Origin of the sequence: Escherichia sp. 20412-1, assembly GCF_003027595.1 — a bacterium.
GTDB lineage: Bacteria > Pseudomonadota > Gammaproteobacteria > Enterobacterales > Enterobacteriaceae > Escherichia > Escherichia marmotae.
This window is the reverse complement of sequence record NZ_PYQM01000015.1, coordinates 1-57,333: the sequence shown is the minus strand read 5'-3', so window position 1 is coordinate 57,333 and position 57,333 is coordinate 1. Positions and strand designations below refer to the sequence as shown.

At 51.5% G+C, this 57,333-nt stretch carries 56 protein-coding genes, 1 pseudogene and 1 riboswitch (1 of these 58 only partly in view); of the genes and pseudogenes, 28 read left to right on the top strand and 29 right to left on the bottom strand.

The window, feature by feature from the left end; all coding sequences use genetic code 11:
- On the bottom strand, nt 1-307 hold the 5' portion of the coding sequence (modF, locus tag C7B16_RS12465; protein ID WP_000096852.1) for a molybdate ABC transporter ATP-binding protein ModF. 1,166 nt of this gene lie to the left of the window's left edge; 307 of the gene's 1,473 nt are visible here — the first part of the coding sequence; its start codon is at nt 305-307; the stop codon falls past the left edge of the window.
- A gap of 67 nt (nt 308-374) precedes the next feature.
- On the bottom strand, nt 375-1,163 hold the full coding sequence (modE, locus tag C7B16_RS12460; protein WP_001147452.1) for a molybdenum-dependent transcriptional regulator: 789 nt from the start codon (nt 1,161-1,163) through the stop codon (nt 375-377).
- A gap of 128 nt (nt 1,164-1,291) precedes the next feature.
- On the opposite strand from modE, the gene acrZ reads away from it, so the two are divergent.
- The 4 genes from acrZ (at nt 1,292) to modC (ending at nt 4,131) form a co-directional block, all read left to right on the top strand.
- A complete protein-coding gene (acrZ, locus tag C7B16_RS12455) occupies nt 1,292-1,441 on the top strand; it encodes a multidrug efflux pump accessory protein AcrZ (protein ID WP_000891515.1) in 150 nt (49 codons plus the stop codon).
- 166 nt (nt 1,442-1,607) lie between these two features.
- A complete protein-coding gene (modA, locus tag C7B16_RS12445) occupies nt 1,608-2,381 on the top strand; it encodes a molybdate ABC transporter substrate-binding protein (protein WP_001516017.1) in 774 nt (257 codons plus the stop codon).
- Nucleotides 2,381-3,070, top strand: a complete 690-nt coding sequence (modB, locus tag C7B16_RS12440) for a molybdate ABC transporter permease subunit (RefSeq protein WP_000604034.1) — start codon at nt 2,381-2,383, stop codon at nt 3,068-3,070. Before modA ends, modB begins: the two co-directional genes overlap by 1 nt.
- A gap of 2 nt (nt 3,071-3,072) precedes the next feature.
- Entirely contained in the window at nt 3,073-4,131 is a 1,059-nt protein-coding gene (gene modC, locus C7B16_RS12435) for a molybdenum ABC transporter ATP-binding protein ModC (protein ID WP_000891658.1), read from the top strand.
- Here modC and ybhA read toward each other — a convergent pair whose 3' ends face one another.
- Nucleotides 4,132-4,950, bottom strand: coding sequence for a bifunctional pyridoxal phosphate/fructose-1,6-bisphosphate phosphatase (gene ybhA / locus C7B16_RS12430; RefSeq protein WP_000213424.1), 819 nt, complete (start codon nt 4,948-4,950; stop codon nt 4,132-4,134). It lies immediately after the preceding gene.
- A gap of 154 nt (nt 4,951-5,104) precedes the next feature.
- On the opposite strand from ybhA, the gene pgl reads away from it, so the two are divergent.
- Nucleotides 5,105-6,100 (top strand): 6-phosphogluconolactonase, encoded by a 996-nt coding sequence (pgl, locus tag C7B16_RS12425; protein ID WP_107179762.1) that lies wholly within the window; start codon nt 5,105-5,107, stop codon nt 6,098-6,100.
- Nucleotides 6,101-6,141: 41 nt separating this feature from the next.
- On the opposite strand, the gene C7B16_RS12420 is transcribed toward pgl, so the two are convergent.
- Complete coding sequence (locus C7B16_RS12420) at nt 6,142-7,095, bottom strand: LysR family transcriptional regulator (RefSeq protein WP_001516019.1); 954 nt, start codon at nt 7,093-7,095, stop codon at nt 6,142-6,144.
- 183 nt (nt 7,096-7,278) lie between these two features.
- On the opposite strand from C7B16_RS12420, the gene C7B16_RS12415 reads away from it, so the two are divergent.
- The 3 genes from C7B16_RS12415 (at nt 7,279) to C7B16_RS12405 (ending at nt 12,169) form a co-directional block, all read left to right on the top strand.
- Nucleotides 7,279-8,331 carry a 4-oxalomesaconate tautomerase gene (locus C7B16_RS12415; RefSeq protein WP_000723670.1) on the top strand — a complete coding sequence of 351 codons (1,053 nt, stop codon included), beginning with the start codon at nt 7,279-7,281 and terminating at the stop codon, nt 8,329-8,331.
- A 75-nt stretch (nt 8,332-8,406) separates the two neighbouring features.
- A complete protein-coding gene (locus C7B16_RS12410) occupies nt 8,407-9,840 on the top strand; it encodes an anion permease (protein ID WP_001036492.1) in 1,434 nt (477 codons plus the stop codon).
- A 67-nt stretch (nt 9,841-9,907) separates the two neighbouring features.
- Complete coding sequence (locus C7B16_RS12405; RefSeq protein WP_016248497.1) at nt 9,908-12,169, top strand: hydratase; 2,262 nt, start codon at nt 9,908-9,910, stop codon at nt 12,167-12,169.
- 327 nt (nt 12,170-12,496) lie between these two features.
- Here the strand turns inward: C7B16_RS12405 and C7B16_RS12400 are convergent, their stop codons facing one another.
- From C7B16_RS12400 to bioA, 3 genes are all read right to left on the bottom strand, one after another.
- On the bottom strand, nt 12,497-13,780 hold the full coding sequence (locus tag C7B16_RS12400; RefSeq protein ID WP_001091591.1) for a putative acyl-CoA thioester hydrolase: 1,284 nt from the start codon (nt 13,778-13,780) through the stop codon (nt 12,497-12,499).
- Between the two features lie 151 nt (nt 13,781-13,931).
- Entirely contained in the window at nt 13,932-14,408 is a 477-nt protein-coding gene (locus C7B16_RS12395; RefSeq protein WP_001516024.1) for a kinase inhibitor, read from the bottom strand.
- 58 nt (nt 14,409-14,466) lie between these two features.
- The gene (gene bioA, locus C7B16_RS12390) at nt 14,467-15,756 is read right to left on the bottom strand and encodes an adenosylmethionine--8-amino-7-oxononanoate transaminase (protein WP_001516025.1); all 1,290 of its coding nucleotides are present in this window, start codon (nt 15,754-15,756) and stop codon (nt 14,467-14,469) included.
- An 86-nt stretch (nt 15,757-15,842) separates the two neighbouring features.
- Here bioA and bioB point away from each other — a divergent pair, with 86 nt between their 5' ends.
- The 5 genes from bioB to uvrB all read left to right on the top strand — a co-directional run bounded on the left by bioB (nt 15,843) and on the right by uvrB (nt 22,044).
- A complete protein-coding gene (bioB, locus tag C7B16_RS12385) occupies nt 15,843-16,883 on the top strand; it encodes a biotin synthase BioB (protein WP_107179761.1) in 1,041 nt (346 codons plus the stop codon).
- Nucleotides 16,880-18,034 carry an 8-amino-7-oxononanoate synthase gene (gene bioF / locus C7B16_RS12380; protein ID WP_107179760.1) on the top strand — a complete coding sequence of 385 codons (1,155 nt, stop codon included), beginning with the start codon at nt 16,880-16,882 and terminating at the stop codon, nt 18,032-18,034. Before bioB ends, bioF begins: the two co-directional genes overlap by 4 nt.
- Nucleotides 18,021-18,776, top strand: a complete 756-nt coding sequence (gene bioC, locus C7B16_RS12375) for a malonyl-ACP O-methyltransferase BioC (protein WP_001516028.1) — start codon at nt 18,021-18,023, stop codon at nt 18,774-18,776. The genes bioF and bioC overlap by 14 nt, the downstream gene beginning before the upstream one ends.
- Entirely contained in the window at nt 18,769-19,449 is a 681-nt protein-coding gene (gene bioD, locus C7B16_RS12370) for a dethiobiotin synthase (RefSeq protein WP_000043999.1), read from the top strand. The genes bioC and bioD overlap by 8 nt, the downstream gene beginning before the upstream one ends.
- A gap of 573 nt (nt 19,450-20,022) precedes the next feature.
- A complete protein-coding gene (gene uvrB / locus C7B16_RS12365; RefSeq protein ID WP_000042544.1) occupies nt 20,023-22,044 on the top strand; it encodes an excinuclease ABC subunit UvrB in 2,022 nt (673 codons plus the stop codon).
- Nucleotides 22,045-22,236: 192 nt separating this feature from the next.
- On the opposite strand, the gene yvcK is transcribed toward uvrB, so the two are convergent.
- Entirely contained in the window at nt 22,237-23,145 is a 909-nt protein-coding gene (yvcK, locus tag C7B16_RS12360) for a uridine diphosphate-N-acetylglucosamine-binding protein YvcK (RefSeq protein ID WP_107179759.1), read from the bottom strand.
- Nucleotides 23,146-23,409: 264 nt separating this feature from the next.
- A riboswitch (molybdenum cofactor riboswitch) is annotated at nt 23,410-23,554 on the top strand.
- Between yvcK and moaA the strand changes: the two genes are divergently transcribed.
- The 7 genes and pseudogenes from moaA to C7B16_RS25800 all read left to right on the top strand — a co-directional run.
- Nucleotides 23,542-24,531 (top strand): GTP 3',8-cyclase MoaA, encoded by a 990-nt coding sequence (moaA, locus tag C7B16_RS12355; protein ID WP_107179758.1) that lies wholly within the window; start codon nt 23,542-23,544, stop codon nt 24,529-24,531. It overlaps the preceding riboswitch by 13 nt.
- 21 nt (nt 24,532-24,552) lie before the next feature.
- Entirely contained in the window at nt 24,553-25,065 is a 513-nt protein-coding gene (gene moaB / locus C7B16_RS12350) for a molybdenum cofactor biosynthesis protein B (RefSeq protein ID WP_001516030.1), read from the top strand.
- Nucleotides 25,066-25,067: 2 nt separating this feature from the next.
- Nucleotides 25,068-25,553 (top strand): cyclic pyranopterin monophosphate synthase MoaC, encoded by a 486-nt coding sequence (gene moaC / locus C7B16_RS12345; protein ID WP_000080885.1) that lies wholly within the window; start codon nt 25,068-25,070, stop codon nt 25,551-25,553.
- A complete protein-coding gene (gene moaD / locus C7B16_RS12340; protein ID WP_001516032.1) occupies nt 25,546-25,791 on the top strand; it encodes a molybdopterin synthase sulfur carrier subunit in 246 nt (81 codons plus the stop codon). Before moaC ends, moaD begins: the two co-directional genes overlap by 8 nt.
- 1 nt (nt 25,792) lies before the next feature.
- Nucleotides 25,793-26,245, top strand: a complete 453-nt coding sequence (moaE, locus tag C7B16_RS12335; RefSeq protein WP_000852287.1) for a molybdopterin synthase catalytic subunit MoaE — start codon at nt 25,793-25,795, stop codon at nt 26,243-26,245.
- 137 nt (nt 26,246-26,382) lie between these two features.
- Nucleotides 26,383-27,087, top strand: coding sequence for a Bax inhibitor-1/YccA family protein (locus tag C7B16_RS12330; RefSeq protein WP_000373618.1), 705 nt, complete (start codon nt 26,383-26,385; stop codon nt 27,085-27,087).
- A gap of 214 nt (nt 27,088-27,301) precedes the next feature.
- Nucleotides 27,302-27,418: pseudogene (locus tag C7B16_RS25800) on the top strand (BAX inhibitor (BI)-1/YccA family protein); the annotation flags it as partial.
- Nucleotides 27,419-27,629: 211 nt separating this feature from the next.
- Here C7B16_RS25800 and C7B16_RS12320 read toward each other — a convergent pair.
- The 3 genes from C7B16_RS12320 to C7B16_RS12310 are packed head-to-tail and all read right to left on the bottom strand — an operon-like array spanning nt 27,630 to nt 30,585.
- Nucleotides 27,630-28,586 carry a lysylphosphatidylglycerol synthase domain-containing protein gene (locus C7B16_RS12320; protein WP_107179757.1) on the bottom strand — a complete coding sequence of 319 codons (957 nt, stop codon included), beginning with the start codon at nt 28,584-28,586 and terminating at the stop codon, nt 27,630-27,632.
- Nucleotides 28,586-29,827 (bottom strand): cardiolipin synthase ClsB, encoded by a 1,242-nt coding sequence (clsB, locus tag C7B16_RS12315; RefSeq protein WP_107179756.1) that lies wholly within the window; start codon nt 29,825-29,827, stop codon nt 28,586-28,588. The genes C7B16_RS12320 and clsB overlap by 1 nt, the downstream gene beginning before the upstream one ends.
- Complete coding sequence (locus C7B16_RS12310) at nt 29,824-30,585, bottom strand: endonuclease/exonuclease/phosphatase family protein (RefSeq protein ID WP_001516034.1); 762 nt, start codon at nt 30,583-30,585, stop codon at nt 29,824-29,826. The genes clsB and C7B16_RS12310 overlap by 4 nt, the downstream gene beginning before the upstream one ends.
- Nucleotides 30,586-30,717: 132 nt before the next feature.
- Between C7B16_RS12310 and C7B16_RS12305 the strand changes: the two genes are divergently transcribed.
- On the top strand, nt 30,718-31,128 hold the full coding sequence (locus C7B16_RS12305; RefSeq protein ID WP_000871975.1) for a YbhQ family protein: 411 nt from the start codon (nt 30,718-30,720) through the stop codon (nt 31,126-31,128).
- On the opposite strand, the gene C7B16_RS12300 is transcribed toward C7B16_RS12305, so the two are convergent.
- The 5 genes from C7B16_RS12300 to cecR are packed head-to-tail and all read right to left on the bottom strand — an operon-like array spanning nt 31,090 to nt 36,731.
- On the bottom strand, nt 31,090-32,196 hold the full coding sequence (locus C7B16_RS12300) for an ABC transporter permease (RefSeq protein WP_000469021.1): 1,107 nt from the start codon (nt 32,194-32,196) through the stop codon (nt 31,090-31,092). The genes C7B16_RS12305 and C7B16_RS12300 overlap by 39 nt on opposite strands.
- 10 nt (nt 32,197-32,206) lie before the next feature.
- The gene (locus C7B16_RS12295) at nt 32,207-33,340 is read right to left on the bottom strand and encodes an ABC transporter permease (protein ID WP_016248501.1); all 1,134 of its coding nucleotides are present in this window, start codon (nt 33,338-33,340) and stop codon (nt 32,207-32,209) included.
- Nucleotides 33,333-35,069: an ATP-binding cassette domain-containing protein gene (locus tag C7B16_RS12290; RefSeq protein ID WP_000997115.1), complete on the bottom strand. Its 1,737-nt coding sequence runs from the start codon at nt 35,067-35,069 to the stop codon at nt 33,333-33,335. Before C7B16_RS12290 ends, C7B16_RS12295 begins: the two co-directional genes overlap by 8 nt.
- A complete protein-coding gene (gene hlyD / locus C7B16_RS12285) occupies nt 35,062-36,057 on the bottom strand; it encodes a secretion protein HlyD (protein WP_001516038.1) in 996 nt (331 codons plus the stop codon). Before hlyD ends, C7B16_RS12290 begins: the two co-directional genes overlap by 8 nt.
- A 2-nt stretch (nt 36,058-36,059) precedes the next feature.
- Nucleotides 36,060-36,731, bottom strand: coding sequence for a DNA-binding transcriptional regulator CecR (gene cecR / locus C7B16_RS12280; protein WP_024191852.1), 672 nt, complete (start codon nt 36,729-36,731; stop codon nt 36,060-36,062).
- A 228-nt stretch (nt 36,732-36,959) separates the two neighbouring features.
- Here cecR and rhlE point away from each other — a divergent pair, with 228 nt between their 5' ends.
- Nucleotides 36,960-38,324, top strand: coding sequence for an ATP-dependent RNA helicase RhlE (gene rhlE, locus C7B16_RS12275; RefSeq protein WP_107179755.1), 1,365 nt, complete (start codon nt 36,960-36,962; stop codon nt 38,322-38,324).
- A 233-nt stretch (nt 38,325-38,557) separates the two neighbouring features.
- On the opposite strand, the gene C7B16_RS12270 is transcribed toward rhlE, so the two are convergent.
- Nucleotides 38,558-39,040, bottom strand: a complete 483-nt coding sequence (locus tag C7B16_RS12270; RefSeq protein WP_072274915.1) for an NADAR family protein — start codon at nt 39,038-39,040, stop codon at nt 38,558-38,560.
- A gap of 119 nt (nt 39,041-39,159) precedes the next feature.
- Here C7B16_RS12270 and dinG point away from each other — a divergent pair, with 119 nt between their 5' ends.
- The 3 genes from dinG (at nt 39,160) to C7B16_RS12250 (ending at nt 43,520) form a co-directional block, all read left to right on the top strand.
- A complete protein-coding gene (gene dinG / locus C7B16_RS12260; RefSeq protein ID WP_001218667.1) occupies nt 39,160-41,310 on the top strand; it encodes an ATP-dependent DNA helicase DinG in 2,151 nt (716 codons plus the stop codon).
- Nucleotides 41,311-41,337: 27 nt separating this feature from the next.
- Nucleotides 41,338-42,306, top strand: coding sequence for a DNA-binding protein YbiB (ybiB, locus tag C7B16_RS12255; RefSeq protein WP_000386506.1), 969 nt, complete (start codon nt 41,338-41,340; stop codon nt 42,304-42,306).
- 140 nt (nt 42,307-42,446) lie between these two features.
- Nucleotides 42,447-43,520, top strand: a complete 1,074-nt coding sequence (locus C7B16_RS12250) for a malate/lactate/ureidoglycolate dehydrogenase (protein WP_107179754.1) — start codon at nt 42,447-42,449, stop codon at nt 43,518-43,520.
- A 222-nt stretch (nt 43,521-43,742) separates the two neighbouring features.
- On the opposite strand, the gene ybiJ is transcribed toward C7B16_RS12250, so the two are convergent.
- The 5 genes from ybiJ to mcbA all read right to left on the bottom strand — a co-directional run bounded on the left by ybiJ (nt 43,743) and on the right by mcbA (nt 48,302).
- Entirely contained in the window at nt 43,743-44,003 is a 261-nt protein-coding gene (gene ybiJ, locus C7B16_RS12245; protein WP_000849310.1) for a DUF1471 family protein YbiJ, read from the bottom strand.
- A 263-nt stretch (nt 44,004-44,266) separates the two neighbouring features.
- Nucleotides 44,267-44,533, bottom strand: a complete 267-nt coding sequence (gene ybiI / locus C7B16_RS12240; protein ID WP_000146371.1) for a C4-type zinc finger protein YbiI — start codon at nt 44,531-44,533, stop codon at nt 44,267-44,269.
- 73 nt (nt 44,534-44,606) lie between these two features.
- A complete protein-coding gene (gene ybiX / locus C7B16_RS12235) occupies nt 44,607-45,284 on the bottom strand; it encodes a PKHD-type hydroxylase YbiX (RefSeq protein WP_061090929.1) in 678 nt (225 codons plus the stop codon).
- Between the two features lie 211 nt (nt 45,285-45,495).
- Entirely contained in the window at nt 45,496-47,778 is a 2,283-nt protein-coding gene (locus tag C7B16_RS12230; protein WP_107179753.1) for a catecholate siderophore receptor Fiu, read from the bottom strand.
- A gap of 263 nt (nt 47,779-48,041) precedes the next feature.
- Nucleotides 48,042-48,302, bottom strand: a complete 261-nt coding sequence (gene mcbA / locus C7B16_RS24590) for a DUF1471 family periplasmic protein McbA (RefSeq protein WP_001516045.1) — start codon at nt 48,300-48,302, stop codon at nt 48,042-48,044.
- Nucleotides 48,303-48,577: 275 nt separating this feature from the next.
- On the opposite strand from mcbA, the gene rlmF reads away from it, so the two are divergent.
- On the top strand, nt 48,578-49,504 hold the full coding sequence (gene rlmF, locus C7B16_RS12220) for a 23S rRNA (adenine(1618)-N(6))-methyltransferase RlmF (protein WP_001516046.1): 927 nt from the start codon (nt 48,578-48,580) through the stop codon (nt 49,502-49,504).
- On the opposite strand, the gene ybiO is transcribed toward rlmF, so the two are convergent.
- The 6 genes from ybiO to rhtA all read right to left on the bottom strand — a co-directional run bounded on the left by ybiO (nt 49,495) and on the right by rhtA (nt 56,305).
- A complete protein-coding gene (ybiO, locus tag C7B16_RS12215) occupies nt 49,495-51,726 on the bottom strand; it encodes a mechanosensitive channel protein (RefSeq protein WP_107179752.1) in 2,232 nt (743 codons plus the stop codon). The two genes, rlmF and ybiO, sit on opposite strands and share 10 nt — an antisense overlap.
- A gap of 252 nt (nt 51,727-51,978) precedes the next feature.
- The gene (gene glnQ / locus C7B16_RS12210) at nt 51,979-52,701 is read right to left on the bottom strand and encodes a glutamine ABC transporter ATP-binding protein GlnQ (protein WP_000569100.1); all 723 of its coding nucleotides are present in this window, start codon (nt 52,699-52,701) and stop codon (nt 51,979-51,981) included.
- Nucleotides 52,698-53,357, bottom strand: a complete 660-nt coding sequence (gene glnP / locus C7B16_RS12205) for a glutamine ABC transporter permease GlnP (RefSeq protein WP_001159054.1) — start codon at nt 53,355-53,357, stop codon at nt 52,698-52,700. The genes glnQ and glnP overlap by 4 nt, the downstream gene beginning before the upstream one ends.
- A gap of 108 nt (nt 53,358-53,465) precedes the next feature.
- Entirely contained in the window at nt 53,466-54,212 is a 747-nt protein-coding gene (glnH, locus tag C7B16_RS12200; protein ID WP_001516049.1) for a glutamine ABC transporter substrate-binding protein GlnH, read from the bottom strand.
- Nucleotides 54,213-54,614: 402 nt separating this feature from the next.
- Nucleotides 54,615-55,118, bottom strand: coding sequence for a DNA starvation/stationary phase protection protein Dps (dps, locus tag C7B16_RS12190; protein ID WP_000100800.1), 504 nt, complete (start codon nt 55,116-55,118; stop codon nt 54,615-54,617).
- Nucleotides 55,119-55,417: 299 nt separating this feature from the next.
- Entirely contained in the window at nt 55,418-56,305 is an 888-nt protein-coding gene (gene rhtA / locus C7B16_RS12185) for a threonine/homoserine exporter RhtA (protein ID WP_001119539.1), read from the bottom strand.
- A 233-nt stretch (nt 56,306-56,538) separates the two neighbouring features.
- Between rhtA and C7B16_RS24585 the strand changes: the two genes are divergently transcribed.
- Together C7B16_RS24585 and ompX are read left to right on the top strand one after the other, a co-directional pair.
- Nucleotides 56,539-56,604: a protein YliM gene (locus C7B16_RS24585; RefSeq protein WP_120795379.1), complete on the top strand. Its 66-nt coding sequence runs from the start codon at nt 56,539-56,541 to the stop codon at nt 56,602-56,604.
- 52 nt (nt 56,605-56,656) lie between these two features.
- Nucleotides 56,657-57,172 (top strand): outer membrane protein OmpX, encoded by a 516-nt coding sequence (ompX, locus tag C7B16_RS12180; RefSeq protein ID WP_001516050.1) that lies wholly within the window; start codon nt 56,657-56,659, stop codon nt 57,170-57,172.
- Nucleotides 57,173-57,221: 49 nt separating this feature from the next.
- Here the strand turns inward: ompX and C7B16_RS25315 are convergent.
- On the bottom strand, nt 57,222-57,333 hold a 112-nt coding region (locus C7B16_RS25315), incomplete at its 5' end, for a hypothetical protein (RefSeq protein ID WP_223363118.1).

The window sequence follows — 57,333 nt, the reverse complement described above, 5'->3', positions numbered from 1 at the left end:
CCGTGGTGCGCCCGGTGTCATCTTCGCCAGGGCTGAGCATATCGGTGTTATTACGCAGCCATTCATCGCTGACGAGCTTTTGCAATTGCTCGAAGGAGAGACGAGTGATGTGGGAAAACTGGCTTTGCCGTTCGCCTTTCAATAGCGGAAGTTCACCTGCCAGCGCGCGAGCCAGCGCCGACTTCCCGCTACCGTTAGAACCGACAAACGCCCAACTATCACCCGCGTTTAAATTTAGCTGATGCAATTGCAGCGTTTTTGTGTCGCTAAGACGAAACGTGCCTTGCAAAATTTGCAACGATGACATTTTGTATCCCATTTTGTGCAGCGATTACTGACAGGGATACGTGTTTCATAACAAATTGTCAACACGCTTAACACAGCGTGGCGATAATCACACTGTCGGCGTTAAAGTAAGCCGTGACATTTTGCCCTTGCTTAAGAGATGCGGCTTCATTTACCGGCACCGTGGCGCACAGGGTTTGCCCGTCTGGTAACGCCATTAATACTTCGCACTGTTCCGCGCCGCGCTCAATATGACTAATAATACCCGGTAATTGGTTGTCGGCACCCTGGGCCACCGTGTCATCCTGGGTAATGTTCACCCACGGCGCTTTCAGCAGAATCAACACTTCTTTGCCTTCATCCAGCCCCAGACGCGCGCCACTTTGCGCGGTAATTGCGACTTTTAACCGTGTTTTGCCGTCGGCCAGTAAGACATCAACATGCTGTTGAACGTCATCATGATCGCGTGCGGTGATGGTGCCGAACCATTGGTTACGGGCGCTGGTTTGCAGTGAGAAACGTGAGATAGCTGCCAGCAGGCTGTTCAGCGGCAGGGCGTCATCGTCACTTAACACATCAAAGGCTTTTTGCTGGATCTGGGCGAGAAGATCGTAAAGCTGAATCAGCCGCTGACCATAGCGGGTCAGTACCGCACCGCCGCCGCCTTTTCCACCCGTTGCACGCTCAACCAGCGTATGCTCACTTAACTGATTCATCTCGTTAATGGCATCCCAGGCGCTTTTATAGCTGATACCGGCATCTTTTGCCCCCTGGCTGATGGAACCGGAAAGCGCGATGTGCTTTAGTAGCGAAATGCGGCGTGGGTCGGCAAAGAGCTTTTGTTGAAGCTTAAGAGTGAGAAGGATTTCGGCCTGCATAACAATGTCCTGGCAAAAGTCTTATTGTGACGGAAAATGAGCGCCACGCAAAGCTGACCGCACAAAAGGGGAGTGCTTTTCTGTGCTTAGCGGTTAGAATAATGACAGGACTATATCTGGAGTTGACCATGTTAGAGTTATTAAAAAGTCTGGTATTCGCCGTAATCATGGTACCTGTTGTGATGGCCATCATCCTGGGTCTGATTTACGGTCTTGGTGAAGTATTCAACATCTTTTCTGGTGTTGGTAAAAAAGACCAGCCCGGACAAAATCATTGATTCCATGAATGCCCGCTCAGTCGGGCATTTTCTTTTTCCTCAACTTCCTGCTTTTCCTGCCGATATTTTTTCTAACTACCTCTCAAAGGTTAACAATAACTGCTGGGAAAATTCTGAACTTGCCGTTATATTGACGCCTACATAACGTTAAATAAAGGGGTTACAAATGGCTCGTAAATGGTTAAACCTGTTTGCCGGGGCGGCGCTCTCTTTCACCGTTGCTGGCAACGCGTTGGCGGATGAAGGGAAAATCACGGTTTTTGCTGCAGCATCACTGACCAACGCGATGCAGGATATCGCCACACAGTATAAAAAAGAGAAGGGCGTGGATGTCGTTTCTTCTTTTGCCTCTTCTTCTACCTTAGCTCGTCAGATTGAAGCTGGCGCACCAGCGGATCTGTTTATTTCTGCCGATCAGAAATGGATGGATTATGCAATTGATAAAAAAGGGATTGATACCGCCACGCGTCAGACATTGCTCGGCAATAGCCTGGTCGTTGTAGCACCGAAAACCAGCGAGCAGAAAGAGTTCACCATCGATAGCAAAACTAACTGGACCACTTTACTGAATGGCGGTCGCCTGGCTGTTGGTGATCCGGAACATGTTCCGGCTGGCATTTATGCGAAAGAAGCTCTGCAAAAACTGGGCGCATGGGATACCCTCTCCCCGAAACTGGCTCCGGCAGAAGATGTTCGCGGGGCACTGGCGCTGGTTGAACGCAATGAAGCACCGCTGGGCATTGTTTACGGTTCTGACGCGGTTGCCAGCAAAGGGGTAAAAGTGGTTGCTACCTTCCCGGAAGATTCGCATAAAAAAGTGGAATATCCGGTTGCTGTCGTGGAAGGGCATAACAATGCGACAGTGAAAGCATTTTACGATTATCTGAAGGGACCGCAGGCAGCGGAAATCTTTAAACGTTACGGATTTACAACTAAGTAATGATACTGACCGATCCAGAATGGCAGGCAGTTTTATTAAGCCTGAAAGTTTCTTCCCTGGCTGTGCTGTTTAGCCTGCCGTTTGGGATCTTTTTTGCCTGGTTACTGGTGCGCTGCACGTTTCCGGGCAAAGCTCTGCTCGACAGTGTACTGCATCTACCTCTGGTGTTACCGCCAGTGGTCGTCGGTTACTTGCTGTTAGTTTCGATGGGGCGGCGCGGATTTATCGGTGAACGTCTGTATGACTGGTTTGGCATTACCTTCGCGTTTAGCTGGCGTGGCGCAGTCCTCGCTGCCGCAGTCATGTCTTTTCCACTGATGGTGCGGGCGATTCGTCTGGCGCTGGAAGGGGTTGATGTCAAACTGGAACAGGCCGCAAGAACGCTGGGGGCCGGGCGTTGGCGCGTTTTCTTTACTATTACCTTACCGCTGACGTTGCCGGGAATTATCGTCGGTACGGTACTGGCTTTCGCACGTTCGCTCGGTGAATTTGGCGCCACCATCACCTTTGTTTCGAACATTCCTGGCGAAACGCGGACCATTCCTTCTGCCATGTATACCCTGATCCAGACTCCTGGCGGCGAAAGCGGCGCGGCAAGACTTTGTATTATCTCTATTGCGCTGGCGATGATCTCCCTGCTGATCTCGGAATGGCTGGCCAGAATCAGTCGTGAACGGGCGGGGCGTTAATCATGCTGGAATTGAATTTTTCCCAGACTTTGGGCAACCATTGCCTGACCATTAATGAAAAGCTGCCAGCTAATGGCATCACCGCTATCTTTGGTGTTTCCGGTGCGGGAAAAACCTCGCTAATTAACGCTATCAGTGGGCTGACTCGTCCGCAAAAAGGGCGAATTGTCCTCAATGGTCGGGTATTAAATGATGCCGAAAAAGGTATCTGCCTGACGCCGGAAAAGCGTCGCGTTGGCTATGTTTTTCAGGATGCGCGGCTGTTTCCGCATTACAAAGTGCGTGGCAATCTGCGCTATGGCATGGCGAAAAGCATGGTCGATCAGTTCGACAAACTGGTGGCGCTTTTAGGTATTGAACCCTTGCTTGACCGCTTACCGGGCAGTCTTTCCGGGGGCGAAAAACAGCGCGTGGCGATTGGTCGGGCCTTGCTGACGGCTCCGGAATTACTGTTACTGGATGAACCGCTGGCGTCGCTGGATATTCCGCGTAAACGCGAACTGTTGCCTTATTTGCAACGTTTGACGCGGGAAATCAACATTCCAATGCTCTATGTCAGCCATTCACTGGATGAGATCCTTCATCTGGCAGACCGGGTTATGGTGCTGGAAAACGGTCAGGTGAAAGCCTTTGGTGCACTGGAAGACGTCTGGGGCAGTAGCGTGATGAATCCGTGGCTGCCGAAAGAGCAACAAAGCAGCATTCTGAAAGTGACGGTACTGGAGCATCACCCGCATTATGCGATGACCGCGCTGGCGCTGGGCGATCAGCATTTGTGGGTTAATAAGCTGGACGAACCGCTGCAAGCCGCGCTACGGATTCGCATTCAGGCATCCGATGTCTCTCTGGTTTTACAACCACCGCAGCAAACCAGCATCCGCAACGTGTTGCGCGCAAAAGTGGTCAACAGTTATGACGATAACGGTCAGGTGGAAGTCGAACTGGAAGTCGGCGGTAAAACGCTGTGGGCGCGTATTAGCCCGTGGGCCAGGGACGAACTGGCAATCAGACCGGGTCTGTGGCTGTACGCGCAAATTAAAAGTGTGTCGATAACTGCCTGATTAAATCAGGTGGCTATAAATGAACTGGGCAATGCTGTCAGTGGTATTGTCACCAATCACAATGTTGGCGCGAGCTTTTACCGCGTCATCAGCATTGCCCATTGCCACACCTGTGCCAGCAGCTTCCAGCATACTGATATCATTAAAGTTATCGCCAAATGCAATCACGTTTTCCATTGACCAGCCTTGTGCTTCAATCCATTTCGTCAGGCGTTTGCCTTTACTATTACCGCCGCGCGCAATATCAACCTGATCGTGCCAGGACCATTCACACTCCAACCCCAACTCGTGTTCAACATGTTTACCAAAATGCTGCAATTGCGGCAGATCATCGTGCGTCAGAGCGAATTTCCACACCGCATTAACTTCTTGTGCCGTCTCGGCCAGTGAGGCTACCTGGGTAAAAGTCGGACGTTGTTCCGGTGGCAGTGTCTGTGCCCAGTTAGAGGTACGAATAACATGCCCGGTCGGGTGCTCATAAACCATCGCATCATCCACATACATCAGACCGTGAATGTGGTGTTCATTCAACATCTCAATGAGTTGCAAGGCCTTGTTGACGGGCATTGGGTCAGCTTCCAACACAGTTTTTGCATGATAATCATACAAATAGGTGCCATTACAGCAAATAGCAGGTGTATCCAGCGCCAGTGCCTGATAAAAAGGGTGGATAGCGACGTGATGGCGACCCGTGACGATAATCAATTGATAGCCAGCCTCGCGAGCGCGGGCAAGTGCTTCTATTGATGAAGGAAGTAGGGTCTTTTTCGGGGTCAATAAGGTGCCGTCTAAGTCGAGAGCAATCACGCGTGTGGTCATGGCGTTTTCCAGATTAAGGTTAAGAGTTTTCGTCTAAGTGAATGGTACACCGATACCACTATCGGACAAAATTCTGCGCTTTAATTCAGCATTCACCGCCAAAAGCGACTAATTTTAGCTGTTACAGTCAGTTGCTAAATGCAAAGGAGCATTCATGAAGCAAACCGTTTATATCGCCAGCCCTGAGAGTCAGCAAATTCACGTCTGGAACCTGAATCATGAAGGCGCACTGACGCTGACACAGGTTGTTGATGTCCCGGGACAGGTGCAGCCGATGGTGGTCAGCCCGGATAAGCGTTATCTCTATGTTGGCGTTCGTCCGGAGTTTCGCGTACTGGCGTATCGCATTGCACCAGACGATGGCGCACTGACATTCGCCGCAGAGTCGGCGTTGCCGGGTAGCCCGACCCATATTTCCACCGATCATCAGGGACAATTTGTTTTTGTCGGCTCTTACAACGCAGGCAATGTAAGCGTAACGCGTCTGGAAGATGGCCTGCCAGTGGGCGTGGTCGATGTGGTTGAGGGACTGGACGGCTGCCATTCCGCCAATATTTCGCCGGATAACCGCACGCTGTGGGTTCCGGCATTAAAGCAGGATCGTATTTGCCTGTTTACGGTCAGCGATGATGGTCATCTGGTGGCGCAGGATCCGGCAGAAGTGACTACCGTCGAAGGTGCCGGCCCACGTCATATGGTGTTCCATCCAAACGAACAATATGCTTATTGTGTCAATGAATTAAACAGCTCAGTTGATGTCTGGGAACTGAAAGATCCGCACAGCAATATCGAATGTGTACAGACCCTGGATATGATGCCGGAAAACTTTTCCGACACCCGTTGGGCAGCTGATATTCATATCACTCCGGATGGTCGACATTTATATGCTTGTGACCGTACCGCCAGCCTGATTACCGTCTTCAGCGTCTCGGAAGATGGCAGTGTGTTAAGTAAAGAGGGCTTCCAGCCAACTGAAACCCAGCCGCGCGGCTTTAACGTCGATCACAGCGGCAGGTACCTGATTGCTGCCGGACAAAAATCTCACCACATCTCAGTGTACGAAATTGTCGGTGAGCAGGGGCTGCTGCATGAAAAAGGTCGCTATGCGGTCGGACAGGGGCCAATGTGGGTAGTGGTGAACGCACACTAACCGTTGACTTACCCGGCGCTGAATCTATTGCGCCGGGTGTATTAACTCATCTCCTGTAACGCATGTCTCTGGCGTTCGACGATATTGGTCCACAAATTGTCTTTATCGTCAGTCCACAAATTAATCAGTAAGGCAAAAAAGCGTTCTGCCGCTGGAGAAAGTACGGCATCTTTGCGGCGAATAATCCCCAATGTCCGACGAATAACCGGTTCCACCAGCGGAATACCGATGATAGAAGAATAGGGCGCATGGGGCATTGCCAGACCAGGAAGCGCCGAAATCCCCAACCCCGCCTCAACCAGTCCTAATGACGTCGAAAGATGACGCACTTCGTAAAACCAGTCCAGCTTCCAGGGCTTGTCGGCCAGTTTTTGCTCAATCAGCAGTCGGTTGCCGCTGGAGGAGCGTACACCAATCATTTTGTAACCCGCCAGTTCCTGCCATTCCACTAGCTGCTTTTTGGCTAATGGATGGTCACGCCGACAGGCCAGCACGAACGGCTCGTTGACCAGTGGGGTAAAATCAATGGATGAATTTGTGATGTTGTTCATGTTTATGCCAAAGTCAGACTCGTTACATAGCACCGACTCCATGCAATTATTCGTGCCTTGTTCCAGAATCCGCACTTTAATATTGGGATATAGCTCATTAAATTTGCCGATCGCCAACGGTAAAAAATAGAACACCGCGGTTGGAATACACGCTAATGTCACCATACCTCGATGATGAGCATTCATGCCGCGAATATTAAAAAGAGTTTCATCAAATTTATTTATTAATCCCCGAGCCTCTGGTAGCAGCATTTTTCCCGCTTTTGTTAAAGTAACCTTGCGAGTTGTACGCTCAAAGAGCTGGATATGTAAATCCTCTTCCATCTTTTTTATTCTGCGTGTTAATGCAGGTTGCGTAATATTAAGTAATTTAGCGGCGTTGTTAAATGAACTGGATTCTGCCAGCGTGACAAACGCCTTCATACTTGATAATTCATGCTTCATTACTACTCCGAAAAATGGAACCTGTGCTTTTTAGTAATTTACAGTTAAACAGTTTAACTGCAATTTAATTACTTAAATTAATGAAAAAATGTTATTAATCGTTGAGCTAAAGTCATTAGAGATGCTTTGCCCTTAATGTGACCATATCGCAATAAGTTATGTTTTTAAATTGAGGGCATTATTATGAAAAAAATACCCTGCGTGATGATGCGAGGTGGAACCTCGAGGGGGGCGTTCCTGTTAGCGGAACATTTACCCGAAGATCAAACGCAGCGCGATAAAATATTGATGGCAATTATGGGTTCCGGGAATGATCTGGAAATTGACGGTATCGGCGGCGGTAATCCGCTGACCAGTAAAGTCGCCATTATTAGCCGTTCCAGCGATTCGCGTGCTGATGTCGATTATTTGTTTGCACAGGTAATCGTCCATGAGCAGCGTGTCGATACTACGCCTAACTGCGGCAATATGTTGTCTGGCGTTGGGGCATTCGCGATTGAAAATGGTTTGATCACTGCAACGTCACCGGTTACTCGCGTGCGTATCCGCAACGTCAATACTGACACACTCATCGAAGCTGATGTGCAAACGCCAAATGGTGTCGTCGAGTACGAAGGTAGCGCCAGAATTGACGGCGTGCCAGGAACTGCCGCACCGGTCGCGCTCACTTTCCTGAATGCCGCAGGGACGAAAACTGGAAAAGTTTTCCCGACGGATAAACCGATTGATTATTTTGACGATGTTCCGGTGACCTGTATCGATATGGCCATGCCGGTGGTCATTATTCCTGCTGAATATCTTGGAAAAACAGGCTATGAATTGCCTGTGGAATTAGATGCTGATAAAGCATTATTAGCCCGTGTTGAATCTATCCGTCTGCAAGCCGGTAAAGCAATGGGGTTAGGAGATGTCAGCAATATGGTAATTCCTAAACCCGTGCTTATTTCCCCAGCGCAGAAAGGCGGTGCGATTAATGTACGTTATTTTATGCCGCATTCTTGTCATCGCGCGCTGGCGATAACCGGAGCTATTGCCATATCCAGTAGCTGTGCGCTGGAAGGCACGGTCACCCGGCAAATTGTTCCTTCAGTGAGTTACGGCAATATCAATATTGAACACCCCAGTGGTGCGCTTGACGTTCATTTAAGTAATGAAGGTCAGGATGCCACAACGTTACGTGCATCTGTTATTCGGACGACCAGAAAAATATTTTCCGGTGAAGTTTATCTTCCCTGAAAAATTTCTTTGTCGTGATAAGGACAATCAATAAAGGAATTCTGTATTAATAATACAGAAAGTGCAGGATATTAAATGAATAAAAAATCATTATGGAAGCTAATTCTGATATTAGCGATCCCGTGTATTATTGGCTTTATGCCAGCCCCGGCAGGATTAAGTGAACTGGCGTGGGTGCTTTTTGGTATTTATCTGGCAGCAATTGTAGGGCTGGTCATCAAGCCTTTCCCGGAACCTGTCGTGCTGTTAATTGCGGTTGCTGCCTCGATGGTGGTGGTGGGTAACTTATCTGGTGGAGAGTTCAAAACCACCGCCGTACTAAGTGGATACTCTTCCGGTACAACCTGGCTGGTATTCTCTGCGTTCACCTTAAGCGCCGCGTTTGTTACCACCGGCTTAGGTAAACGTATCGCTTATCTGCTGATTGGTAAAATTGGTAGCACTACCCTGGGACTGGGTTACGTTACCGTATTCCTCGATCTGGTACTGGCTCCGGCAACACCGTCTAACACCGCGCGTGCTGGCGGTATCGTATTGCCGATTATCAACAGCGTGGCGGTGGCTCTGGGTTCTGAACCGGAAAAAAGCCCGCGTCGTGTTGGGCATTACCTGATGATGTCCATTTACATGGTCACCAAAACCACCAGCTATATGTTCTTTACCGCAATGGCGGGGAACATCCTGGCGCTGAAAATGATCAACGACATTCTGCACCTGCAAATTAGCTGGGGTGGGTGGGCGCTGGCTGCCGGTTTGCCTGGCATCATTATGCTGCTGGTCACTCCACTGGTGATTTACACCATGTATCCACCAGAAATCAAAAAAGTGGATAACAAAACCATCGCCAAAGCGGGTCTTTCTGAACTGGGGCCGATGAAAATTCGCGAAAAAATGCTGCTCGGTGTATTTGTGCTGGCGCTGCTGGGGTGGATTTTCAGTAAGACTCTTGGGGTTGATGAATCTACCGTGGCTATTGTTGTTATGGCGACCATGCTGCTGCTGGGTATTGTGACCTGGGAAGACGTGGTTAAAAATAAAGGCGGCTGGAATACCTTAATCTGGTACGGCGGTATTATCGGCTTAAGCTCACTATTATCGAAAGTAAAATTCTTTGAATGGTTAGCCGAAGTCTTTAAAAATAATCTGGCATTTGATGGTCACGGTAACGTTGCCTTCTTCGTGATTATTTTCCTTAGCATCATTGTGCGTTATTTCTTCGCTTCCGGTAGTGCCTATATCGTAGCTATGTTACCGGTATTTGCCATGCTGGCGAATGTCTCCGGTGCACCGTTAATGTTAACCGCGTTGGCTCTGCTGTTCTCCAACTCCTACGGCGGCATGGTCACTCACTATGGCGGCGCGGCAGGTCCGGTCATCTTCGGCGTGGGTTACAACGATATTAAATCCTGGTGGTTGGTCGGTGCGGTACTGACGATATTAACTTTCCTGGTACATATCACCCTCGGTGTATGGTGGTGGAATATGCTGATCGGCTGGAACATGCTGTAAATATTCTCAAATATCCCTTCATTATCTTTCTGCGCACTTTACGGTGCGCAGATATCTGGAGTCTCTGATGATCAAGTTGTCTGAAAAAGGCGTGTTTCTCGCCAGTAATAACGAAATAATTGCCGAAGAATATTTCACTGGAGAAATAAAAAAAGAAGAAGCCAAAAAAGGCACGATTTCCTGGTCTATTCTCTCTTCCCATAATACGTCAGGAAATATGGACAAACTTAAAATTAAGTTTGATTCATTGGCCTCACACGATATTACCTTTGTCGGGATTATTCAGACCGCCAAAGCCTCCGGGATGGAGCGTTTTCCGCTGCCGTATGTGCTGACCAATTGCCATAACTCATTGTGTGCAGTGGGTGGCACTATTAATGGCGATGACCATATTTTTGGTTTATCGGCAGCTCAGCGTTATGGCGGTATTTTTGTGCCTCCGCACATTGCGGTAATCCATCAATATATGCGTGAGATGATGGCAGGCGGCGGAAAAATGATCCTCGGGTCAGACAGCCATACCCGCTACGGTGCGTTAGGTACGATGGCGGTTGGTGAAGGCGGCGGCGAGCTGGTTAAGCAACTGCTGAATGACACCTGGGATATCGACTATCCGGGCGTAGTAGCGGTACATCTGACCGGCAAACCCGCCCCCTATGTCGGGCCACAGGATGTGGCGCTGGCGATTATCGGCGCGGTGTTCAAAAACGGTTATGTCAAAAACAAAGTGATGGAGTTCGTGGGGCCGGGTGTTGCGGCTCTCTCTACCGATTTCCGTAACAGCGTTGACGTGATGACCACTGAAACCACCTGTTTAAGCTCCGTCTGGCAAACTGATGACGAAGTGCATAACTGGCTGGCGCTGCACGGTCGCGGTGAGGATTACAGCCAGCTTAATCCACAGCCAATGGCTTATTACGACGGCTGTATTAGCGTTGATTTAAGCGCCATCAAGCCAATGATTGCGCTGCCATTCCATCCGAGCAACGTCTATGAAATTGACACGCTGAACCAGAATCTGACTGACATTCTGCGTGAGATTGAAATTGAGTCCGAACGCGTAGCGCATGGTAAAGCCAAACTCTCGCTGCTGGATAAAGTGGAAAATGGTCGCCTGAAAGTGCAGCAGGGGATTATTGCGGGTTGCTCTGGCGGTAACTATGAAAACGTCATCGCCGCAGCAAATGCGCTGCGCGGTCAATCTTGTGGCAACGACACTTTCTCGCTGGCGGTTTACCCGTCATCACAGCCGGTGTTTATGGATTTAGCCAAAAAAGGCGTAGTGGCGGATTTGATTGGCGCAGGCGCAATCATCAGAACCGCATTCTGCGGCCCATGTTTTGGCGCGGGTGATACGCCAATCAACAACGGTTTGAGTATTCGCCACACCACGCGTAACTTCCCGAACCGTGAAGGCTCTAAGCCAGCCAATGGCCAAATGTCAGCGGTGGCGTTGATGGACGCTCGTTCTATCGCCGCAACTGCCGCAAACGGTGGGTACTTAACTTCTGCCAGCGAACTCGACTGCTGGGGCAACGTGCCGGAGTACGCCTTCGATGTAACTCCGTATAAAAACCGTGTTTATCAGGGCTTTGTGAAAGGGGCGACTCAGCAACCGCTGATCTACGGGCCGAACATCAAAGACTGGCCAGAATTAGGTGCGCTGACTGACAATATCGTCCTTAAAGTGTGTTCGAAGATCCTCGACGAAGTGACCACTACCGACGAATTGATTCCTTCCGGTGAAACCTCTTCGTATCGTTCAAATCCGATTGGTCTGGCGGAGTTTACTTTGTCACGCCGCGATCCGGGTTATGTCGGCAGAAGTAAAGCCACTGCCGAGCTGGAAAATAAACGTCTGGCGGGGAACATCAGCGAGCTGGCAGAGGTGTTTGCGCGTATTAAGCAGATTGCTGGTCAGGAAAATATTGATCCGCTGCAAACTGAAATTGGCAGCATGGTCTATGCGGTCAAACCAGGCGATGGTTCTGCGCGTGAACAGGCGGCAAGCTGCCAGCGTGTAATTGGCGGTCTGGCGAATATTGCTGAGGAATATGCGACTAAACGTTACCGTTCTAACGTCATCAACTGGGGGATGTTACCGCTGCAAATGGTGGAAGTGCCGAGCTTTGACGTGGGGGATTACATTTATATTCCAGGCATTAAATCGGCGCTGGATAATCCCGGTACGACGTTCAAAGGTTACGTGATCCATGAAGATGTGCCGGTAACAGAAATTACACTCTATATGGAGAACCTGACTGCCGAAGAGCGCGAAATTATCAAGGCGGGGAGTTTGATTAACTTCAATAAAAACCGTCAGATGTAAAAAGCGTCATGTGAATGTAGGCCGCATCCGGCACTTATTGTCGGATGCGATGCTTGCGCATCTTATCCGACCTACGAATCGCATTGAACCTGTAGGGCGGATAAGGCGTTTACGCCGCATCCGGCACTTATTGTCGGATGCGATGCTTGCGCATCTTATCCGACCTACGAATCGCATCGAACCTGTAGGCCGGATAAGGCGTTTACGCCGCATCCGGCACTTATTGTCGGATGCGATGCTGGTGCATCTTATCCGACCTACAAATCGCATCGAACCTGTAGGCCGGATAAGGCGTTTACGCCGCATCCGGCCAATAGTTAACAGCGCTTACTTCTTCGCCTCTGCAACCACTTTGCTACCCACGCCGCGGTTATTGTATTCCCACATACGGTTGTAGTTTGTGTCATTCAGATTGCGCTGCACTTCGTCATCATCATCAACGCTGCCGGTGTTACCCGCAAACGGACGATTAGAGATCACCGCATCGGCCCACGGTTTGACAGTGTTGAAGCCTTCGTTGATCACACTGTCACGGATTACCACCTGACCGTTGGTATTGGCATCAACATCCAGCGAGCGGCCTAATTGCGCGACACCATCACCAGAAGCATTGAAACGGCTGTTTACCGCGAGGAAACCGTAATAGATGTTAGACAGCGTCGCCGGTGCAAAAACATACGCTTCCTGCTGGGTACGAGAGTTCACCACGCGGAATTCGGTGTTATCGAACACCACTGCGCCACGACCGGAAACGATATCCACATCCCCTTCAATGTAGCTATTTGTCACCAGTGTACGCGGCTGGCGATTGGTTTCCAGACGGTTCTGCACACCGCTGTTGGTGACAAAGAAGGTATTCTGACGACCGAGAATATTGACGTTATTGATCTGCACTTTATCGCCATCGGTACGCAGCGCCACCGCCGGATGATTACCCGCATCTACGCTATCGCCCAGGGTGTTTTCGATGGTCAGATTTTGCAGTTGCAGACCATTGTTTTGCGACCAGAAGACCGCAGAACACAGTACACCGATACTGTCGCTGCGTTTGCTCTGGCAGCTATCGTACATATACCACGCTGGTTTACCTGGCATATATTTGCCGCGTGGGTTGACGTCGTGACGCCAGTCGGCAGGACTCATTCCACCATCAAGGGAAAGCCCAATTTTGACATCAATCGGTTTTTCACCCGTACCGTACAAAGTGATTCCACCCGGAGCTGCAGGAACGTAAACCGTGCCTTCATACTCACCTGGCAGCACGGCAATATACTGGCGCTTATTGGTGCGCTTGATAATTGCCGCATCCACCGCAGCCTGAATGGTCGTGTGCGTCACACCTTGTGTGCCCGCCGGTCCAACAACAAAGTCAGGTTGTGCGGGCAGGGTAATCGGTGAAGGGTTCCACGCTGCAGCACCTGGCGTCAGTGAGGAGAAATAGTGCTGCGCATCGAAATTCTGCGCTTCTTTTGCCGACAGAATCGGGCGAGAAGACGTACCAGGCGCGGTTTGATCAGAAGGACGTTGATCGGGCGGTGTTGAGCTACAGGCGGTCAGCGTCACGCCAAAAGCCAGTGCCAGCGCCAGACGGGAAACTGAAAATGTGTTCACAGGTTGCTCCGGGCTTTGAAATGGAAAAATGAATCCGTTGAAGCCTGCTTTTTTATACTAACTTTAGCGAAACGGGAAGGTAAAAAGACAAAAAGTTGTTTTTAATACCTTTAAGTGATGCCAGATGGTATCGCGCCATCTGGCAGAGTATTTAACTGAACATCGCGGTAATCGAGGCACTTGCCAGAGAGTGGAAATGGACGTTAAAGCCGACCATCGCGCCGCTGGCACCTTCATCGACATCAATACGTTCTACATCCAGTGCGTGAACGGTAAAAATGTAGCGATGGGTTTCGCCTTTCGGTGGCGCAGCGCCATCGTATCCGGTTTTACCAAAATCGGTACGCGTCTGCAAAACACCGTCTGGTATAGCCACCAGATCAGAGCCAAACCCTTGCGGCAATACGCGGGTATCGGCAGGCAAGTTAACAACTACCCAGTGCCACCAGCCAGAACCCGTTGGCGCATCCGGATCGTAACAGGTGACAACAAAACTTTTGGTTCCCGCAGGAACGTCGTCCCACGCCAGGTGCGGCGAAATATTATCGCCATCGTAGCCCATGCCATTAAAGACATGACGATGCGGTAACTTATCGCCATCGCGCAGATCATTACTGATGAGTTTCATGAACCCTCCTTTCTTGTTTGCAGAAAGTGTAGCCAGAAACACTCACGCTGACTTCTCGTTATTGGCAAAAAAATGTTTCATCCTGCACCGCTCGGTTAACGGCTGCCGTCAGGCGCTGTAACTGTTCCGGGCGAATAATATAGGGTGGCATCAGGTAGATAAGTTTGCCAAATGGCCGGATCCATACCCCCTGTTCGACGAAGAATTTTTGCAGAGCCGCCATATTTACCGGGCGTGTGGTTTCGACCACACCAATAGCCCCCAGCACGCGGACATCGGCAACCATTTCGGCGTCACGGGCGGGTGTGAGTTGCTCGCGTAGTTGTGCTTCAATAGCCGCTACCTGCTGCTGCCAGTCGCCAGATTCGATAATCGTCAGGCTGGCGTTCGCTGCTGCGCAGGCCAGCGGATTACCCATAAAAGTTGGCCCATGCATAAAGCAGCCAGCTTCGCCGTTACTGATGGTTTCCGCAACCAGGCGCGTAGTGAGTGTGGCGGAAAGCGTCATTGTGCCGCCCGTTAAGGCTTTGCCGAGACATAAAATATCCGGTGCGATACCCGCATGTTCGCAGGCAAAAAGTTTGCCGGTACGGCCAAAACCGGTGGCAATCTCGTCAGCAATCAGCAAGATACCTTCGCGATCGCACATTTTGCGGATTCGTTTTAACCACTCCGGATGGTACATACGCATCCCGCCTGCGCCCTGAACAATAGGTTCAATGATTACGGCAGCGATTTCATGACGATGCGCCGCCATTAGCCGCGCGAAGCCCACCATATCGCGCTCATCCCATTCGCCGTCCATACGGCTTTGCGGGGCGGGAGCAAACAAGTTTTCCGGCAGGTAGCCTTTCCACAGGCTGTGCATTGAGTTGTCCGGATCGCACACCGACATCGCGCCAAAAGTATCGCCATGATAACCATTGCGGAAGGTCAGAAAACGCTGGCGCGTTTCGCCTTTGGCCTGCCAGTACTGCAACGCCATCTTCATCGCCACTTCTACCGCCACGGAACCGGAGTCCGCGAGAAAAACGCACTCCAGCGATTCCGGCGTCATTGCCACCAGTTTGCGGCACAGCTCAATGGCTGGCGCATGGGTAATACCGCCAAACATCACGTGTGACATGGCATCAATTTGCGATTTCATCGCGGCATTGAGCTGTGGGTGATTGTAGCCGTGGATCGCCGCCCACCAGGAAGACATACCGTCAACCAGGCGTCTGGCGTCAGACAAAATCAGTTCGCAACCTTCTGCGCTCGCCACTGGATAAACCGGTAGTGGGGAGGTCATGGATGTGTACGGGTGCCAGATATGGCGTTGGTCAAAGGCAAGATCATCCGTTGTCATAATCGACTTGTAAACCAAATTGAAAAGTTTTAGGTTTACAAGTCTACACCGAATTAACAACAAAAAACACGTTTTGGAGAAGCCCCATGGCTCACCGCCCACGCTGGACATTGTCGCAAGTCACAGAATTATTTGAAAAACCATTACTGGATCTGCTTTTCGAAGCGCAGCAGGTTCACCGTCAGCATTTCGATCCTCGCCAGGTACAGGTCAGCACTTTGCTGTCGATTAAAACCGGCGCTTGTCCGGAAGATTGCAAATACTGCCCGCAAAGCTCTCGCTATAAAACCGGTCTGGAAGCTGAGCGGTTGATGGAAGTCGAACAGGTACTGGAATCAGCGCACAAAGCGAAAGCGGCTGGCTCGACGCGCTTCTGCATGGGCGCGGCGTGGAAAAATCCGCACGAGCGCGATATGCCGTACCTGGAACAAATGGTGCAGGGGGTAAAAGCGATGGGCCTGGAAGCGTGTATGACGCTGGGCACGTTGAGCGAATCCCAGGCGCAGCGCCTCGCGAATGCCGGGCTGGATTACTACAACCACAACCTTGATACCTCGCCGGAGTTTTACGGCAACATCATCACTACACGCACTTATCAGGAGCGTCTTGATACGCTGGAAAAAGTGCGCGAAGCCGGGATCAAAGTCTGTTCTGGCGGCATTGTTGGTTTAGGTGAAACGGTGAAAGATCGCGCCGGATTATTGCTACAACTGGCGAATCTACCGACGCCACCGGAAAGTGTGCCGATCAACATGCTGGTGAAGGTGAAAGGCACGCCGCTGGCAGATAACGATGATGTCGATGCCTTTGATTTTATTCGTACCATTGCAGTGGCGCGGATCCTGATGCCGACCTCATATGTGCGTCTTTCTGCCGGACGCGAGCAGATGAATGAACAGACTCAGGCGATGTGCTTTATGGCTGGGGCTAACTCGATTTTCTACGGCTGCAAATTGCTGACCACGCCGAATCCGGAAGAAGATAAAGACCTGCAACTGTTCCGCAAACTGGGGCTGAATCCGCAACAAACCGCCGTTCTGGCGGGCGATAACGAACAACAGCAGCGTCTGGAGCAGGCGCTGATGACCCCGGACACTGACGAATACTACAACGCGGCAGCCCTATGACCTGGCAGGAGAAAATCGACGCGGCGCTTGATGCGCGGCGCGAAGCTGATGCCCTGCGTCGTCGCTATCCGGTGGCGCAGGGAGCCGGACGCTGGCTGGTGGCAGATGGTCGCCAGTATCTGAACTTTTCCAGTAACGATTACCTCGGTTTGAGCCATCATCCGCACATCATCCGCGCCTGGCAGCAGGGCGCGGAACAATTTGGTGTCGGTAGCGGCGGTTCCGGGCATGTCAGCGGTTATAGCGTGATGCATCAGGCGCTGGAAGAAGAACTGGCGGAGTGGCTGGGCTATTCGCGGGCGCTACTGTTTATCTCCGGTTTCGCTGCCAATCAGGCGGTCATTGCCGCGATGATGACGAAAGAGGATCGCATCGTTGCCGACCGTCTTAGTCATGCTTCGTTGCTGGAGGCTGCCAGTTTAAGTCCGGCGCAGCTTCGCCGTTTTAGCCATAACGATGTCACTCATCTGACGCGTCTGCTTACAGCCTCCTGTCCGGGGCAGCAACTGGTGGTGACAGAAGGCGTGTTTAGCATGGACGGTGATAGCGCGCCGTTGGCAGAAATCCAGCAAGTAGCGCAACAGCACAACGCCTGGTTAATGGTCGACGATGCCCACGGGACGGGCGTTATCGGTGAGCAGGGGCGCGGCAGTTGCTGGCAGCAAAAGATGAAACCAGAATTGTTGGTGGTGACTTTTGGCAAAGGATTTGGCGTCAGTGGGGCGGCGGTACTTTGCTCCGATAGCGTGGCAGATTATCTGTTGCAGTTTGCCCGCCATCTTATCTACAGCACCAGTATGCCGCCCGCTCAGGCGCAGGCATTACGTGCATCGCTGGCGGTGATTCGTAGCGAAGAGGGTGACGCACGGCGGGAAAAACTGGCGGATCTGATTGCACGTTTTCGTAGTGGAGTACAGGGTTCGCCATTTACTCTCGCGGACTCATGCAGTGCCATCCAGCCATTAATCGTTGGTGATAACGCTCGCGCGCTACGCCTGGCAGAAAACCTGCGTCAGCAAGGTTGCTGGGTGACGGCGATTCGCCCGCCAACCGTACCCGCTGGCACCGCGCGGCTGCGCCTGACTTTAACCGCAGGGCATGAAATACCGGATATCGACCGTCTGCTGGAGGTGCTGCATGGCAACGGTTAATAAGCAGGCCATTGCGGCGGCATTTGGTCGGGCAGCCTCACAGTATGAGCAACACGCAGAGTTGCAGCGCCAGAGTGCCGACGCCTTACTGGCAATGCTCCCACAACGCCAGTACGCCCGGGTGCTGGACGCTGGTTGCGGGCCTGGCTGGATGAGCCGCCGCTGGCGTGAACGTAGCGCACAGGTGACGGCACTGGATCTCTCTCCGCTTATGCTTGTACAGGCACGTCAGCAGGATGCCGCACATCATTACCTGACAGGGGATATCGAATCCTTACCGCTGGCGAACACGACGTTTGATCTCGCGTGGAGCAACCTTGCCGTGCAATGGTGCGCTGAATTATCTACGGCATTACGCGAGCTTTATCGGGTAGTGTGTCCTGGCGGAATTGTGGCGTTTACCACCCTGGCACAAGGCTCATTACCAGAGCTACATCAGGCATGGCAGGCTGTAGACGCACGCCCCCACGCTAATCACTTTTTACCGCCAGCAGAAATTGAACGGGCGTTGAAAGGTTTTCGTCATCAATACAATATTCAACCCATTACGCTGTGGTTTGATGACGCACTCAGCGCCATGCGTTCACTGAAAGGTATTGGTGCAACGCATCTTCACGAAGGGCGCGACCAGCGAGTATTAACACGTTCACAGTTACAGCGATTGCAACTGGCCTGGCCGCAACAACAGGGGCGATACCCTCTGACTTATCATCTTTTTTTGGGAGTGATTACTCGTGAGTAAACGCTTTTTTGTTACCGGGACGGACACCGAAGTGGGGAAAACCGTTGCCAGTTGTGCGCTTTTACAGGCCGCTAAGGCTGCAGGTTACCGGACAGCAGGTTATAAACCGGTGGCCTCCGGCAGCGAAATGACTGCAGAAGGTTTACGTAACAGCGACGCGCTGGCGTTACAGCGCAACAGCAGCTTGCACCTGGATTACGCCACGGTAAATCCTTACACCTTCGCTGAACCTACTTCGCCACATATCATCAGCGCGGAAGAGGGGAGACCGATTGAGCCGAAGGTAATGAGCGCCGGATTACGCGCGCTGGAGCAACAGGCTGACTGGGTGTTAGTGGAAGGCGCTGGTGGCTGGTTTACGCCGCTTTCTGCTACTTTTACTTTTGCCGATTGGGTGAAGAGCGAACAACTGCCGGTGATTCTGGTCGTTGGGATAAAACTGGGCTGCATTAATCACGCGATGCTGACAGCACAGGCAGTACAGCAGGCTGGACTCACTCTCGCAGGCTGGGTGGCAAACGATGTCACGCCGCCAGGCAAACGGCATGGCGAATATATGGCCACTCTCACACGAATGATTCCTGCACCGCTGCTGGGGGAAATTCCCTGGCTTGAGGAAAATCCAGAAAGTGCGTTAACCGGAAGATATATCACTCTCACTTCACTGAAGTAGCAAAAAATTGGTTGAATTGCGAGCGAGCTGGCGTTTTCAGTCGTCCGTAATTTAACCAATCAAAGGCTAAAAAAATCGCGAAAAAATTTTTACCCCTGCATTATACGATTAGTATGGGAATTGCCCAGGCGGCTGGACATAGGGGCTGCAGGCAGTTATCCACTATTCCTGTGGATAACCATGTGCATTAGAGTTAGAAAACGTAATGTAAGCGAGAGAATACGCGGCCTGCACGCAAATTGGCGCTAAAGACGGCTTAAAGAAATATATGTTATTTTTTAATTGGTTAGATAAATGCAATGGCTGTCAGGAAAGTGTCATCTCCTGCAATAAATCCGTCATCAGCCATCTTGACAAATGTTAAAAAAGCCATTGCTCTGGGGATAACCCTGCAACACTGGCGTTTTATCTCGTCACTGCGTCAATTTTGCCTACGGTTGACACCTTAGTTTACGGCGTAACAGAGATATTGTGGTGTGAGCCTGTTTTTTTATCCAGTGTTATTTGTTGGCATTATTAATCATGACGAGTAAAATTACACACCTGCCCGCCCACTCCTTCAGGTAGCGACTCATGAGTAAACCATTCAAACTGAATTCCGCGTTCAAACCTTCTGGCGATCAGCCGGAGGCGATTCGCCGCCTCAAAGAGGGGCTGGAGGATGGCCTCGCGCACCAGACTCTGCTCGGTGTGACGGGGTCGGGGAAAACCTTCACCATTGCTAATGTCATTGCTGATCTGCAACGCCCAACGATGGTGCTGGCACCCAACAAAACGCTGGCAGCGCAACTTTATGGTGAGATGAAAGAATTCTTCCCGGAAAACGCGGTGGAATACTTCGTCTCCTACTACGACTACTATCAGCCGGAAGCCTACGTACCAAGCTCTGATACGTTTATTGAGAAAGATGCCTCGGTAAACGAACATATTGAACAGATGCGTCTTTCAGCAACCAAAGCGTTGCTGGAGCGGCGGGATGTTATTGTTGTTGCGTCAGTTTCCGCTATTTATGGTCTGGGTGATCCTGATTTATATCTCAAAATGATGCTGCACCTCACGGTCGGCATGATTATCGACCAACGTGCGATCCTGCGTCGCCTGGCGGAGTTGCAATATACCCGCAATGACCAGGCATTCCAGCGCGGGACCTTCCGCGTGCGTGGTGAAGTGATCGACATTTTCCCGGCGGAGTCCGACGACATTGCGCTACGCGTGGAGCTGTTTGATGAAGAAGTTGAACGATTGTCGTTGTTTGATCCATTAACCGGGCAAATCGTTTCAACAGTCCCACGTTTTACCATCTACCCGAAAACGCACTATGTTACGCCGCGTGAACGCATTGTGCAGGCGATGGAAGAGATCAAAACAGAACTGGCGGACCGACGCAAAGTGCTGCTGGAAAACAATAAACTTTTGGAAGAGCAGCGTCTGACTCAACGAACCCAGTTTGATCTGGAGATGATGAATGAGCTGGGTTACTGTTCGGGGATTGAAAACTATTCGCGCTTTCTCTCCGGGCGTGGACCTGGCGAACCACCGCCGACGTTATTTGATTACCTGCCTGCCGATGGTCTGCTGGTGGTCGATGAATCTCACGTCACCATTCCACAAATTGGCGGAATGTATCGCGGTGACAGGGCGCGTAAAGAGACTCTGGTGGAGTATGGTTTCCGATTGCCATCGGCGCTGGATAACCGTCCGCTGAAATTTGAGGAGTTTGAAGCGCTGGCTCCGCAAACGATTTATGTTTCTGCGACGCCAGGTAACTACGAACTGGAGAAATCCGGTGGTGACGTGGTGGATCAGGTGGTGCGCCCGACTGGCTTGCTCGATCCGATTATCGAAGTGCGTCCGGTAGCGACCCAGGTCGATGATCTTCTTTCGGAGATTCGCCTGCGTGCGGCAATTAACGAACGCGTTCTGGTGACGACGTTGACCAAGCGAATGGCGGAAGATCTAACGGAATATCTGGAAGAACACGGTGAGCGCGTGCGTTATCTTCACTCCGACATTGATACCGTTGAGCGTATGGAGATTATCCGCGACTTGCGTCTGGGCGAGTTCGACGTACTGGTGGGGATCAACTTACTGCGTGAAGGTCTGGATATGCCGGAGGTCTCATTGGTGGCGATCCTCGATGCTGACAAAGAAGGGTTCCTGCGTTCAGAACGTTCGCTGATCCAGACCATTGGCCGTGCGGCGCGTAACATCAACGGCAAAGCGATTCTCTACGGTGATAAGATAACCCCGTCGATGGCGAAAGCGATTGGCGAAACGGAACGTCGTCGTGAGAAACAGCAGCGGTACAACGAAGAGCATGGTATTACGCCACAAGGTCTTAATAAAAAAGTGGTCGATATCCTGGCGCTGGGGCAGAACATTGCCAAAACCAAAGCGAAGGGCAGAGGGAAATCGCGCCCGATTGTTGAGCCGGATAATGTGCCGATGGATATGTCGCCAAAAGCGTTGCAGCAGAAAATCCATGAGCTGGAAGGGCAGATGATGAAACATGCGCAAAACCTCGAATTCGAAGAGGCGGCGCAAATCCGTGACCAGTTGCATCAGTTGCGTGAGCTGTTTATTGCCGCGTCGTGACGAGATGAAGAAGCAGGAATGTTCTTCTGGTTTGAGGCTAATGAGAACGCAAAATTGCCTGATGCGCTACGCTTATCAGGCCTACATGATCTCTGCAATATATTGAATTTGCGCGGCTTGTAGGCCGCATCCGGCATGGATAACGTGCACTTTGTCAGCAATATGAATCCGGAATTCTCTTCCGGCTTCCCGTTAACCCAATGCCTGTAACACCTTTTCCAGTGCGTTATGTAACAACTGGCGGTCATGGCGATAGGGGATATCGCTGGCCTCCAGTACGTCCTGAATCACTATTCTGTCGCTGACCGCAGAAACATCCACTTTCGGCCCAACGACTACGGCATCAATCACTTTCTTCCCGACATACTGTTCCATAATCGCCAGCTTATTTTCCAGCTTCAGATTCGCCGCAGGCAGGCTCAATTCACGCCCCAGATTGCCGATATAAACCATCGGCGCTGGCGTGCGGCGTAATGCCTGTGCCATTTCCTTAAGCAGCAGAATTGGCATCAGGCTGGTATAAAAACTGCCAGGTCCGATAAGGATCAGATCTGCGTCATTGATAGCATGAACCGCTTCACGCGTTGCGGGCACATTCGGGGTTAAGAGCAATTCCTGAATTGGCGTAGTTAACTGGTCGATATTGACCTCGCCATAAACTTCATGCCCCTGATCGTCAATGGCCATCAGATCAACGGGATGCTCTGACATCGGAATTAATTGCGCGTCCACTTTCAACAGATTACGAATTAAATTGATGGCTTCCAGAGGCCGCACGCTAAGGTGATCCAGCGCCTTTAACATCAAGTTTCCGAGATTATGACCGGAAAGCTCGCCATTGCCGCCAAAACGGTATTCAAACATCGCGGAGGCGACGCTCGGTTCCGTTATCAGTTGGTTGAGGCAGTTGCGCATGTCGCCCCAGGCAATGCCGCCTTCTGAGCGGCGAATACGGCCTGTTGAACCGCCATTATCGGTGGTGGTGACAATGCCCGTTAAACGAGAGCCTAAAGATGAAAGTGATGAAAGAACGCGTCCTAATCCATGCCCTCCGCCGAGTGCAACAACACGATCAAGGTCAGCCAGCGTACGATTGCGCATATAGATTCCTGAAGTCAGATTATCCGCGCTACAGTAGCGCAACTGACAGGGAAACGGCAATTAACCTGCCAATATTGAGGATACAAATATTTTCTTCTACCTCTAAAGGACGAGGTTCGCTGTGCATCCCTGATGATGTATATCAAAGTAAAACCGTCATATTCCCTTATTCTGTAGCGAAATAGCACGATCATGACGCTATATATATGATTACATAGCGGAAAGTGTGAATGGTAAAAATCTCATTTACACGCTAGTATCGACATAACCACTAAACACTCTAGCCTCTGCACCTGGGTCAACTGATATGGTGCTTTGGCCGTGACAATGCTCATAAAGATTGCCACCAGGGCGAAGGAAGAAATGACTTCGCCTCCCGTATCTGGAAAGGTGTACATGGCTTCACAACTGACTGATGCATTTGCGCGTAAGTTTTATTACTTGCGCCTGTCGATTATCGATGTGTGTAACTTTCGTTGCACCTACTGCCTGCCGGATGGCTATAAGCCGAGCGGCGTCACCAATAAAGGCTTTCTGACCGTCGATGAAATTCGCCGGGTTACTCGCGCCTTCGCCAGTTTGGGCACCGAAAAAGTACGTCTGACAGGCGGTGAACCGTCTTTACGCCGCGACTTTACCGATATCATCGCTGCCGTGCGGGAAAACGACGCTATTCGTCAGATTGCGGTCACCACCAATGGTTACCGCCTGGAACGCGACGTGGCGAACTGGCGCGATGCCGGACTGACGGGGATTAACGTCAGTGTCGATAGCCTCGACGCTCGCCAGTTTTATGCTATTACCGGTCAGGATAAATTCAACCAGGTGATGGCGGGGATTGATGCCGCATTTGAAGCCGGGTTTGAGAAGGTCAAAGTCAATACCGTGCTGATGCGCGATGTCAATCATCACCAGCTCGACACCTTTCTGAACTGGATCCAGCATCGCCCCATCCAGTTACGTTTCATCGAACTGATGGAAACGGGCGAGGGTAGCGAACTTTTCCGTAAGCACCATATCTCTGGTCAAATTCTGCGTGACGAACTGCTGCGTCGCGGCTGGATCCATCAACTTCGTCAACGCAGCGACGGCCCCGCGCAAGTCTTTTGTCATCCGGATTACGCCGGAGAAATCGGCCTTATCATGCCGTATGAAAAAGATTTCTGCGCCACCTGCAACCGTCTGCGCGTCTCCTCCATTGGTAAACTCCATCTCTGCCTGTTTGGTGAAGGCGGCGTTAACCTGCGCGATCTGCTGGAAGATGATGCCCAGCAACAGGCGCTGGAAGCGCGTATTTCAGCGGCGCTGCGGGAGAAAAAACAGACCCATTTCCTGCATCAAAATAACACCGGTATTACGCAAAACTTATCGTACATTGGCGGCTAAAACGTCAAAAGGAGAGATCAGATGAGTCAGGTAAGCACTGAATTTATCCCGACCCGTATTGCTATTCTTACGGTTTCTAATCGTCGCGGTGAAGAAGACGATACCTCCGGTCATTATCTGCGCGATTCGGCGCAGGAAGCGGGCCATCACATTGTCGATAAAGCGATTGTTAAAGAAAACCGCTACGCCATCCGCGCGCAGGTATCTGCGTGGATCGCCAGCGACGATGTGCAAGTGGTGCTGATTACTGGCGGCACCGGACTGACGGAAGGCGATCAGGCACCAGAAGCGTTGCTGCCGCTGTTCGATCGTGAAGTCGAAGGCTTCGGTGAAGTATTCCGTATGTTGTCATTCGAAGAGATTGGCACCGCAACGTTGCAATCTCGTGCGATAGCGGGCGTTGCTAACAAGACACTGATTTTCGCTATGCCGGGTTCGACCAAAGCGTGCCGCACCGCATGGGAAAATATCATCGCGCCGCAACTGGATGCCCGTACACGTCCATGCAATTTCCATCCACATTTGAAGAAATAAGTATGTCGCAACTGACTCATATCAACGCCGCTGGCGAAGCGCACATGGTGGATGTCTCCGCCAAAGCGGAAACTGTACGTGAAGCACGGGCGGAAGCCTTTGTCACCATGCGCAGCGAGACGCTGGCGATGATCATCGATGGTCGTCACCACAAAGGCGACGTATTTGCCACCGCGCGGATTGCCGGTATTCAGGCGGCAAAACGTACATGGGATCTGATCCCACTGTGTCACCCGCTAATGCTCAGTAAAGTTGAAGTCAATTTGCAGGCAGAGCCGGAACACAATCGGGTACGTATAGAAACCTTATGCCGCCTGACCGGGAAAACCGGCGTCGAAATGGAAGCGTTAACCGCGGCCTCCGTGGCGGCGCTGACCATTTACGATATGTGTAAAGCCGTGCAAAAAGATATGGTGATTGGTCCGGTACGCCTGCTGGCGAAGAGCGGCGGCAAGTCGGGTGACTTTAAGGTGGAAGCGGATGATTAAAGTTCTTTTTTTCGCCCAGGTGCGCGAGCTGGTGGGGACCGATGCAACCGACGTTGCCGCGGATTTTCCAACCGTTGAAGCGTTACGCCAGCACCTGGCAGCGCAGAGCGATCGTTGGGCGCTGGCGCTGGAAGATGGCAAATTACTGGCTGCCGTCAACCAGACGCTGGTGAGTTTCGACCATCCGCTAACTGACGGCGACGAAGTGGCTTTCTTCCCGCCGGTAACCGGAGGCTAAGATGGCTGAAACCAAAATTGTTGTCGGACCGCAGCCGTTCAGCGTAGGGGAAGAGTATCCGTGGCTGGCTGAGCGTGATGAAGACGGTGCGGTGGTCACCTTTACCGGTAAGGTGCGTAACCATAACCTGGGTGACAGCGTAAAAGCATTAACCCTCGAACACTATCCGGGAATGACTGAAAAAGCACTGGCGGAAATCGTTGATGAAGCGCGTAACCGCTGGCCGCTGGGGCGAGTCACGGTGATTCATCGTATTGGCGAATTATGGCCGGGTGATGAAATCGTTTTTGTCGGCGTTACCAGTGCGCATCGCAGTAGTGCGTTTGAGGCCGGGCAGTTTATTATGGATTATCTCAAAACCCGCGCACCGTTCTGGAAGCGCGAAGCTACGCCGGAAGGTGACCGCTGGGTCGAAGCGCGGGAGAGCGATCAGCAGGCAGCAAAACGCTGGTAGTTTTTTGTTGGCCGGATAAGGCATAGAGCTGCATCCGGCAATTTCACCGTACCGGACATACGTTTACGCTGCGGCGATGCATACCCTCATCATTTGCAGTATCCTTTAGATATTCCTTATATCTTCAGGAGATCTTCATGGACAGATTCCCACGTTCTGATTCAATCGTACAAGCCAGGACTGGCCTGCAAACCTATATGGCACAGGTCTATGGCTGGATGACCGTTGGCCTGTTGTTGACCGCGTTTGTTGCCTGGTATGCTGCTAACTCCGCCGCCGTGATGGAGCTGCTTTTCACCAACCGCATCTTTTTAATTGGTCTGGTAATAGCGCAATTAGCTCTGGTAATTGTGTTATCAGCGATGATTCAAAAGCTCAGCGCGGGTGTGACAACCATGCTCTTTATGCTTTATTCGGCGCTGACAGGTCTGACGCTTTCCAGCATTTTCATTGTCTACACCGCCGCCTCTATCGCCAGTACTTTCGTTGTTACCGCCGGAATGTTCGGTGCGATGAGTCTGTACGGCTACACCACGAAGCGCGATTTAAGCGGCTTCGGCAATATGCTGTTTATGGCGTTAATCGGCATTGTCATCGCCTCGCTGGTGAACTTCTGGCTGAAAAGCGAGGCGTTGATGTGGGTGGTGACCTATATCGGAGTGATTGTCTTTGTCGGCCTGACCGCCTATGACACCCAGAAACTGAAAAATATGGGTGAGCAGATTGATACCCGCGACACGTCGAACCTGCGCAAATATTCAATTCTTGGCGCATTAACGTTGTATCTCGACTTCATCAACCTGTTCCTGATGTTGCTGCGGATTTTTGGCAACCGCCGTTAATTCCGTTTCCCCTCCAAATCCCGGCCTGGCGTCGGGATTTTTTCTAATTAAAACGACAATGAATAAAAGCCTGTTATAAAATGCGCCCATGACATGGGGGCGCATCCATAAATATAATTTTTTGTATATATGGCTTAAGTAAAGATATCAATAAGATAAATGCTGCCATTGCAGGTGTAATGTATCTTTTTTTAATCTCTTTGGTGGTGATTGTCGTTGCGCTTTTATAGGGGCGTTAACTCTCTATTATTATTTTATCGGCTTCTTCGGGATTCTTGCAGCAATAGCTATAACACTTGTTTGGCAAAGGCATACGCGGTTTTTTCATTAGTCATAGAAAAATAGGTAAATTTCTTTCTTGGGTAAAATTGTGAGGAAACGCAATGAGCCCGATGCGCTACGCTTAGCAGGCACAGAGTGGAATTGTAATCTATTAATTTAGCCCGGTTTTGTAGGGCGGATAAGGCGTTTACGCCGCATCCGCCATGAACAAATAGCACGTTGCTAACAATCTGCACAAACCAAAAGAACTTAACCGAACTTCACATCGCCGCTTCATTTTTCGCCCGTAGCTTCTTCGCCTGGCTTTCCAGCAACAGGTAACAGATCAGCGCCAGCAGCAGCGGGATAAAGTAATACAGCACACGGTAAGCGAGTAGGGCGGCGATAATTGTGCCTTTGGATGTATTCTCTCCTGCCAGTAGCGCGATAAACACCGCTTCCAGCACGCCAATCCCCGCCGGAATATGCACGATGACACCAGCAATACTACTAACCAGTAACACGCCTAAGACAAAGAAATAATTCACGCTTTGGTCAAGTAACAGCCAGATAATTGCCCCCATCACCATCCAGTTAACGCTGGAAATCAGCATCTGAGCGAGGGCGAATTTCCATGAAGGCAGCACCAGCTTTTGCCCTTTGATGGTCATATGGCGGTGCTTCGCGAAAGCGCAAAACCATAAATAAACCGCGATAATCATCAGTAAGCCAATGCCGAGAATACGCAGCGTGGTTTGATCGACATACCAGTGATCCGGTAACTCCACCACGCCTGCGGTAAAAATAATCCCGGCTAATAAAATATAGCCCAGCCAGTTGGTGGTAATACTCAGCGAGAAAATGCGTGTGATGGTGCCGCCCGGTAATCCCAGACGCGAATAAAGGCGATAACGCATCCCAATCCCGCCGACCCAGGTACTGAGCGTCAGGTTGAAGGCATAGCAGATAAATGACACCAGCATCACCTGGCGCTTCGCCAGTTTGTGACCGCAGTAGAAACGGGCGAGCAGGTCATAGCAGCCGTAAATCAGATAACTGACGACCACCAGCCCGACCGCACTCAATAGCACAACGCGGTTATAGTCGAGGATGACCTTCCAGACCTCTTCCCAGTCCACTTTTTTGGCGTAGACCACCAGCAACACAATCACCGCGATAAAAAATAGCCAGGTAAGGATCTTCTTTGCTAAGCGCCAGCGAGGATGGGATTTACTCATCAGGGCTTTACCCCCGTATTTTCTGTTTCTACCCGATCCTGCGTTTCCATTGCCGGTTGCGCGGGCGGCTCAACCTGTGCCAGACGCGGCGTATGCGCCGGAAGCCAGCCCACCAGCGCCGGGAAGTGGCGCAAAAAGTGGAATGCCAGCACGCTTTTAGTCAGATTCCACCAGGTGCGTTTGGGCAGCATACTTTCATCTACCTGCCGACAATCGGCGGCGATGATGCCATTAAGATTGTCGCGTAGCGTCTGGTTAAAATTACGATCGTAGATGATGACGTTAGCTTCGAGATTCAGCGACAAACTGAGCGGATCGAGATTACTGGAGCCTACCGTCGCCCAGTGATCATCCATTAACGCCACTTTGCCGTGGAGCGGGCGGCGGCGATACTCAAACACTTGAACGCCGCCTTTAACCAGATAGTTATAGAGCAAACGCGCGCCAACCCTGACAATCGGCATATCCGGTTCACCCTGAATAATCAGTTTGATCCGCACCCCGCGCCGTGCCGCTTTACGTAAGGCGTGTAAAAATCGATAGCCGGGAAAGAAGTAGGCGTTGGCGATAATCACTTCCCGCCGCGCCTGAGTGAGCATTTTCAAATAGTGGCGCTCGATATCGCTGCGATGTTCTTCGTTATCGCGCCAGACCAGTAATACTTGCGCTTCCCCCGGTTGGCGGTTTTCTTCCGCTTTATGGTGACGTCGCCACCAGCGGCGTGCCGCGCTCTGCCCAGGCAAGTTTTCCAGCTCAAACTGCAGAATATCTTCAACAATCGGCCCTTCCAGCCGCACCGCGTAATCCTGTTTGGCCAGTGGGCCGTAGCTGGACATATGCTCGGCGGAGTAATTTATCCCGCCGATAAAGGCGATTCGTGTATCGATGACCACAATTTTGCGATGCATCCGGCGGAACACATTCGTGCGCATACCGAACAGGCGAGGACGAGGATCGTAATAACGAAATACCACGCCAGCCGCGGTCAGTTCGCTGACAAATTCATCGCTGAGATCTGGCGAACCATAGCCATCCAGCAAGACTTCCGCTTTAACCCCACGTTGCGCCGCTGCCAGCAGCGCCGCATGTAGCTGTTTGCCGACGTCATCTTCAAACCAGATAAATGTCTCAAGGATGATGCGTTGCTCTGCTTCGTTAATCGCTTTAAACACAGCAGGGTAATATTGCTCGCCGTTTTCCAGTAACTGAATCTTGTTCCCTTCGCGCCAACCACATTTCATAGATGGATCTCCACACTCAAAGGGGCATGGTCAGAAAGATGTCGCCAGGTCCGCAGCGGCAGCGCTGTGGGCGCACTGGCACTGGCGTTTTTGACGTAAATCCTGTCCAGACGAAGAACGGGAAATTGCACCGGAAATGTTCGCGCCGGGCGTCCGTGGGCGCGGGTAAATATCTCATCCAGCCCAGCCAGTACTTTTAAGGGATGATTGGCTTTTTGCCGCCAGTCGTTGAAATCTCCCGCGACTAATACTGGTTCGCCGTTCGGTAGTTGATTCACCCATTCAGCAAGCATCGCAAGCTGCGCCTGACGGTGCGCCTCCCGCAAGCCGAGATGCACGCACATCACATGAATCGCTTTCCCCGTGACTGGCGGAACAATGCGGCAATAAAGCACGCCGCGCTTTTCCGCGCCATCGACCGAAACATCGCGATTCTCATAATGTTCAATGGGATAGCGTGACAGCACCGCGTTCCCGTGATGCCCTTCCGGGTATACAGCATTACGTCCGTAGGCAAAATCACTCCACATGGTGTCGGCAAGAAACTCGTAGTGCGAAGTATCGGGCCAGTTCTTCACATGCAGTGGATGGACTTCGTGCGCCCCCATCACTTCCTGCAGGCAGACGATATCGGCGCTGACGGCACGCACGGCGTCGCGAAGTTCCGGCAAAATGAAGCGTCGGTTAAATGCTGTAAAGCCTTTGTGAATATTGATGGTGAGCACCTTGAACGAAAAATGTTGTGTTTGGTCGGGCATAATTTTCCTGTTTTTGCCTCTTATCTCATTGAAATAGTGTAGTCGGCGTCACAAAAAGGTGCGGTCTTACGGAATTTTCCGTAAAGTTCGGTACTCTGAATTAGTAGAGATAAATTCTTCAGGAGAGAAGCCATGAAGTGGCAACAACGCGTTCGTGTCGCAACTGGCCTAAGTTGCTGGCAGATTATGTTGCATTTACTGGTAGTGGCGCTGCTGGTTATGGGCTGGATGAGTAAGACGCTGGTTCATGTCGGCGTAGGGTTATGCGTGCTGTATTGTGTAACAGTAGTGATGATGCTGGTGTTACAGCGTCATCCTGAGCAACGCTGGCGCGAGGTAGCAGATGTGCTGGAAGAGTTGACCACCACCTGGTATTTTGGCGCGGCGCTGATTGTGCTGTGGCTGTTGTCCCGCGTGCTGGAAAATAACTATTTGCTGGCAATTGCAGGGCTGGCGATCCTTGCCGGCCCGGCGGTAGTGTCGCTACTGGCGAAAGATAAAAAGTTACATCACCTTGCGTCTAAACATCGCGTACGCCGCTGATCCTGTTGTGGCCGTTATCACCAGTAACGGCCACAAACTATTCCACACAATATCCAGACTCGCATCCTTCAAATAGATCTGCTTGGTAATGTCTGTAAAGTGGCGGATAGGGTTAATCCACGTCAGGTTTTGCAGCCATACTGGCATGTTCTCCACCGGCGAAACGTAACCGGAAAGCAGGATTGCAGGCATCATAAAGACAAATACGCCGATAAACGCCTGCTGTTGCGTTGAACAAAGTGATGAAATCAACAGACCGAAGCCCACCAGCGATAAACCGTAAATCACCATCGTAAAGTAGAACAGCGCCAGCGAACCGGCGAAGGGGATTTGATACGCCCAGATACCAATCGCCAGCACAATGGTGGCCTGGAACGTGGCGACAATTAACGCAGGGACGGCTTTACCAATAAATATCTGCCAGGTGGTGAGGGGCGAAACCAGCAACTGATCGAGCGTTCCCTGTTCACGTTCGCGGGCAACAGAAAGCGAAGTGACGATCATTACGCCGATAGTGGTGATCATGGCGATCAGTGATGGCACCACGAACCATTTGTAGTCGAGGTTCGGGTTATACCAGTTGCGCACCACCAGCTCGCTGTTGTTTGGCTTCGGCTTTCCTTCCAGCAGCTCCTGCTGATAGTTTTTGACGATTTGTTGCAGGTAGTTGGCGGCGATTTGCGCACTGTTGGAGTTACGTCCGTCGAGAATTAATTGCAACGGCGCGGTCTGGAAGGTATCCAGCTTGCGCGAGAAATCAGGCGGGAAGCGCACCAGCAATAACGCCTTTTGCGTGTCGATGGTCGGGCGGATCTCCTGTGGACTTTTCAGCAGCAACACATGGGTAAAGGCGCTGGCGCGGGCAAAACGTTGGGTCAGTTCTACCGAATGTGCGCCGTTATCTTCGTCGTAAATGGCGATGGTGGCGTTGGTTACTTCCAGCGTGGCGGCGAACGGGAACAGGATCACCTGAATCAGCACGGGTAAAATCAGAATCGCGCGCGTCTGCGGTTCGCGCAGCAGCGACTGCAACTCTTTGCGAATTAACGTCCATAAGCGATGAAACATGCTCTTCTCCCTAATCCAGTCGACGTTTGGTTTTCAGCCACGTCAGACCGATAAACATCACCGCCGAAGCGATCAAAAACAGCACATTCACGACCAGCACTACCGGAATATTCCCGGCGAGAAACAGGCTTTGCAGGGTGCTGACGAAATAACGTGCGGGAATAATGTACGTCACCGCGCGGATCACCGCAGGCATACTGTCGATCTGAAAAATAAAGCCAGAGAGCATAATCGACGGCAAGAACGCGGCGTTCAGTGCGACTTGTGCGGCGTTGAACTGGTTGCGGGTAATCGTTGAAATCAGCAGCCCCATCCCCAGCGTACTGAGTAAAAACAGGCTGGAGATAAAAAACAGAATCAGCAGCGAACCGCGATATGGCACACCGAGAATAAATACCGACACCAGCATACACAGCAGCATTGCCAGCATGCCGAGGACGTAATAGGGGAGCAGCTTACACAGCAGCAGTTCCGTGCGGGTAATCTCCGTAGAGAGCAAAGCCTCCATAGTGCCGCGTTCCCACTCCCGCGCCACCACCAGCGAGGTGAGGATCGCGCCGATCACCGTCATGATAATGGTTACAGCACCGGGAATAATAAAGTGCTGGCTAATCGCCGCCGGGTTAAACCAGTAGCGAGTCTGGACATCAATAAGCGGCTCAAAAGTCTGCCCGTTGTCTTCCGCTCGCTGCATTTGCCAGATCTGCCAGATCCCTTCGACATAACCCTGCACAAAGTTGGCGGTATTTGGCTCGCTGCCGTCGGTAATCACCTGAATTGGCGCGGTGGCGTTGGCACGCTCCATCTGTTCCGCGAAATCCACCGGAATCACCACCAGACCACGAATTTTCCCCGCCTGCATTTTGGCGATTAATTCCTGGCGATTATCGCTGATAGTGGCGTCGATATAAGGTGAGCCTGTCATGGTGTGGGTGAAATCCAGCGCCGCTTCGCTACGCTGTTCAAGCAATATTCCGACCCTCAGCTTGCTGGAGTCGAGGTTAATGCCGTAGCCAAAAATAAACAGTAGCAACAGCGGGATCACCACCGCAATCAGCCAGCTACTCGGATCGCGAATGATCTGCCGCGTCTCTTTAACGCACAGCGCTCGCACGCGACGCCAGGACAGGATCGGATTACTCATTGCCATGCTCCTTATCCCAGTCGTGGATCAACTGAATAAAGGCTTGCTCCATCGTGGGGTCGGGTTGCTCATCATTGGCCGATTGCGCTTTCAAATCGTCCGGCGTGCCGCTGGCAATCAGTTTCCCGCGATACACCAGTCCGATGCGGTCGCAATATTCCGCTTCATCCATAAAGTGGGTGGTGACCATCACCGTGACACCTTTCTCTACCATGCTGTTGATATGTAGCCAAAACTCGCGGCGGGTGAGGGGATCGACGCCGGAAGTGGGTTCATCGAGAAACAGAATATCCGGTTCATGCATCAACGAGCAGGCCAGCGCCAGCCGCTGCTTAAAACCTAATGGCAGTTCATCGGTAGCATGTGAGGCAATGCTTTTCAGGCCGAACGCCTCGCTCATACGGGTGATTTTTTCAGTCTGCGCCCGACCGCGTAAGCCATACACGCCGGAGAAAAAGCGTAAATTCTGTTCGACTGTCAGGTTGCCATACAGCGAAAATTTTTGCGCCATATAGCCGAGATGCTGGCGTGCTTTACCGGAACTCTCTTTCAGATCCATTCCCAGCACCAGCGCCTGACCGGAGGTCGGTACCAGCAAGCCGCACATCATCTTAAAGGTGGTGGATTTCCCCGCACCGTTTGGCCCCAGCAAACCAAAGATTTCACCGCGTTTGACGGCAAAATTGACGTGATCGGTGGCGGCAAAATCGCCAAACTTCTTGGTCAGCTCTTTCGCTTCGATCACCGTCTCGTCCGGTGAGCCTTCTACCGTATGCAATATTGCGCCCAGCGGTGATTCTGAGGTTCCGGCACCGCCCAGCAAATCAATAAACGCATCTTCAAAGCGAGGTGTGGTTTCGTTGATGTTGATTTCCGGCATTCCGTCGGCGCGGCGAATATCGTCTGGTGTGGCCTCTTTTTTGAGGATCAGACGTACTGATTTCCCCTGAATCATCCCGTCGCTGACCTGCGGCAGTTTCAGCGTTCGTTGCAGCAGTTTGCGGTTGCTTTCGTGCGGGCTGGTCATCAGAAAGCTACGTCCGGCCATGGTTTGCGTCAGAGCCTTCGGTTCTCCCTGATACAGCAACTCACCTTCGTTCATCAGCAATACGTCACGGCACTGTTCGGCTTCATCGAGATATGAGGTACTCCAGAGGATCAGCATCCCTTCGCCTGCCAGTTCGTGCACCATCTGCCACAGCTCGCGCCGTGAGATGGGGTCTACGCCGACGCCGGGTTCATCGAGCAGTAACACTTTCGGCTCACCCACCAGGGTACAGGCCAGCCCGAGTTTTTGTTTCATCCCGCCAGAGAGCTTACCCGCCAGGCGTCCGGTAAATGGGCCAAGAGAAGTAAACTCCAGCAGGCGAGCAAACGTCTGTTTTCGCGCTTCACCGGTTACGCTGCGCAAATCCGCGTACAGATTAAGATTCTCCATCACCGTGAGATCTTCATACAGACCGAATTTCTGCGGCATATAGCCGAGCACCGCGTGTAACGCAGCGTCGTTTTTGATCGGATCAAAGCCAATGACCGTAGCACTGCCGTTGTCGGGTTTCAGTAATCCGGCCAGCATCCGCATCAACGTGGTTTTACCCGCGCCATCCGGCCCCACCAGCCCCGTAACATAACCGGCATGAATGGTACAGTTGAGCGGTGCGACGGCGGGCTTGTCCATACCCGGAAAGCGTTTTTCCAGGCCGTTTAGCGTGATAACGGCATCATTCATGTCCTGCCTCGTCACCGAATTGCACCGTTACTGGCATTCCCTGGCGTAACGCATCATCGGCGTCGGTCACCACAATCCGCAGGCGATAGACAAGGTCGGTGCGCAGATCCGGCGTTTCGACGGTTTTCGGGGTAAATTCAGCGGTTGGCGAAACGAAACCAATCTGCCCGTGATACGGCTTGTCCGGGCGACCATCGGTATAGAGCAGCACTTTGCGGCCCGGTTGGGCCTGGTCGAGATTGCGCTCATCGACATAGGCACGCACCCACACCGGACGCGTTAGTGAAACGGTAAACACCGTGCCACCTTCATTGAGCACTGTGCCAGGCTCTACCGCGCGGGTTAACAGCGTGCCATCAGAGGGGGCTACCAACGTTGAGTCCTGTAAATTCAGCTCCGCCTGCGCCAGTTGCGCCTGCGCCTGTTCGAGGCTGGCTTTCGCCTGGGCGATGTCCTGTTCACGGTTACCGGAACGGTACTGACGCAATTTATCCTGTGCTGATTTCAGCGTTGCCTGGGCCTGGTCACGCGAGGAGCGGGCATTTTCCAGGTCGTTTGCCGAAATAGTGCGGCTTTTCCACAATCCTTGCTGACGAGCATAGAAATTCTGCGCATAGTCGTAAGCGGCCTGCGCCTGTTTTACGGCAGCGGCAGCCTGGGCGATTTCTTCATCGCGATAACCGGCAAGCATCAGATCATATTGTGCCTGCGCCACCGAAACGCCTGCTTTCGCCTGCATCAGCGCAATCTCATACGGCTTGTGATCCAGTTCGCCCAGCACCTGACCCGCTTTGATGGCATCACCTTCGTCTACCGCCAGAGATTCAACGCGACCACCGACACGGAAGCTAAGATTAACAGTGCGAATATCCACGTTGCCATACAGCGTCAGGCCGTTATCCTGGCGGCTTTGATACCACCAGTAGCCTCCGGCAACCACGGCGGCAAGTACCACTACCGCCAGTCCAATCACGACAGGTTTTTTCATCACTACAAACTCCTTTGCGATAATCCTTGCAAAATCAGGTCGATATGACAGGTTACCGTCTGGTTAATCAGTTCGGTCTTTTCTTCATCGAACGCGGTCCAGCCGGTACGTAACAGAATCGTTTCTTTGCCGAGACGAAACGCCAGAATCTCGCCAATCAGCGCATGAGTATGGAGGATCATGCGGGTATCGTTGGCGTCACAGCCGGTCCAGGCGGCAATCAGGCGCGTAAGGTGGCTGTGTAGCGGACTAATCACCTGTTCATGCACCAGATGGTAGGCCGCCGTGGGAGAGAGCTGCTCACGGGAGATAAACTTGCTGAGGTTGACGGTATCATCCTGGGTGAGCAGTTGAATCATGTTCCTGCAAGCGCGAAGGATCAGTTCGCGGATAGCGGCGCGATCCGGCTGTGGTTGTGCGAACAAGCGTTCGGCTTCCTCGGCGTGCGGACGGAACTGCTCGCCAATAAAATCGGCAATCCACTGGGCGCAGGCGAGGTATAAATCTTCTTTCGAACCGAAGTAATAGGTGATGGCTGCGATATTCTGCCCGGCCTGGGCGGCGATATCGCGGGTGGTGGCGTTCATTCCATACTCACCAAACTGTGCCAGTGCCGCAGCAATTAGCTGTTTTTTGGCCTGTTCACCTTTGGTTGTCATGGCAGGACTATTCATCGCACAGCCCATTCTTAATCAAATGATTGATTAAGATTATGACTCATTTTTAGCGTTGTCCAGTATGGCTAAGAATTTTAGCAACGCCAGTCACAGGGATAATTTATGCGCTGCGTCACAAAAACTGCTACACTCCGCTCCCTCATGACATTGTGGTTTTTGTCATTTTCCTTTTCAGTATCTCCCTGAAAACTACACCGGTAACGGTCGGGGCGGTTCGGAGTAGTTATGTCTTTCGATTCTTTGGGTTTAAGCCCTGATATCCTGCGCGCCGTTGCCGAGCAAGGTTACCGTGAACCCACCCCTATTCAGCAGCAGGCGATCCCCGCAGTACTGGAAGGCCGTGATCTGATGGCCAGTGCCCAGACCGGCACGGGTAAAACAGCGGGCTTTACGCTGCCGCTACTGCAACACCTGATTTCCCGTGAGCCGCACGCCAAAGGGCGTCGTCCGGTTCGTGCGTTGATCCTCACCCCGACCCGTGAACTGGCGGCGCAGATTGGCGAAAACGTCCGTGATTACAGCAAATACCTGAACATTCGTTCGCTGGTGGTGTTTGGCGGCGTCAGCATTAACCCGCAGATGATGAAACTGCGCGGCGGTGTTGATGTGCTGGTGGCAACGCCCGGGCGTCTGCTGGACCTGGAACACCAGAATGCGGTGAAACTGGATCAGATAGAAATCCTCGTCCTTGATGAAGCTGACCGTATGCTCGATATGGGCTTTATCCACGATATTCGCCGTGTGTTAACAAAGCTGCCCGCGAAACGCCAGAACCTGCTGTTCTCCGCGACTTTCTCTGACGAGATTAAAGCGCTGGCAGAAAAACTGCTGCATAACCCGCTGGAAATCGAAGTGGCGCGCCGTAATACCGCCTCTGAGCAAGTGACCCAGCACGTTCATTTTGTTGATAAGAAACGCAAACGGGAATTACTGTCGCACATGATTGGTAAAGGTAACTGGCAGCAGGTGCTGGTGTTTACACGTACCAAACATGGTGCCAACCATCTGGCAGAACAGCTAAATAAAGATGGCATCCGCAGTGCGGCGATCCACGGTAATAAATCGCAAGGTGCGCGTACTCGTGCGTTGGCCGATTTTAAATCAGGTGATATTCGTGTGCTGGTGGCGACCGATATCGCCGCGCGTGGCCTGGATATCGAAGAGTTGCCACACGTCGTCAACTATGAGCTGCCAAACGTACCGGAAGATTACGTGCACCGCATCGGGCGTACCGGTCGTGCCGCAGCCACCGGCGAAGCGTTATCGCTGGTGTGTGTTGATGAGCACAAACTGTTGCGCGATATCGAAAAACTGCTGAAAAAAGAGATCCCGCGTATCGCTGTTCCGGGCTATGAGCCGGATCCGTCAATTAAAGCCGAACCGATCCAGAACGGTCGCCAGCAACGCAGCGGCGGTGGTCGTGGGCAGAGCGGTGGTCGTAGTCAACTGCAACCGCGTCGCGCAGAAAGCGGTGCGAAGGCTGGTAACGCGAAGCCTGCAGCAAAACCGTCTCGTCGTCTTGGTGATGCCAAACCGGCAGGCGAGCAACAACGTCGCCGCCGTCCGCGTAAACCTGCCGCAGCTCAGTAATCTTTTATGCCGGGTAATGCCCGGCATCTGAGACTGATGACAAACGCAAAACTGCCTGATGCGCTACGCTTATCAGGCCTACGTGGTTCCTACAATATATTGAATTTTAACAACTTGTATGCCGGATAAGGTGTTCGCGCCGCATCCGGCATATCACTACAAGCGCTAGTCAGCAATTTGCAAGCGCGGCAAAAAGATTTCTCTGTTTTACCGCCCACAAGCCACCCGATGCGTTACTTCTCCGCAGCCAATTGTTCGCGCAGCTCCATTAAAAGGTAGCCCAGGCGATTCTTGCCCTGACCATTACCGCCATCTCCCCAGTAAGCATCATTTTTCGTATGCTCAACCAGTTTCGCTGACGCGGTTGCCAGCAGGAGCGCGCGCAGTTCTGCGTGTTGTTCGAATTTAGCGCGAAGCGCTTTGCGCATCACCTCTTCTTTTATCGACTCCCAGTTTTTACGCAGGGGCTTAGAACGGTCACGCCCCATACGCGCGGCGATCATGGGTGAGGAAATCCGGCGGATCTCTTCGTGGTATTTTTCATCAAGGAACTTTTGTGCCTGAAAATAGTGTTCTGAGGTGGGCCAGGTTTTGCCGTCAATCTTGATGGCCCAGGCGGCAAAGTTAGAAAAATCCCCGTAGTCGTCACTGGTGCTGTAGAAATTTATGATGGTGTCTTGCATGACGTGTTGAATCCTTTGTTGTCGAACAGGAATTAGACCGTATTATCCTGGAGGTTATTGCGAGCCACTTTCCAGAAACAGAAAAATCATTACCCCTGAAAACTGAAAAATGCCACAATATTGGCTGTTTATACAGTATTTCAGGTTTTCTCATGGCATTAACCGCCGCGCTTAAAGCGCAAATTGCCGCCTGGTATAAGGCGCTTCAGGAACAGATCCCCGACTTTATTCCCCGTGCGCCGCAGCGGCAGATGATTGCGGATGTCGCCAAAACACTGGCCGGAGAAGAAGGGCGGCATCTGGCGATTGAAGCCCCCACCGGCGTTGGGAAAACGCTCTCCTATTTGATCCCCGGCATCGCCATTGCCCGCGAAGAGCAAAAAACGCTGGTGGTGAGTACCGCTAACGTGGCGTTGCAGGATCAGATCTACAGCAAAGATTTGCCGCTGCTGAAAAAGATCATTCCCGATCTAAAATTCACCGCCGCTTTCGGGCGTGGGCGCTACGTTTGCCCGCGTAACCTGACGGCGCTTGCCAGTACCGAACCCACACAACAGGATCTGCTCGCGTTTCTCGACGATGAACTGACACCGAACAATCAGGAAGAACAAAAACGTTGTGCAAAGCTGAAGGGCGATCTCGATACTTATAAATGGGATGGCCTGCGCGATCACACTGATATCGCCATTGATGACGATCTCTGGCGTCGTCTGAGTACCGACAAAGCCAGTTGCCTCAACCGTAACTGTTATTACTACCGCGAATGTCCGTTTTTTGTTGCCCGCCGGGAAATTCAGGAAGCGGAAGTGGTAGTGGCAAACCATGCGCTGGTGATGGCGGCGATGGAAAGCGAAGCGGTATTGCCAGAACCGAAAAATTTGCTGCTGGTGCTGGATGAAGGTCATCACCTGCCGGACGTGGCGCGGGATGCGCTGGAAATGAGCGCGGAAATTACTGCACCCTGGTATCGGCTACAACTGGATCTGTTCACAAAACTGGTCGCCACCTGCATGGAGCAGTTTCGCCCGAAGACCATTCCACCGCTGGCGATCCCTGAACGGTTGAATGCGCATTGTGAAGAGTTGTATGAGCTTATCGCCTCTTTAAACAACATCCTCAATCTCTATATGCCTGCCGGGCAAGAGGCAGAGCACCGTTTTGCGATGGGCGAATTGCCGGATGAAGTACTGGAGATCTGCCAGCGGCTGGCAAAACTGACCGAGATGCTGCGTGGTCTGGCTGAGTTATTCCTCAATGATTTAAGTGAGAAAACCGGTAGCCATGACATTGTGCGTTTGCATCGACTGATTTTGCAGATGAACCGCGCGCTGGGGATGTTTGAGGCGCAGAGCAAACTCTGGCGGCTGGCGTCTCTGGCGCAATCTTCTGGTGCGCCGGTAACCAAATGGGCGACGCGGGAAGAACGCGACGGGCAGCTACATCTCTGGTTTCACTGTGTGGGGATCCGCGTCAGCGATCAACTCGAAAGGCTGCTGTGGCGCAGTATTCCGCACATTATTATCACTTCTGCAACCTTGCGTTCGCTGAACAGTTTTTCGCGTTTGCAGGAGATGAGTGGGTTGAAAGAGAAAGCGGGCGATCGCTTTGTGGCGCTGGATTCCCCCTTCAACCACTGCGAACAGGGCAAAATTGTCATTCCGCAGATGCGTTATGAACCGTCCATTGACAACGAAGAGCAGCATATTGCCGAAATGGCGGCCTTTTTCCGTGAGCAGGTAGAGAGCAAAAAACATCTCGGCATGTTGGTGTTGTTTGCCAGCGGGCGGGCGATGCAGCGATTTCTCGACTATGTGACGGATTTACGTCTGATGTTGCTGGTGCAGGGCGATCAGCCTCGCTACCGCTTAGTTGAACTGCATCGTAAACGCGTTGCTAACGGTGAGCGCAGTGTATTGGTAGGTTTACAGTCTTTTGCCGAAGGCCTTGATCTGAAAGGTGACCTGCTAAGTCAGGTGCATATTCATAAAATCGCCTTTCCCCCCATCGACAGCCCGGTGGTGATCACCGAAGGCGAATGGCTAAAAAGTCTTAATCGTTATCCCTTTGAGGTACAAAGCCTGCCGAGCGCCTCGTTTAACCTGATTCAGCAAGTTGGGCGTCTGATTCGAAGCCACAGTTGCTGGGGTGAAGTGGTGATTTATGATAAACGCTTGTTAACCAAAAACTACGGCAAGCGGTTACTTGATGCCTTACCGGTGTTTCCGATTGAGCAACCAGAAGTCCCTGAAGGTATAGTTAAAAAGAAAGAAAAAGCAAAATCCCCACGCCGTCGGCGGCGTTAATGATGTGAGTCAGGTAAGGAGTCATAAATGGACTATCGCAAAATCATCAAAGAGATCGGGCGCGGCAAAAACCATGCGCGCGATTTAGACCAGGATACGGCGCGCGGCCTGTATGCCCATATGCTCAACGGTGAAGTACCTGACCTTGAGTTGGGCGGCGTATTGATGGCGCTGCGTATCAAAGGGGAAGGGGAAGCAGAGATGCTCGGCTTTTACGAAGCCATGCAAAATCACACCATCAAGTTGACGCCCCCTGTTGGCAAGCCGATTCCTGTTGTTATTCCCAGTTACAACGGTGCACGGAAACAGGCCAACCTGACGCCATTGCTGGCGATCCTGCTGCACAAACTCGGTTTTCCAGTAGTGGTTCACGGTGTTAGCGAAGATCCGACCCGCGTGCTGAGCGAAACCATTTTCGAACTGATGGGGATTACGCCAACGCTGCACGGCGGCCAGGCGCAGGCGAAGCTCGACGAACATCAACCTGTGTTTATGCCTGTAGGCGCGTTTTGCCCGCCGCTGGAAAAACAACTGGCGATGCGCTGGCGGATGGGCGTGCGTAACAGTGCGCATACGCTGGCGAAACTGGCGACGCCATTTGCTGAAGGTGATGCGCTGCGTCTTTCCAGTGTTTCGCATCCGGAATATGTCGGGCGGGTGGCGAAATTCTTTAACGACATCGGTGGGAGGGCGCTGTTAATGCACGGCACCGAAGGCGAAGTGTATGCAAATCCGCAACGCTGTCCGCAAATCAATCTGATTGATCGCGAAGGAACGCGGGTGCTGTATGAAAAACAGGACGATGCAGGCAGTGAGCTACTGATACTGCCAGAAGCAAAAGACCCGGAAACCACCGCGAAGTGGATTGAGCGTTGTCTGGCAGGCAGCGAACCGATTCCCAAATCACTAAAAATCCAGATGGCTTGCTGCCTGGTGGCGGCGGGCGAAGTGGCATCCGTTAGCGATGGCCTGGCGCGCGTTAAGCAATCATTTTAATTTCTCCCCCTGCCGGATGATGAGCGTCATCCGGCCTTTACTCCACAGCAACATGAAATTGCAGCATATTTATTGACCTTCCCGCGTGCGGCGCGCAGCATAAAAAAGCAACAGGCATATAACATAAACAGGAGTTAACTATGGCAAGTGGTCATCGCTTTCATGCCCGGACGCTGCACAACTTTATTCTGACTGTGTTTCGTCAGATGGGTAGCGAGGAACAGGAAGCAAAACTAGTAGCAGATCATTTAATTGCGGCAAATCTGGCAGGGCATGATTCACATGGGATTGGCATGATCCCGAGCTATGTGCATTCCTGGCAACTGGGTTCTTTGCAAATCAACCATCACGCTAAAATTGTCAAAGATGCGGGGGCAGTGGTCACGCTTGATGGCGATCGTGCATTCGGTCAGGTGGCGGCGTACGAGGCCATGACACTTGGCATTGAAAAAGCGCGTCAGCACGGAATTGCTGCTGTGGCACTGCGTAACTCTCATCATATCGGGCGTATCGGTTACTGGGCGGAACAGTGCGCAGCGGCGGGGTTTGTCTCTGTTCACTTTGTGAGCGTAGTGGGGATTCCGATGGTGGCACCGTTCCATGGTCGCGATCGTCGCTTCGGCACCAATCCGTTCTGCGTGGTCTTTCCACGAAAGGATAACTTCCCGCTGTTGCTTGATTATGCCACCAGCGCCATTGCATTTGGCAAAACCCGTGTCGCCTGGCATAAAGGTGTGCCCGTACCGCCAGGCTGCCTGATTGATGTTAACGGCGTGCCGACGACCAATCCGGCAGTGATGCAGGAGTCACCGTTGGGATCACTGCTGACCTTTGCCGAACATAAAGGTTATGCCCTGGCGGCGATGTGCGAAATTCTTGGTGGTGCGCTTTCCGGCGGCAAAACGACCCATCAGGAAACGTTACAAACCAGCCCCGATACCATTCTTAACTGTATGACCACCATCATCGTTAACCCGGAATTGTTCGGCGCGCCAGATTGTGCAGAGCAGACCGAAGCCTTTGCCGAGTGGGTGAAAGCTTCGCCGCATGATGAAGATAAGCCGATTTTGCTGCCAGGCGAATGGGAAGTGAATATGCGCCGTGAACGGCAGGAGCTGGGGATCCCGTTAGATGCCGGGAGCTGGCAGGCGATTTGTGACGCGGCGCGGCAAATTGGTGTACCAGAAGCGACGTTGCAGACTTTCTGCCAATAGTCAGCCAGCGAAAAAAAGCCCGTCCAGTGACGGACGGGCAAACAAGGGTAACATAGGATCAATGAGGGTTAGAGCACATGCGTCTGTCGGTAAACAGACAGGGAAATTCTTTTGCCGGATGCCGGTCAACGGTTCGGATTTTGTAGGCCTGATAAGACGCGGTAGCGTCGCATCAGGCACTTGTTGCCGGATGCGACGTAAACACCTTATCCGGCCTTGGAATTACTTATAGATAACCGCAGTTCCGCTTAATTTATTGTTGTTGGTGGCAGAAGTAATGCTGTATCCACTGGCACCAGCCGCCGCAGCTTTTTCTGCCAGTTTTGCTTCCAGCGCGTCGAGGGTGGATGCGCCATCGGCAGAAACTACGCCGATTTTATTCATGCTTTGTGCCTGGGATGCCGTTACCGGTTGTGCCGCGAACACGCCAAATGACAGAGTTGAAAGAGCCATAGCAGCAACAACAGTATTGATAGTTTTCATAATTAATCTCTCGCAGGTGATTTTGTTTAAGTGACGTTGTTTCGTCGATGTGATGAGTATCACGTTTTTTCACGAGAGATAAAATCGAAGAGAATTGACCGCCTTATTCAAATAAATTGATTGATATCTAAGATGCTGATAATTCATCTATTTGTCGTGCTTATGATTCAATTTTGTACCGCGTGTCAGTTACGGCTGCGTTAAAGGCACGGAATGCCACGCAAAATGCAAATTATACTTGCTGTACTCCATGCCAGTTGTAGTTAACGTAACTGGCTGTCCTTCGAGCCTCTGCGATTATATCCTGTATAAGAATGTTTTTGTAAATCTTTCTCCTGCTGGCAGTGGATGCATAAGCGCACGCCAGGAATGGCTTCCCGACGGGCCTGCGGGATGGGAGCACCGCACTCTTCACATTCATACAGGCTTTCACCACGCGGGATTTCATCCCGAGCGCGGGCAACCGCATCTTCAATTGTACTGTTGATCTGTTCGTTGACGGCGTCATCATTAGCCCAACCGGATGCCATATCGTCCTCCCCATATCAATGCTTGTACAATTAAGTGTAGCTAATATAGGGACAAACTCCGGCAGTTCAATTGTCATATCTCCGACCATTCTCGCAGCAGATTGTGATAAAGATTGAGTAGCGACAGGATTTCTTCACCTTCACCAAAGCGGTTTTTCAGCGACTGAATATTGTTGTCCAAATCGAATAGCATGGCGCGCTTTTTATCATCGCGGATCATCGACTGGATCCACATAAACGAGGCCATCCGCACGCCGCGCGTGACGGGCGTTACGCTGTGCAGGCTACTCGAAGGATACAACACCAGATCGCCTGCCGGGAGTTTTACCCGATGCTGCCCGAAGGTGTCATTGACGACCAGTTCGCCGCCTTCATAGCTTTGTGGATCGCTCAAAAACAGCGTCGCAGAAAGGTCTGTGCGCATCCAGCCGTTTTGCGGATGACTGCGTACTGCGCCATCCACATGAAAACCATAGGTTTCATTGTTCTGATAACGATTAAACAGCGGCGTGGATAGGGTACGCGGCAAGGCAGCGGCAAAGAACAGAGCATGTTGGTTAACCGCGTTAAACACCTCAGTTTGCAATGCGGCATATAACGCGCTGCGGGTGTCCACTTGCTGATTGCTCTTAACTTGTGCGCCCTGCGCGCCAGTGGTGACACGACCATCAATCCATTCGGCTTGTTCCAGTTGTTCACGAAGACGCGCGACGTCCTGTGGCGATAACACGCCGGGAATGTGGTACATCATACAAGTTCTCCAAAAAGTGGGGCTTCACCCCACACCGATTTTTAACAGCAGGTGCTTTGTTCATGCCGGATGCGGCGTGAATGCCTTATCCGGCCTACCAAATGATGTGAACTCAACGTGTTGCACAACCTTGTAGGCCTGATAAGCGCAGCGCATCAGGCAGTCCTGTTCTCGCCATCAATCTTAGTAAGCCCTGCGCCCCATATCTGAATCAGAAATGCATATTGGCGGTGAGCAGGAAGGTTCTTGGCTCGCCCGGATGATAGCGGTAGCCGCTCTTGTTAATCGAGGCCACGTAATTGGTATCAAACAGGTTGTAGACGTTTAACTGGAAATCGAGGTTGCGATTGACGCGATAGCCCAATTTGGCATCGGCAACCCAATAACCTTCAGTAAACGCCGGAGTTCCCACCGCGCCGTCAGAACCTTTATGCATACTGCCGATATAGCGTGCGCCTGCACCAATGGAGATATCATCCGTTGCCTGATACTGGCTCCATAAGGTAAAGGCGTGTTCTGGCGTATACGGCAGTGATGACGAACCATCCTGAGCCACGTCCGCACCATTTTTAATGGTCGCTTTTTGCTGGGTATATCCGCCAATCACCTGCCATGCGGGAGTGATATTTCCAGCCACGGAAATCTCATAGCCTTCGACGCGCTTTTTACCGTACTGCGAGTAAGTCCCGTCGTCGTTTTGCTCAACTTCATTTTCGATATCGGTACGGAACAGCGCGGCAGTTAGTAGCAAGCGTTTATCCAGCACTTGCCATTTGGTGCCAATTTCGCTGGTCTTCGCTTTTTGCGGTTTAAAGTCGGTGCGGTTGGCGCTGTTACCGCTGCCAGACTGTGCAAGAGCGAAGTTGCTGCCGCCAGGCGGTTGTTGGGAAACAGCATAGTTGACGTAGACATTGCCATTTTCCGTCAGATGATACAGCGCCCCGGCTTTCCAGTTGACCAGATTGCCCGACCTGGCGGTGTCGACGGTGGTGACCGGAGAACCGTTTGCCGCGCCAGTTGGGCAGGTGACGGCACCGCGACCACTGCCGCCGCAGGCGGTAGCACTGTCATATTCAGTATGATAATTGTCCAGACGGATCCCGCCGTTCAGCTCAAAATCACGGGTGATTTGCAGCGTATCGAAGGCATAAATCGCGAAGGTATCTGTCTGACCGTTAGCATTGGCACCGTTGCGCGTCAGACTGCCAGGATGAATGCTGCTGTCAGGATGGTAAATGTTCACCGGCGGTAACGTCACCGGATTAACGCCGTAGTTGGTCTGCGTTTCGCGGGTAAATTCCACGCCGGTACTGACATCATGGGCGATTGAACCGGTATAGAACGCCGACGTCAGGTTAGTCTGGTTGGTGAGGATTTTATTACTCACATCTTTAGTATTCGCCGTGCGTGACCACGTCCAGCTATCCACATTGCTGGTGGGCTGGGTAATATTCGATGCTCCGCCCATAATCGCCGTCATCAGATAATCCTGCTTCACGCGCGACCAGCGGGTGGTATTACGAATGGTGGTGTTATCGCTGATGTCATGTTCAAAACGCATAGTGGCGGTATCGGTGGTCGAATCGTCGTAATCGGAGTCCGTACCATAAAAGTTATGCGTATCCACCTTACCGGAATGGTTCAGTGCCGCCGTTCCTGCAGAAGGTGCGGAATAACCCGGCAAACCAATGGTCGGAATGCCGCCGTCCGGCGTGTTGTGCTGGGTAACGTGTAAATAGTTGAGATACAAACGCGTCGACGTACCGAGGCCTAATGCCACGGAAGGGGCGACGCCGTAACGTTCATTTTTAACCTTATCGCGCCCGGCATCGTGCGTTTTTTCGCCCATCACATTCAGGCGCACTGCGCTGGTGTCACCAATCACCTGATTGACGTCCAGTGTGCCGCGACGGAACCAGGCGCTACCAATACTGGCAGAGGCGTCAATACCAGAGTCATTACGTGGCTGTTTACTGATCATATTGATCGAACCCGTCGGCGCGCTGCGTCCGTAATCGGTGCCGGATGGGCCTTTAATGACTTCCACCTGTTCGGTATTGAAAGTGTCACGTGAGACACTACCAATATCGCGGATGCCATCAATATAAATGCTGTTAGAGGTATCCGCACCGCGCATATAAATGGCGTCGCCGGTAGTGGAATTACCATTCTCACCGGCAAAAAATGCGCCCACGCCAGGTACGTTTTTTAGCGCGTCAGTAAGGTTGGTTGCGCCCTGATCTTTTATCACCTGTTCAGAAATCACCGCCATTGTGCGGGTGGTATCGATGACCGGGCGGGAGAATTTTGGATCGGCAGATTTAAGTGGCGCATAAAGCGAAGGCGTCGATGCCTCGACAACCAGTGTATCATCAGCGTTTTGTTGCCCTTCTGCGGCGAGAGCCTGTGGCACAGGCGTGATGCCGATACAAAGACCGGCAAAGAACGTGAGCGAATGAAAGGGTCTGGCAGGGAAATTGCGATTGTTTTCCATTTGGCAGGTGACTTTTTCTTATATGTTTAAATTTTCACTGTCACGAGAAAGCGTCTCTGCGGATGCGATGCCACTGTTAATCCCGTAATAGCAATCTTGAAGTGATAATAATTTTGATAAGCATTATCACCTGGCGCGATTTTCTATCACCCATTGCGTGAAAAATAAATACATTTATTTACATTGTGTTCATATTTGATGTTTTTTGATTACAAAACAGGCGAAAACTGCATCCAGAGGCGAATGCAGTTGCGTTGGTGTGGTTATTTGTAGATGGTTGCAGTACCGAACATCTGATCATTTCCGCCTGCGGAATTAATGACATAACCTTTCGCGCCTTGTTCGCGCGCTTTTTCTGCCAGTTTTTCCTCCAGATCGCTTAGGTTAGATGCACCGGTTGCCGAAACGGTTCCGGCTGGCCGTAGTTGACCGCTGTCCTGGTTACTCAGAGGTTGCGCGGCATAAGCCGTGAAGGTGATTCCGCTCAGGACGGTAGCAAGCAGTAGTGCGAGGCACTTTTTCATAATGACATCCTCATAAATACAACGAGTAGTGCCTGATAAGTGTAGGTCTCCTGCGTGATGAGAATGACGCAAAAAATTGACAGAGATGTGCTTGTTTTTTGAACGATGTATTTTTACAAAACCAGACAAATCAATGACATGCAGGGTGCTGATTTTTATGGTGAATTGCTGAAAAATGCAGTCAGGTTAAGGTTTTGAGTCATGTTAAACGCAGCCAGATATTTACCCTGCCGCGTTATGCGGGTATCTTACGCCGCTGCTTAAAGGAGAATGCTATGTCCGCCCAGAAACCGGGGTTGCACCCGCGCAACCGTCATCACAGCCGCTACGATCTCGCCACGCTCTGTCAGGTGAATCCTGAACTGAAGCAATTTCTCACGCTTACCCCTGCCGGTGAGCAAAGCGTAGACTTCGCCAATCCGCTGGCGGTGAAGGCGCTCAACAAGGCGTTGCTGGCACATTTTTATGCCGTGGCGAACTGGGATATTCCTGACGGTTTTCTGTGTCCGCCAGTACCTGGCCGGGCGGATTATATTCATCATCTTGCCGATTTACTGGCTGAGGCGACCGGAACAATTCCGGCCAGTGCCAGCATTCTGGATATCGGCGTTGGCGCGAACTGTATTTATCCGCTGATTGGCGTACATGAATATGGCTGGCGTTTTACCGGTACTGAAACTAACAGTCAGGCGTTAAGCAGCGCGCAGGCGATCATCAGCGCCAATCCGGGGCTTAACCGCGCCATCCGCCTGCGTCGGCAAAAAGAGAATAGTGCTATTTTTAACGGCATTATCCATAAAAATGAGCAATATGACGCAACCTTGTGTAACCCGCCGTTCCACGACTCTGCCGCGGCAGCGCGTGCTGGTAGCGAGCGCAAACGGCGTAATCTCGGATTAAACAGAGACGATGCGTTGAACTTTGGCGGTCAGCAGCAGGAGCTGTGGTGCGAAGGCGGTGAAGTGGCTTTCATCAAAAAGATGATTGAAGAGAGTAAAGGCTTTGCGAAGCAGGTAATGTGGTTCACCTCGCTGGTTTCTCGTGGCGAAAACTTACCGCCGTTGTATCGTGCTCTGACGGATGTTGGCGCGGTAAAAGTGGTCAAAAAAGAGATGGCCCAGGGGCAAAAGCAGAGCCGCTTCATTGCCTGGACCTTTATGAACGACGAACAGCGTCGTCGTTTTGCCAATCGTCAGCGTTGAAGTGTCGGTTCTCCCGGTAGTAATGGTTCTGCCGGGGTAACGCCCGGAGCAGGCAGCACTTGATAAGTCTGTACCGGTGCGCGAACACCCGCCTGGTCGAAATGTTTTTTTACCTGGCTGTCGAGGGCAAAACGTACCGTCCACTGTTTGAGTGGCAGCGTGGTAAACGAAACACGCAGTGTAAACGCGGTATTGCTTAAGCCAACAATTCCGGCAAAGTTAGGTTCACCGATAATCAGCCCGCGAACTTCTTCATTTTCCATCACTTCCGCCACGGCATCTTTTAGCGCCTGATTGGCTTTATCGGCATCTTCATGACGATCAACATCGTAATTCGCCACCACAGAGCCAATGCCGCGGACAAAGTTGGCAAAGGTGGTTATCGAGGACCACGGAATAATGTGATAAGCCCCGGTATCCTGGCGCACGCCCACGGATCGAATCGACATGCGTTCAACCGTGCCGGTCAGCGGCCCGATGGTGACTAAATCTCCGGTATTCATGCCGTTTTCAAACTGAATAAACACCCCGGTAATAATATCTTTCACCAGCGTTTGCGAACCGAAGGAAATCGCCAGCCCTAACGCTCCGGCTCCTGCCAGTAGCGGCGCAATATTGACGCCAATTTCCGACAACACAATCATAATGGTGATGGTACTGATTACCACCGCCAGCGCGTTGCGAAACAGTGTCAGCAGGGTACGCGTGCGGGCGCTGGGCAGCGGGCGACCATGAATATCCGAAGCCAGCCGATTTTCGATCAAACTGGCGAGTACCGTCCAGCCAACTGCCGAGAAGAAAAGGATGAGAGCGATGCGGATCAGGATATCCACCGTTTTCTGCCCCGCGCCGTTTTGCAGCCAGTTCCAGAAATCGAACAGTCCCCAGGCGCTGAATAGTAGCATCACCGCTACGCACACTGTCAGAATACGTGCCGTTTTCAGCGCCGCCGACAGCCAGCCGTTCAGCCGTTTTTGCAGTTCCGGATAGTTACGCTGAGTGTGTGGCGAAAGGGTAATGGTTTTTGCCAGCCAGCGAGAAAACATACCGGAAACAAACGCCGCGATCCCAATAATCGCCAGGCTACGCACCGTCGCGCCCATCATAAATTTCAGGCTGTTTCCTGGGTCAAATAACGAGAAGAAAAACAGCACGATAAAATAGGCGCTTGCCAGCCAGTGCCACACCAGCGCAAAAGCACGAATAAACAGACTGAAAAAGGCCAGTGAGTGTTCCGCGAAGTTGAGCAAATGCTGGGTAATCTCTTTTTTATTACGGAATATCAGATACAACGCCCACACCGTCATACACAGCATGATGATGACGTTCGCAAGTGCCCCGATTTGCACATTCACCTGGTTTGAGATAATCGGTACAGCCACAATCAGGCCATAACCAATCAGGCCGCTTAGCCAGCTAAGGCGGCGGCACCAGTAGCGGGCACTCTCATCCTGAATAGAGAATGGACGCAGTTCAGCAACGTTCGGGCAGAAAATCAGGCGTAAAACAGCTTTGAAAAATTCAATCAGGGCGAAAGCATTGAGAAACAGACTCTGTTGAAAAGCAATGGTGCGGCTGCCCGCATTCAGGTTGTCGCTTAAAACCTGACCGACAAATAATGTCAGTGCCAGTAACAGCAGGTCGATAATAAACGCACCGATAATCATCGCCGGAAGCTGCAACCAGTTACTGCGCTCACGATTTTTCTGCCGCGCCCACAGACCCATTTTGCGATATAACGGCAGTGCGCACAGGCGAACCAGCCAGTAAAAACTAAACACTAAAACGGCCAGCATGGAAAAATGGGTAAGGGCGTTGCTGAAGGTTTGCGGATTAAACGGTTTATGTGGGGAGCCAGTAATATTGCGATAAAGTTGCCCGAAGCGTGCGGAGAGAGCTTCACCATAATGGCGACTGACTTCGGTCACCTTTTGTAGCACGGTTTGCTCTTCAACCAGCGTTGGCGGCACGATCTTCGGTACGGGTTCCGCGGGGGGCGTGGCGGCGACGGTGCGTAACTGATCGACCAACTCTTTGCGCGAGGTGTCATTATCCAGCACATCCGCCAGTGCACCATAGGCCGCTTTTTTTTGTTCAATATCCGGTTCCGGAGCCGGTTCAGTCGTTGGAGCCGTTGTCGTTGTGGTTGTAACGCCGGGTATGGATACCGCGTGGGCAGGTGCGCCCAGCAGGCAGAAGAGGATGAACAGGATCCACCGCATGACTCCTCCAGTGAGAAAATAGAGCAAAAAGATAAGTATAGATGCTGGGGGAGGGGGAATTTTAAATGAGAGGAATCTGGTGTTCCTCCCTTTCGGGTGAAAGGGAGGAAGGGATATTAAGCAGGTTGCTGACAACGTGCGGGCTTTTTTGCCGAATGCAGCGTGAACGCTCCTACAAATTCATGCAATTTCAATAAGTTGCTATATATTCTGTAGGACTGATAAGCGTAGCACATCAGGCAATGTGTCTTATTAAGAGACGTGCTGTAAAAATTCCTGCAAACGCTGGCTTGGCGGATTCTTGATCAACACCTGTGGATTGCCATCTTCCGCAATCCGGCCTTTGTCGATAAAGATAAGACGTGAAGCCACTTTTTCGGCAAAACCGATTTCGTGGGTTACGATCACCATCGTCATACCTTCCTCTGCCAGATCCTGCATGACCTTCAGCACTTCATGGCGCAGTTCCGGATCAAGAGCCGATGTCGGTTCATCGAACAACATCATTTTCGGCTTCACCGCCAGCGCACGGGCAATCGCCACACGCTGTTGCTGACCACCAGAAAGCTCGGAAGGGTAGTGATGCGCGCGTTCCGCGAGGCCAACTTTCGCCAGCAGTTCACGCGCCAGTTTTTCTGCGTCTTCTTTGTTTGCACCACGCACGCGCAGCGGGCCAAACATTACGTTTTCAAGCGCAGTCAGGTGCGGGAAGAGGTAAAACTGCTGGAACACCATGCCTGCTTCCTGGCGAATCAGACGCTCGTCAACTTTCGGATCGTTAACCTTCAGGCCATCGACAATCAGATCGCCGGAGGTGATTTCTTCCAGTTTGTTGATGCAGCGCAGCAGGGTTGATTTACCCGAACCTGATGGTCCGATAATCACCACCACTTCGCCCTGGCTAATGTTCAAATCGATATTGTGCAGCACCTGGGTTGGCCCAAAGTGCTTGGAGACGTTTTTAAATTCAATCACAGGATTTTCATCCTTCTTTCCAGACGACGCAGAACAAAGCTCAGCACCAGGGTAATAATCAGATAGAACACCGCTACGGCGCTCCAGATCTCAAGGGCGCGGAAGTTACCGGCAATAATTTCTTGTCCCTGACGGGTCAGTTCCGCCACGCCGATCACAATAAACAGCGAGGTGTCTTTAATGCTGATGATCCACTGGTTGCCCAGTGGCGGCAGCATACGGCGCAGTGCCAGCGGTAAAATCACGTAGCGAATGGTTTCCCAGCGTGAAAGACCGAGCGCCAGCCCGGCTTCACGAAAACCTTTGTGGATTGACAATACCGCTCCACGGGTAATTTCCGCGATGTACGCGCCGGAGTTGATCATGATGGTGACCACCGCCGCAGTAAACGGATCGATACGTAAGTCGTTAAACGCCATCGGCAGGGCGAAGTAGATAAACATTACCTGGACGACGATAGGTGTCCCGCGGATCACTTCAATAAAGACCAGCGCGACGTGGTTGGCTATCCAACCACCGAAGGTGCGTGCAAAACCAGCCGCCAGGCCGATCACCAGGCCGCCAGCCAGACCGAGGACAGAAATCCACAGAGTCATTTTAGCGCCTTCGATCAGAAGCGGAATGGCCGGCCAGATGGCACTCCAGTCAAACTGCATATGTTGTTCCTGTTACCGTGGTGTAAATACCCTGAGCCAGAAGACTGGCTGGGCGAAACGCAGGCCCGGTATGCAAAAGGCCACCGGGCCATAAATTAAAGGCAATAATTATTTCGGCTCAGTACCGAACCATTTTTTGTAGATTTCGTTGTAAGTTCCGTTCTCGCGCAGGGTTTTCAACGCGCCGTTGACCTTGTCACGCAGTTCGTCGCTACCTTTCGGGAACGCAATACCGTATTGCTGAGCTTCCAGGGAGTCACCTACCGCTTTGAACTGGCCGTTACCGGCGGTTTTGATGAAGTACAGAATGTTTGGTGTATCGTGCAAAACAGCGTCTGCGCGGTTGGTGCCCAGTTCCATATAGGCGTTATCAATATTCGGGAACTGACGTAGATCTTTGGTTTTGATGTTAGTTTTTGCGTAATCAACGGAACCCGTGCCGCTCTTCACTGCAACGACTTTACCGTCGAGATCTTTCACGCTTTTCACATCGTTATTGTTGGCTTTTACCATCACCAACAGGCCGCTTTTGTAGTAGCCGTCAGAGAAATCGATCGCTTTTTTACGCTCGTCGGTAATAGTGATGCCCGCCAGTGCCAGATCGATGTTTTTGGTTTGTAATGCCGGAATAATGCCGCTGAAATCCATCGGTTTCAGTTCGTAATCCAACTTCAGTTCTTTAGCAATTGCCGCCCACAGATCGACATCAAAGCCCACGTATTTGTCGCCCTGTTTAAATTCAAACGGAACGAAAGCGGTATCTGTCGCGACAACTAATTTTTTATCCGCGGCATGAGAAGAAACCGCAAAAGCCAGGGTCAGTGCAGCCAGTGAAACTTTTAATACAGACTTCATAGCATTTCCTTTTTTCTATCCACGGGACGATCCCCTGCGTGACATTCATATATATGAAAAAATCGTGCCAGTTTTGCAACCCGTTGATTTTTCGAGATGCGACGAAATCTTACTGCACGATCTATGGGGCAATGCCCCCAGATTGCACCATTCTGGGGCGCCAAAGTGGTGCGCTAAAATTGTGCAGTCAGCACAATGATCATTTAGCGTAAATCCTGATGAAAAAACAATCTTTATGTAACGATTGTGTGATGTTGTGGATACAAAAAATTTACTTATTCAGCCGGGAACGGTAGATGAATGCACTAAAAAAGTGCATTAAGAAGGGCAGCAAAGCAAAACGGCCTCCTGTCAGGAAGCCGTTTCATTGCGTACTAAAGTTTTGAACCATCAGCGATGGATTTATTCGATGTTAGATTCGATAAACCACAGGAATTTATCCAGGTCGCGGGAAGCGGCGGTCAGAATATCCGCAGTGTCATCATCTTTTGCTTCCCCGATTGCTTTACGTACGTCATTGGCGACAATCGCGTAACGGTCTGCCAGTTCTTTCAGGTGATCCTGAACGTTGTGGATGTCCAGCGGGTAGCTTTTCAGCGGTGTTTTGCTATTGATAACTTGAGTGGTGCCAAGGGCAACGCCGCCCAGTTGTACCGCACGTTCCGCCATGGTATCCAGGTGATCAATCAGGGCTGTACGGAAGCCATCCAGCATTTCATGTACGGCAATGAAGTTAGCGCCGCGCATATTCCAGTGCGCTTGTTTAGTAATCAAAGAAAGATCAATAAACTGGATAACCTGACGATTTAGCAACTCTACTGTTGCTTTCTTCTCGCTGTCAGAGACATCGTTGCGGGTATAAAGCAGATTGGTCGCTTTTGATTTAACTAATTTAGCGGTACTCATAATTTCATATCCTCTTGATGTTATGTCCCAGCAATTAACGGGATTAAGTATAGCACCGGCTATGTATTTCGCTATTGTGGCTGTTCCTATCGCACTAATAGCGGTAATAAACGTGAAAAATAAAATCTGATATAAATTCAGTAAGTTATATGTAATGATAAGAACGATTCTTATTTATTTGTTCATCAGAAGCTTTCGGAATAAATATGCTTTTGTATAACCGGATATATAAGGCCGTAGCAGGTGAAAAAAAGCGGAATATTCTGCATGGTTATGCATAACCATGCAGAATTGTAAATTTAAGTAATATCTAATTCTTCTATTTTGTTCTCTTTGCGTGCTGTCAGCGTGGAGCCCATTGAAGCGGCAATGATAGCACCGAGTGCCAGAAGCTGTATCGGCGTCAGCATCTCACCGAGGAAAATCATCCCGGAAATGGCGGCCAGCGCCGGTTCCATGCTCATCAGAGTGCCAAATGTTCGCGTCGGCAAACGGGTGAGGGCAATCATCTCCAGCGAGTAGGGCAGAGCGGTCGAGAGGATTGCGACAGCCAAACCCAATGGAACCACTGCCCAGTGCCAGAGAGCCTCTCCGGCCTGTAACGCGCCAATTGGCACGAAAATTAACGCTGCAATCAGCGAGCCAACTGCCACCGTTGCAGGGCCGTGTTCAGCACCCGCACGTTGCCCACTTAATATGTAGATAGCCCAACAAGCACCGGCACCGAGAGCCAGCGCACAGCCGGTTAAATCGACATGGGAAACATCTTGCCCCAGCGGCAGCAGGAACCACAGGCCGAGCACTGCCAGCAAAACCCAAACGAAATCTACTGGACGACGCGAGGAGAACAGCGCCACCGCCAGTGGTCCGGTGAACTCCAGCGCAACCGCAATTCCCAGTGGTACGGTCTGAATAGAAAGATAAAAAAGATAGTTCATTCCACCCAGCGATACACCGTAAAACAACAGTGGCAACCGTTGTTCTTTGGCAAAACGCAGCCGCCACGGCTTAAAGAAAGCGATAAGAATCAGTGTCCCCAGAGCAAGACGCAGTGCAGTAACCCCGGGCGCGCCAACCAGTGGAAAAAGAGATTTTGCTAATGAGGCTCCACCCTGAATAGATGCCATGGCAACGAGCAATATTAATATCGGTAACCACACCGGCATTTTACGTAATGACCCTGGCATCATTTCTCCCATAAGTTTGTATAGTAAGGTAAAGCGTGGAGTGTACTGGATATACCGCAGGCTGGTTGAGCATTTGTTGAAAAATTTTTCCCCGTTTTGACTAAAATGCGCCAGGATTGATTGACTCATTAGTCTGATGATTAGGAATAATCTGGATGAGTGAGAGTGAAAATATGCGTAATACTTACGCAATTCACTGAAAAAATGATTTAAATTTAGATGGATAGCGGTATGTGGAAACGTTCTGTTACATGAAATGGCCCGTTAGACATCACAAATCGCGAAGAGTTTCCCATTAATTTTTGATATATTTAAAGCTTAGGACTTATTTGAATCACATTTGAGGTGGTTATGAAAAAAATTGCATGTCTTTCAGCACTGGCCGCAGTTCTGGCTTTCACCGCAGGTACTTCCGTAGCTGCTACTTCTACCGTTACTGGTGGTTATGCTCAGAGCGACGCTCAGGGCAAAATGAACAAAATGGGCGGTTTCAACCTGAAATACCGCTATGAAGAAGACAACAGCCCGCTGGGTGTGATCGGTTCTTTCACTTACACTGAAAAAAGTCGTACTAACAGTGCAGGCGATTACAACAAAACCCAGTATTACGGCATCACCGCAGGTCCGGCATACCGTATCAATGACTGGGCGAGCATCTATGGTGTAGTCGGTGTTGGTTACGGTAAATTCCAGGATACTAACTACCCGACCTTCAAACACGACACCAGCGACTACGGCTTCTCCTACGGTGCGGGTCTGCAGTTCAACCCAATCGAAAACGTTGCTCTGGACTTCTCTTACGAGCAGAGCCGTATTCGTAACGTTGACGTAGGCACCTGGATTGCCGGTGTTGGTTACCGCTTCTAATCACTTCGGTGATATAAAAAATCCGCCTCTCGGGGCTAATGCCAGTCAGTTAAGCAACTGACTGGCTCTTTTTCGGGGCTGTGGGGTATTTCCAGGGCCTCTCCTTTACCACTCTCGGGAAGGCCCTTTCCCTTCTTGTCGGTAATTTCACAAGTTGTCCC

Coding starts and splice junctions, on each gene's coding strand:
- modE (WP_001147452.1), bottom strand. CDS start 1,163: ATGCAGGCCGAAATCCTTCTCACTCTTAAGCTTCAACAAAAGCTCTTT.
- acrZ (WP_000891515.1), top strand. CDS start 1,292: ATGTTAGAGTTATTAAAAAGTCTGGTATTCGCCGTAATCATGGTACCT.
- modA (WP_001516017.1), top strand. CDS start 1,608: ATGGCTCGTAAATGGTTAAACCTGTTTGCCGGGGCGGCGCTCTCTTTC.
- modB (WP_000604034.1), top strand. CDS start 2,381: ATGATACTGACCGATCCAGAATGGCAGGCAGTTTTATTAAGCCTGAAA.
- modC (WP_000891658.1), top strand. CDS start 3,073: ATGCTGGAATTGAATTTTTCCCAGACTTTGGGCAACCATTGCCTGACC.
- ybhA (WP_000213424.1), bottom strand. CDS start 4,950: ATGACCACACGCGTGATTGCTCTCGACTTAGACGGCACCTTATTGACC.
- pgl (WP_107179762.1), top strand. CDS start 5,105: ATGAAGCAAACCGTTTATATCGCCAGCCCTGAGAGTCAGCAAATTCAC.
- C7B16_RS12420 (WP_001516019.1), bottom strand. CDS start 7,095: ATGAAGCATGAATTATCAAGTATGAAGGCGTTTGTCACGCTGGCAGAA.
- C7B16_RS12415 (WP_000723670.1), top strand. CDS start 7,279: ATGAAAAAAATACCCTGCGTGATGATGCGAGGTGGAACCTCGAGGGGG.
- C7B16_RS12410 (WP_001036492.1), top strand. CDS start 8,407: ATGAATAAAAAATCATTATGGAAGCTAATTCTGATATTAGCGATCCCG.
- C7B16_RS12405 (WP_016248497.1), top strand. CDS start 9,908: ATGATCAAGTTGTCTGAAAAAGGCGTGTTTCTCGCCAGTAATAACGAA.
- C7B16_RS12395 (WP_001516024.1), bottom strand. CDS start 14,408: ATGAAACTCATCAGTAATGATCTGCGCGATGGCGATAAGTTACCGCAT.
- bioA (WP_001516025.1), bottom strand. CDS start 15,756: ATGACAACGGATGATCTTGCCTTTGACCAACGCCATATCTGGCACCCG.
- bioB (WP_107179761.1), top strand. CDS start 15,843: ATGGCTCACCGCCCACGCTGGACATTGTCGCAAGTCACAGAATTATTT.
- bioF (WP_107179760.1), top strand. CDS start 16,880: ATGACCTGGCAGGAGAAAATCGACGCGGCGCTTGATGCGCGGCGCGAA.
- bioC (WP_001516028.1), top strand. CDS start 18,021: ATGGCAACGGTTAATAAGCAGGCCATTGCGGCGGCATTTGGTCGGGCA.
- uvrB (WP_000042544.1), top strand. CDS start 20,023: ATGAGTAAACCATTCAAACTGAATTCCGCGTTCAAACCTTCTGGCGAT.
- yvcK (WP_107179759.1), bottom strand. CDS start 23,145: ATGCGCAATCGTACGCTGGCTGACCTTGATCGTGTTGTTGCACTCGGC.
- moaA (WP_107179758.1), top strand. CDS start 23,542: ATGGCTTCACAACTGACTGATGCATTTGCGCGTAAGTTTTATTACTTG.
- moaB (WP_001516030.1), top strand. CDS start 24,553: ATGAGTCAGGTAAGCACTGAATTTATCCCGACCCGTATTGCTATTCTT.
- moaC (WP_000080885.1), top strand. CDS start 25,068: ATGTCGCAACTGACTCATATCAACGCCGCTGGCGAAGCGCACATGGTG.
- moaD (WP_001516032.1), top strand. CDS start 25,546: ATGATTAAAGTTCTTTTTTTCGCCCAGGTGCGCGAGCTGGTGGGGACC.
- moaE (WP_000852287.1), top strand. CDS start 25,793: ATGGCTGAAACCAAAATTGTTGTCGGACCGCAGCCGTTCAGCGTAGGG.
- C7B16_RS12330 (WP_000373618.1), top strand. CDS start 26,383: ATGGACAGATTCCCACGTTCTGATTCAATCGTACAAGCCAGGACTGGC.
- C7B16_RS12320 (WP_107179757.1), bottom strand. CDS start 28,586: ATGAGTAAATCCCATCCTCGCTGGCGCTTAGCAAAGAAGATCCTTACC.
- clsB (WP_107179756.1), bottom strand. CDS start 29,827: ATGAAATGTGGTTGGCGCGAAGGGAACAAGATTCAGTTACTGGAAAAC.
- C7B16_RS12310 (WP_001516034.1), bottom strand. CDS start 30,585: ATGCCCGACCAAACACAACATTTTTCGTTCAAGGTGCTCACCATCAAT.
- C7B16_RS12305 (WP_000871975.1), top strand. CDS start 30,718: ATGAAGTGGCAACAACGCGTTCGTGTCGCAACTGGCCTAAGTTGCTGG.
- C7B16_RS12300 (WP_000469021.1), bottom strand. CDS start 32,196: ATGTTTCATCGCTTATGGACGTTAATTCGCAAAGAGTTGCAGTCGCTG.
- C7B16_RS12295 (WP_016248501.1), bottom strand. CDS start 33,340: ATGAGTAATCCGATCCTGTCCTGGCGTCGCGTGCGAGCGCTGTGCGTT.
- C7B16_RS12290 (WP_000997115.1), bottom strand. CDS start 35,069: ATGAATGATGCCGTTATCACGCTAAACGGCCTGGAAAAACGCTTTCCG.
- hlyD (WP_001516038.1), bottom strand. CDS start 36,057: ATGAAAAAACCTGTCGTGATTGGACTGGCGGTAGTGGTACTTGCCGCC.
- cecR (WP_024191852.1), bottom strand. CDS start 36,731: ATGAATAGTCCTGCCATGACAACCAAAGGTGAACAGGCCAAAAAACAG.
- rhlE (WP_107179755.1), top strand. CDS start 36,960: ATGTCTTTCGATTCTTTGGGTTTAAGCCCTGATATCCTGCGCGCCGTT.
- dinG (WP_001218667.1), top strand. CDS start 39,160: ATGGCATTAACCGCCGCGCTTAAAGCGCAAATTGCCGCCTGGTATAAG.
- ybiB (WP_000386506.1), top strand. CDS start 41,338: ATGGACTATCGCAAAATCATCAAAGAGATCGGGCGCGGCAAAAACCAT.
- C7B16_RS12250 (WP_107179754.1), top strand. CDS start 42,447: ATGGCAAGTGGTCATCGCTTTCATGCCCGGACGCTGCACAACTTTATT.
- ybiJ (WP_000849310.1), bottom strand. CDS start 44,003: ATGAAAACTATCAATACTGTTGTTGCTGCTATGGCTCTTTCAACTCTG.
- ybiI (WP_000146371.1), bottom strand. CDS start 44,533: ATGGCATCCGGTTGGGCTAATGATGACGCCGTCAACGAACAGATCAAC.
- ybiX (WP_061090929.1), bottom strand. CDS start 45,284: ATGATGTACCACATTCCCGGCGTGTTATCGCCACAGGACGTCGCGCGT.
- C7B16_RS12230 (WP_107179753.1), bottom strand. CDS start 47,778: ATGGAAAACAATCGCAATTTCCCTGCCAGACCCTTTCATTCGCTCACG.
- mcbA (WP_001516045.1), bottom strand. CDS start 48,302: ATGAAAAAGTGCCTCGCACTACTGCTTGCTACCGTCCTGAGCGGAATC.
- rlmF (WP_001516046.1), top strand. CDS start 48,578: ATGTCCGCCCAGAAACCGGGGTTGCACCCGCGCAACCGTCATCACAGC.
- ybiO (WP_107179752.1), bottom strand. CDS start 51,726: ATGCGGTGGATCCTGTTCATCCTCTTCTGCCTGCTGGGCGCACCTGCC.
- glnP (WP_001159054.1), bottom strand. CDS start 53,357: ATGCAGTTTGACTGGAGTGCCATCTGGCCGGCCATTCCGCTTCTGATC.
- glnH (WP_001516049.1), bottom strand. CDS start 54,212: ATGAAGTCTGTATTAAAAGTTTCACTGGCTGCACTGACCCTGGCTTTT.
- dps (WP_000100800.1), bottom strand. CDS start 55,118: ATGAGTACCGCTAAATTAGTTAAATCAAAAGCGACCAATCTGCTTTAT.
- rhtA (WP_001119539.1), bottom strand. CDS start 56,305: ATGCCAGGGTCATTACGTAAAATGCCGGTGTGGTTACCGATATTAATA.
- ompX (WP_001516050.1), top strand. CDS start 56,657: ATGAAAAAAATTGCATGTCTTTCAGCACTGGCCGCAGTTCTGGCTTTC.